This window comes from Synechocystis sp. PCC 7509, assembly GCF_000332075.2.
GTDB lineage: Bacteria > Cyanobacteriota > Cyanobacteriia > Cyanobacteriales > Chroococcidiopsidaceae > Aliterella.
On sequence record NZ_ALVU02000001.1, the window covers coordinates 2175450 to 2233120 of the forward strand.

Consider the following 57671-nt stretch of genomic DNA (forward strand, 5'->3'; position numbering starts at 1 on the left):
TGGCAGTGGCGAGGACAGTCAATCTATTATGTCAAGGCGGGCGAAAAAACCCAACCACCTTTATTATTAGTGCATGGATTTGGGGCTTCTACAGACCACTGGCGCAAAAACATCGCGCAATTGCAAGCAAATTTTGAAGTATGGGCAATCGATTTACTGGGCTTTGGACGTTCAGCAAAACCCGAAATGGCTTACGGCGCTGACTTGTGGCGAGATCAATTGAATGATTTTATTACTGAAGTCATCGGTCAACCTACAGTATTAGCGGGAAATTCTCTCGGTGGCTATGCTTGCTTGTGTGTCGCTGCCCAACGCCCGGAGGCTGCGGCTGGGGTAGTATTACTTAATAGTGCTGGCCCTTTTTCAGATACAAGTTCATCTTCCGAACCCGATCCTTTGCAAGCAGAAGTACAGCCACCAAAAGCGCCGGAAGTATGGCAAAAGTTTTTAGGTGAAGCAGCTAAATGGATGTTTGCACAACCCTTGGCGCGGTTTATTTTATTTCAATACGTGCGCCAACCTTGGGTAATTCGCCAAACTTTAGAAAGAGTTTATTTAGACAAAAGCGCTGTCACTGACCAATTGGTGGAAGAAATTTATCGCCCTTCCTGCGATGCTGGTGCAGCCCAAGTATTTGCAGCAATTTTTAGCAATCCCCAAGGGGAAAAAGTCGATATCTTGCTGCAACAGTTGAAGTGTCCCTTACTAATGCTGTGGGGAGAAGGAGATCCTTGGATGAATGCGAAAGAGCGATCGCCTAAATTTCGCCAATACTGCCCCAATTTAACAGAATACTTTCTCCGGGCTGGTCATTGTCCCCATGACGAAGTCCCAGAACAAGTAAATTCTCTATTAAAATCCTGGATTTTGTCAATAGACGTAGCCTAAACAAATTTAAGGGGTCTTATCCGCTTATGACAAGACCCCTCAAATTTCGGGATTCAAATTATTCAAGGAAGTTAAAAAATAAAGTGGAGAAATAACTAAAGTTTACATTTCTCGTAAATCCAGCACAGTTGCGTCTTTCTAAACCTGAGTTTGGCTACTACTTTGTTCAAGTGTTTTGCCACTAACTCTATGCTTGGATAAATTACAAGGTTTGGCTCTCTAACAGGGGACACAAGGTTGAGCGCCTTCTTGGTTAGTTGTTTGTGTCCTAATACTTAAGTTATCACTGCTTTTTGTTTTAGCAATTCTACGTTTACTAAAATTCAATATTCTTGAAACTTCTCAACGTTTTTTAAGCGGCAAAGTTCCACATTACCGGATTATCGTCTAAGTGGTCAGTAACGGTACGCCCGATCGCATCAATTTCTTGAAGTTCTTCACTAGAAAGCTTGATATTTGCAGCTTGAGCATTAGCGACAACTTGTGCTGTGTCTCTTGCGCCGACAATGGCATTAGTTTGAGGTTGAGCAATTAGCCAAGCCAAAGCCAAATTACCTAAAGTAGTTTGATGGCGATCGGCAATGGGACGCAGTTTCATTAAAGCCGCTTGCGCCCTTTGATAATTTTCTCCTTGAAACAGCTTATTTTTAGCGCGGTTATCTTCAGCTTCAAACTTATGATCGGTAGCAAACTTGCCCGTCAACAATCCTTGCGCCAAAGACGAGTAAGCAAGAATAGAAATTTCGTTGTCAAGGCAATAAGCTACAGTTTCCTGTTCTACCTGTCTCCAAAACAGCGAGTAAGGCGGCTGAATGCTGTCAATGCGCCCGTAACGCGATGCTTCTTCTAGCTCTTGGCGGGAAAAATTAGAAACCCCAATAGCGCGAATTTTGCCTTGCTCAAGCAGCTTAACTAAGGCGCTCATGGTTTCTTCAATGGGGACAATGGCACTATTAAAATTGCCACTGGGCCAATGAATTTGATAAAGATCGATATAGTCAGTTTGCAGATTTTTTAAAGAGCGATCGCAAGCTTCGATCACTTGATCGTATTTCAAATGATTGGCAAAAACTTTAGTAGCATAAACGGCTTTGTCTCTTACCTCCGACAAAGCTTGAGCGACAATACGCTCGGAATGTCCCTCACCATAAACTTCCGCAGTATCAATAGTCGTAATTCCGGCATCAATTGCGGCTCTAATTGCTTTAGTTGTCTCCTCGTCGGAAATTCCTACCCACGCTTTTTTCCCAGCTTGCCAAGTTCCCATGACAAGAGGGCTAATTAATTGATTCGACCTACCTAAGCGGCGCATTTCCATAGCTAAAGCTAAAAATTGGCTAGTGTTACTTTTCTTTAATATATCGAGCAAAAATTAAATTAATCCATCTAAAGTCAGCAGTTGGTTCGCCAATCGCCCCAGGGTTTGGCTGTTTCGAGAATTAGTCAAAGAGCTAGTCACGGGGTAACAATTATTATAGTAACTAGCTTCCACTTGTCTTTTAGGACTAACTACTAAAATGGTTCGGCTTTCTGTTAAAGCCATCAAAAAAGGTTCTAAAGTGAAAGATGGAAATACAATCGCCAAGTGTGACATTATCCAAGTTTCTATGGATAAAGTTTAAACAGCGATCGCAATAGATAAAATTAGCGAGAGTACCCCCCTCTATGCACCTGAGTGACATCACCCATCCAAACCAGTTGCACGGTTTATCCATCCGTCAATTGCAGCAAATTGCTAGTGAAATTAGAGAAAAGCATTTGCAAACTGTAGCAACAAGCGGTGGACATCTTGGGCCAGGTTTGGGTGTGGTAGAACTGACACTAGCACTTTACCAAACTTTAGATTTAGATGGCGATAAAGTCATTTGGGATGTAGGTCATCAAGCCTATCCACATAAATTAATTACCGGGCGCTACGATCGCTTTGACACTCTTCGCCAAAAAGACGGAGTTGCAGGCTACCTCAAGCGCGGTGAAAGCAAGTTTGACCATTTTGGAGCCGGACACGCCTCTACAAGTATCTCTGCGGCTCTAGGAATGGCATTAGCTAGAGACGCGAAGGGTGAAAAGTTTAAGACTGTTGCTGTAATTGGCGATGGCGCTCTAACAGGCGGTATGGCGTTGGAAGCAATTAACCACGCGGGACACTTGCCCAAAACTAACTTGCTTGTAGTGTTAAATGACAATGAAATGTCAATTTCCCCCAACGTCGGGGCAATTTCTCGTCACCTAAATAAAATGCGCCTCAGTCCCCCAGTGCAGTTTATTTCTGACAATATCAAAGAACAAGTCAAGCAACTACCTTTTGTCGGCGATTCTCTCTCGCCGGAACTGGGCAGACTTAGAGAAGGGATGAAGCGTTTAGCCGTGCCAAAAGTAGGCGCAGTATTTGAAGAACTTGGCTTTACTTACATGGGTCCAGTGGATGGTCACAATTTAGAGGAATTAATCGCGATATTCCAGCAAGCGCACCAGCATACAGGGCCAGTTATAGTTCATGTATCTACAGTTAAAGGTAAAGGGTATGCGATCGCCGAGCAAGATCAAGTAGGCTACCACGCGCAATCGCCGTTTAATCTTACTAGCGGCAAAGCTAACCCCTCTGGAAAACCCAAACCTCCCGGCTATTCAAAAGTATTTGCTCACGCCTTAGTCAAACTAGCAGAAAATAACCCAAAAATTATTGGTATTACTGCGGCTATGGCTACAGGTACGGGTTTGGACAAGTTGCAAGCAAAGTTACCCAATCAGTACATTGATGTAGGAATTGCTGAACAACACGCCGTTACCTTAGCGGCGGGTATGGCTTGCGAAGGAATGCGCCCAGTAGTAGCGATATATTCGACTTTTTTACAACGCGGCTACGATCAAATTGTTCACGATGTTTGCATTCAAAACTTACCAGTATTTTTCTGCTTAGATAGAGCCGGAATTGTGGGCGCGGATGGCCCAACCCATCAAGGAATGTACGATATTGCTTACTTGCGTTGCTTGCCTAATATGGTGTTGATGGCTCCTAAAGACGAAGCAGAACTTCAGCAAATGATTGTTACAGGCGTAGAGCATACCTCTGGGCCGATTGCGATGCGTTATCCCAGAGGTAACGGCTACGGCGTACCGTTGATGGAAGAAGGCTGGGAAGCTTTACCAATAGGAAAAGGCGAACTTTTGCGGCAGGGCGATGATGTTTTGTTGGTGGGTTTTGGCTCTATGGTTTATCCAGCTATGCAGGTTGCAGAAATCTTGAGCGAACATGGTATTGAGGCAACGGTAGTAAATGCTAGGTTTGCTAAACCTTTGGACACTGACCTAATATTGCCCCTAGCTAAACAAATTGGGCGCGTTGTGACGTTAGAAGAAGGCTGTCTAATTGGCGGCTTTGGTACGGCGGTGGCGGAAGCATTGCTAGATGCGGATATAGTTGTCCCTGTGAAGCGGTTGGGCGTACCTGATATATTAGTCGAACACGCCGAGCCAAATGAATCTAAAGCAGCTTTGGGTTTAACAACGCCGCAAATGGCAGAACAAATACTAAATGCTTTTTTCAGCAAGCAGCCATCGGTTGTTAGTTGACAGTAAAAAGGGTGGGCAATGCTCACCCTTTGCTTTTTCTTAGTTTTATACTTATTTCCTCTCGCCTTGAAGCCCAAAACCTGCCCCGTTGTAATTCTTACCAGTGGGAGAATGTGGATTAGTAATTTTTTATTTTGGCAAAGAGCTTACTCATATTCCGAACCTGCCTATTTATTGTGTTTCACCACAGCAGAGACGATGAAGTTCTCTTTACTAAGGGCCTGCAAACACAGCCTGTTCTATATCTTGCCGACTTAGAGAATACTTAAAGGCACGTTGGATATCATGCTTTTGTTCCCCAGATTGAAAGTAGCGTACTGTAACTTCCTCAACCTCAAGACAAAGTTCGGCTTTCCAGTCAGCTTTTTGAATATGCCAACAATGAGGCGCTGAACTATCTTGCTGGCAGCCTTGACTAATTAGCCATTGTTCAATGTTTGGCAAGGCATGACTGTATAAGGGAGTATTGGCGTTGGGAAGCGACATAAGAAACTAAAGCTTAATTGTGGTTTGAGACAATATAAATATTTTTATGCAAAATTGCTTAGTGATTGTAAAGCAATGTTTACAGTTATTGTAAACTGCTGCATGACAATCTGTGAGTCAATTGTTGATATTGGTTGCCAAGGGTCGCCACTAATTAAGCCAAAAAGCGATCGCTTAAAATGAAGTAAAGATTTCTCCGGCGGACAAAGAGCGACTGCCTAAATCAGAGTAAGCAAAGGATTGGCAAGACTTTGGGGATAGAGAAGTTTTAAAAGCGATCGCTAATTTCATTAGAAATAGCCGCAATTGCTGTAGTTTAGCTTTAAAATTTTTTCAAGTAACTCTGAGAAATATGTTTAGTCACAAGCAAAACCGTAATAGTAAGTTTAATTGGTTGCCGTTGGTAGCCTCTCCTCTAGTAGTGCTGGGATTGGCGCTAAATTTTCCCGTCTTGGCGGCATCAGTTCCAGCTTCCTACCGCAATGATTATCGCTTTTGCGCTGCCCGGTTACTAGCTCTCAATATTTCTGCTGATGCGATATCAACTTCTTGTGCCACTGCTTTGCAGCCAAAAACCCTATCTAATTGTGTTTATGACATTCAAAGGCAAACAAATATATTGGCAACGGATGCCCTTAATACTTGCAGGCAAGTTAGGCAACCCCAAGACTTAGCTACTTGTGTAGTAGGAATTAGTATCAATAGCCAAGAAGACACAATTGCGGAAGTTCTCGATTATTGCCGTCTTAGCTTATTACCAGTGCGCTTTGCTGAATGTGTAGTAGGTTTACGCCAAGAAATTGATGTCACGCCAATACAAGCGATGAACACTTGTATTGATGGCAGCGATCGCGCGATCGTCCCGATAATTTCGAGTCCTTAGCGAATTACTGTTACTAAACACAGCAGCGCCAAAATACTGCTAATTCCATAAAAGGTAGCAACTACTTGAGTTTCTGACCAGCCCGAAAGTTCTAGATGATGGTGTAGGGGAGCCATTTTAAATAACCGTTTACCTACTCCATCATCCCCTTTAGTGGCTTTGTAGTAACCTACCTGCGCCATCACCGAAAGAGTTTCAATAAAAAAGATCCCACTTAGTACAAATAGCGCCCACAAAGTATTTGTTAGTAGTGCTACCGACGCTAACGCACCACCTAGGGCTAAAGAACCCGTATCGCCCATAAAAACCCGCGCTGGGTTGCGATTGTGGACTAGAAACCCCAAGCAGCTACCGCTCATACAAGCACAAAACGTCATCAATCCCGGATAACTCGGAGCAATTAACACTCCTAATCCTAATAGAGCGATCGCCGATGTTCCGGCGGCTAAACCATCCACCCCATCCGTAAGATTAGTGGCATTACTTTCCGCCACCAGTACAAACACAGCTAAAAGCCAAAATAGTAAACCTATTGGCAGTACAACATTAAAAGGCAAAGCAACGTTAGTAATACTACTTGTTTGAGTCCAAGCCAGCCACAAACAAAACAGCACCGCAAAGCCGATTTGCAAAGCTAGTTTCATTTTGGGTGAAATTCCCTTGTTAGACTTGTAGCGCAAAATTTGCCAGTCATCTAGCCAGCCAATCAACGCGTAACCCATTGTCAAAGCACATACCGCTAATACTTCCGCCTTTGCCCCCGATAATAATATTGCCCCAATAATTGCTACAGGTACAAAAAACACCCCGCCCATTGTCGGAGTGCCAGCTTTTTTTAAATGAGCTTGAGGCCCGTCTTCTCTAATAATTTGCCCCGTTTTTAACCTGACTAGCATGGGAATTATCCAAACTCCTAACAATGCTGTAGCGATCGCACAGACGGCAAAAGGTAGAGTTAGGGAATTTAGCTGCCAAGGTAAACGATCGCCTACAAGGTCGCTTATTAATACTCCACTACTGAGAATTACACCCAGCGCTAAAAGTAAGTTAATGCCCGAAAGATTGAATAAACGAGTAAATGATTTAGCTTCCACAATATTTTTTATACTCACACTTAGCAAGTAAGAAGCTCTGAGGATATTCTCAAAGCTTCTTACTAATAACTAATCTTTTGCCTAATAACAACTAGCCAACTTCTTCTTCAGCAGGTTCTTCATTGTCTTCAAAGTCATCTTCGTAGCTAGGATCGTCAGGATCGATAATATCGGCAATGTCAGACATGGGTTCACCTTGAGCTATAGCATCGGCTTCGGTGCGATCGCGGGCTACTAATCTACCGCTAGCTTTTAACCAGTCTAAGATTGATAACTCGTTTTTGGCAGGAATTACCGATGCTACTCGATTGCGGGGCTGTTCTTGTAGAGGCGAGTTAGGCATAGGAATTGTTTAAATAAATGGCTTCAAGTATAGTACAAAGTTTACCATTATAATCAATAAATTCTGCGCAGACTTCGTACTATGCGTATAATGTGCGACTTGTAACCTATTTTTTGCTACCAACAACCTTTTCAATTGTCTAGGGAATAGGCTACATCTCTACCAAACGGATCGGATAAATGCGCCCATTCTGCTTGGGGGATATCTACACCCAATTCAATCACATGGCGATCGGGATCGAGTACATAAAACGAGCGCATAATTGTATGGTCAACCGCACCTAAAATAGTCACTCCAAAAGTTTTAGTGCGATCGTGCAACTCGGCTAAGGCGCTTTCATCGCTAACATTAAAACAAAGATGAAATAATCCTGTCTGCGGCATTTGTGGCACTGTTGTTGGGTTGCCAACTTCTACTAAAGCTAGGTCATGGTGATGGTTTCCGGCGCTGTAAAACCACATTTTGTCCCGCTTACCTACTTGTCGCATTCCTAAGATTTCTCGGTAAAAATAATCGCTTGCTTCTAAGTCTTTGACTTTTAAAACAATGTGATTAATTCCTGTTAATGCCATTGTTCTACACCTGATTCTAGTGCTTATCTAAACTAATTCGACCTGCCCCATATTGAATAATCATCAGCAATCCGCCGAAAATAGCGAGATTTTTCATAAACATAATCTGCTGGATTTGGTTAGCAAAATTGGTATGAAAAATCAATGTAGCTGGGATGAGAAAAATTGCTAAAGCGATCGCACCCCAACGCGCTTTGTAGCCTAGCAGTACCGATAATCCGCCTCCTACCTCAATTACAACGGCGGCGATGTATAGTAGCCCCACTAGCGGCATTCCATTGGCTGTCATGTACTGCTGCGTACCTGCGGGATTCATTATTTTATTTACCGCCGATAGCAGAAAAAGTGCTGATAATAAAATCCGTGCAATTAGAGAAATTACGTTTTTTGAGGTGTATAAACGGCGATCGCTCCCATTAATGGTGCTTTCTGATTCTGAAGTCTTCATTCTCACGTTTTTAGCACTCCTTTACTATTGATAACAAAAACACAGCGTTCGTCTTAGCAATGTACTAACACGTACTAATTAGTAATAACACAATTTGAGAGTAATTTTTGATAGTGGGTCAAATACGGTAGGAAAAAACTTATTGTGATACTTTTGCTATGGAATAGCCTAAAAAATTGCGATCGCAAATGATAGTTAACAAACAACCGTTGAATAGGTTGATGATGGCTACAATAATCACAAACTCAGCCAATTCACAAAACTCATAGCGAAAGAGGCTACTTATGTCAATTCAGCTATTAAAACGACAATTTACTATCCAAAATTACCACCAGATGGTAGTTGCAGGTATTTTAAGCGAAGACGAGCGCGTTGAACTCATCCAAGGAGAAATTGTCAAGATGTCGCCCATTGGTATTCGTCATGCTAGTTGTGTAAATCGATTGCTCAAACTTTTTTCGCAATCGTTAGGCGATCGCGCTACAGTTATCGTGCAAAATCCCGTAGTATTGAACAATTTATCTGAACCTCAGCCTGATGTAGCTTTACTTAAGCCCCGCGCGGACTTCTACGCTACGGGACATCCCCAACCCCAGGATATATTGCTATTAGTAGAAGTTGCTGATACTACCATTGAAAGCGATCGCGCCATCAAAATTCCTTTGTATGCAAGTAGTGGAATTAGCGAAGTTTGGCTAGTAGATGTAAACCAGCAAGTTATCGAAGTATTTAGAGAACCTACGGATAATAGTTATCAGAGTATTCAAAAATTCCAGCTTGGTGAGATATTTGTGCAAGCTTTCCCAGATGTTAGCTTTGCTGTAGAACGGATACTAAGGTAACTGTTGATGAGATATAGATAATTTTCTTATCAATCAATTGAGTCTCTTTAGCTAATAATACGAGGTCTAATACTCAAATATTTTTTTGAGAAATTGTCAAAATGTCACCTATTAAGTATTAAACGTTAAGGTACTTTAATTATCTTTTTTGTGCAGTTACAATTAAGATAAATTCTGTGCGGTAAAGCAATGAATAGTATCGAAGAAGATGGCGTTTGGTTTCTTCCAAACAATCCAGAGAAGCAAGTCGCTGGTAGACTCACGTTTTCCGAAGATAAACCTCCAAAACTCTATTTACTCGATCAATTGCAAGAACTCAAATTTGACAATATAATTCCTTCTCAATTTGAGCTTGATGTTATCAATGAATATTTAGTCAATGGTAAGAAGGTTACACTCTGCCATTGCTATCAATCAATAGGCTTTAAGACAGGTATTCAAACAAGTGAAATTTACGCTAAATATTTACTTGTTGGACATCATTTTAAAACATTAAAGGAAGTCTCATTTAAAGATGTTGCTTTAAGATATAAAAATTTAGAAGATTGGATAAAATTGCCAAATTTTGAGGTTAAATGGTCTACTAATGAAGGTCAAAATCAGGTTAAAGAAATTGATGTAAAGCAGACAACATTAGAAACTATTGAGCTTGGCAAGTTGTTAGGTTTCTCATTAATTCTTTATGATAAATCAATTGAACTAATGAGGTTACAACTAGCTAATCTCTTCGGTAATATAGGGAGAAAAATTACACTTGAAGAAAGAAAATCTGTCATCATCCGAGCAGATGTTGAAAAAAGTTTAGAGGATATTATTGATGTTATCTACTTGTTTCAAGACTTATTAATTTTTGCGTCTGGTCAAATAACGTATCCCTACGAAATTCAATCGAGCATTGTAGTCATAGAAAAAGAATTTATAGTACCCGAACATCTTGCTTTGAACATAATGGCAGGCTTAATTGAACCGACACAGAGTGCCAAAAGTGACTTGGGTTTTGAAATTCATACTTTTGGTGAAGAAATCAAAGCTATCGAAGAAGAAAAAGAAAAAATTATTTCAATCGAGATATATTTTCAGATACCAGAAGTAAATAATTTAGAGGTAAGTTTTGACCCTAGAAGAGTTTTATTTGATTTTAAAAAAGTAAAAGAGCAATTTTCGGAACTTTTAGGTCTTTGGGAACAAAACTCAAAAGAATTAAAGTCAATTATAGATATATATCTTAGATTGACGTATATACCAAAACGACATATAAATGATTTCTTTCTAAGCCTTGCGCAAGCAATAGAGGCATTTCATAGTCTTGCACATAACGGAAGATACATTAATGAGCAGGTTTACAAAAAAGTAGTAAAGGAAATATTAAAAGAAGCTGTAAATTCTATTCCAGATTCTGTTCCCCTAGAAAATGGAGAAGAACCTTTAGATTTAAGAGAATACAAAAAAATTTTAAAAGGAGAAAAATTTTCCCAATTAAATAGCTATTCATTGGGAAAACGGCTGGAAGAAATAATAAGTGAATATGGGAATTGTCTCCCTGATAACTTTTTTGCATCTCTGGGAGAACAGGATATTTTCCTAAAAAACATTAAAAACACAAGAAATTACTTAACTCATTTATCTTCTAAAAAGGATAAATATGTAGTTTCTGGTCAAGATTTACTAATTTTGAGTAGGAAGTTAAAGGTATTACTAGAGGTTTGTTTGCTCAAACAGCTAGGTTTGAAGGATTTAGATATAAAAACTATTACTAGAAATCACTGCAACTGAAATGTAGGAGTTTATATATAAAATGTCATAATGAGCAAATGTTTGTTCAAACTTTCCCCAATGTTAGTTTTGTTGTAGAACAGGTATTTGGGTAAATCTAGGTAAGATGCGATCGCCAAACGTAGGGATATTACCGAGAAACGTAGATAGTTTTCTAGACTAACTACTGTATTACCTCAAATAAGTTACGTGGTAATCCAGATTGGCGGATGATTGACTGCAAAGTTCCAATACGTAGTTCTCGATAATTAGGAACAACTACAGTAATAGTTGTCGATTCTTTTAGCTGCTGCATAATTATATGGCTACCTCGTTGCCTCATCAAAACAAAGCCGTGTTGTTCTAGTATTTGACAAACTTCCCGCGCCGACAAAATCCTTAAGCTACCCAACTGCTACCTCTAGTCTGGTGATAAAAATCTCAGCTTTGGTACGGTTTTTGATTTCTACTGGATTGGCACATTCAAAAAATAATTCTAAAGCTTCAGCTAAGTTACTTTTTGCTTGTTCAACAGTATCGCCTTGACTAGCAATATCTAATTCAGGACATAAGGCAACATATCCATTGCCTTCGCGTTCAATAATCGCTGTAAATTGTTGGATAGTTTTCATACTGATTTTAAAATTATTCTCCATACTTAAAGCGCGATCGCACTTTAAGCCTATCTTTAAATAGGGGGCATAACGCCCCCGTTACTGCTACGATTCGACTTTTACACCTTTCCAGAATGCTACATAACCCTCAATGTTTTTCGCCTTCTCTTTGGCGCTGGGATAGTACCAGGCAGCATCTTTATTTACTTGCCCGTCTACTTCTACACTGTAATAACTAGCTTGCCCTTTCCAAGGACAACTTGTGTGGGTGCTGCTTTCCTTGAAATATTCCTTTTTGATGGAGTCAATCGGAAAGTAATGGTTTCCTTCTACAACTTCTGTGCGATCGCTCTCGGCTAAAACTGTACCATTCCAAACTGCTTTAGGCATGATTTTGAGTTAATTTAAGTAGGTATACATAATTAAACTTAACTTCCCCGCCCCCTTTGCCACAAGTTCGGATTCCCACTTAATCAATGCGAAAATATATATAGTTATTGCAAAGTTCGGCTAATATGCCTCAGTTACAGCCCTTAGAATCTACCCTAAAAAAATATTTTGGCTACACTAGCTTTCGCTTAGGTCAACAGCAGATTATCGAACAAGCGCTTAATAATCAAGATTTGCTGGTAGTAATGCCTACTGGTGGCGGTAAATCTTTGTGCTTTCAGTTGCCTGCGTTGCTGAGAAAAGGCTTAACAGTGGTAGTTTCGCCACTAATTGCCCTGATGCAAGATCAAGTGCAGTCGCTACGAAATAACGGGATTGGGGCAACGTTTCTCAATAGTACGCTGACTACTTATCAAGTGCGATCGCGCGAGGAAGCAATACTTAGTGGTAAAGTAAAACTGCTTTATGTTGCCCCCGAAAGATTATTAAGCGATCGCTTTTTACCATTTATAGATTTAGTACAACATCAAATAGGTATTGCTAGTTTTGCCATTGATGAAGCGCACTGTGTTTCGGAATGGGGACACGATTTTCGCCCAGATTATCGTCAATTACGCGCTTTGCGCCAACGTTACCCAAATGTTCCTACTATAGCCCTTACGGCTACCGCAACCGATCGCGTTCGTAGTGATATCATTCAACAACTCAATTTAACAAAACCGATAATTCATGTTGCTAGTTTCAATCGTCCCAATCTCTACTACGACGTACAGCCAAAGCAGAAGCAAGCTTATAACCAATTAAAACAATTAGTTACTAAACATGAAGGTGCGGGCATAATTTACTGTCTCAGCCGCCGTAAAGTAGACGATATTACAATGAAATTGCAGCAAGATGGCATCTCTGCTTTGCCTTATCATGCTGGCTTAAGCGACGCAGAAAGAGAATCTAATCAAACGCGGTTTATTCGAGATGATGCCCGTTTAATGGTTGCAACTGTTGCCTTTGGGATGGGAATTAATAAGCCGGATGTTAGGTTTGTAATTCATTATGATTTGCCTCGCAATATCGAAAGCTATTACCAAGAATCGGGTAGAGCGGGGAGAGATGGCGGCGCGGCGCGGTGTACAATCTTTTTTGGTTATGGTGATGTCAAAACTGTAGAGTATTTGATTGATCAAAAAACCGATGTTCAAGAACAGCGCATCGCTAAACAACAACTGCGGCAAATTATAGACTATGCCCAAGGTACAGTTTGCCGTCGCACGATTCAACTAGGATATTTTGGCGAAAGTTTTGCGGGTAATTGTGGCAACTGCGATAATTGCTGTAATCCCAAACCCGAACAAGATTGGACAATTGAAGCGATGAAATTTCTTTCTTGTGTGGCGCGTTGTCAAGAAAGATTTGGGATGAGTCACATTATTGATGTGTTACGCGGCTCAAGAAGTCAAAAAGTTTTGCAGTACAATCACGATAAATTGACTACTTATGGCATTGGTAAAGATAGAACTGCCGACGATTGGCGGCTTTTGGGGCGAAGTTTGTTACATCAAGGCTTATTAGGACAAACTACAGATGGTTACTCAGTTTTGCGGCTAAATGCTCTTAGTTGGGAAGTCATGCGGCGAAAAAAGTCAGTTTTACTTGCTATTAGTCCTGCACCAAAACCTGTAGAAGACCGTAAAGAAACGCCAAAGGCTGCGGATATAGAAATGCTATATCAAAAGTTACGTGCCTTACGCAAGCAACTAGCTGATGAACAAGGAATAGCACCTTATATAGTATTTGCTGATTCTAGCTTGAAAATGATGGCTCAAGTTCAGCCGCAAACTCTAGCAGAATTTAGCAAAGTTTCTGGAGTTGGAAGCAGTAAGTTAGCTCAATACGGTGAGCATTTTGTTGCAGAGATTACTACTTATACTCAGCAATCGGTTAAGGTAGAAGTGCCTAGTGCGATAGCGCAAGCGCGCCCGGTTACGGGCTTCGCATCTTTTCCTTCTGATAGTCAATTATTGACTCTCAAACTGCATCGTCAAGGACTAGACACCGCAGACATAGCTACTGAGCGCAGTTTAAGTACAAGTACGATCGCAAGTCATTTAGCTGAACTAATCGAAATGAATCAGCCTGTAGACTTAGACCAATTGGTGATTCCCGTGCGTCAGCAATTTATTATCAAAGCGATAAAAACTATCGGTGCAGATTCCCTCAAGAGTATCTACGAGCATTTGGGGGAAAGCTACACCTATGATGAAATTAAGTTAGTCCGAGCTTTGTGGCGGCGGCAAAAAGTCTAGATACTGGCGCGATTCTTGCGGAAATTAATTAAAGAGATTGCTTTAGGTAGTGCGATGCAGATTACGGCATTTGCCAAGGTGAGAAATAAACAATCAATGAATGCCATAGCTGTAAATTTCCTGGTAAAATTACTGTTTACATAATTTGGTTTTTCTTATACCTTCAGTGTGAAATAAAAAGGCTGTAATTAGCTACTCATAAGCTTTTGAATAAGTTGTATATGCTATAAGTAAAGCTTATGCAAAGTAAAGCTAGATTTTAGGCGATCGCCCTAACTAAAAATAGCAATAATATAACCATCAATGAGCTTGCACTAAAAACAAGCCGAAGATATCAAAAGGTTACTTTATAAGTTGGTGCAGATAAAGCTATGACAGTTAATAACGGACTAATTGTTGCACTTTTTATTTTGTTTACAACTAGCCTAGCTGTTGGCTACGGTTTTGGCGTTAAAACTCAACGTCTTCCCTTTACGGCAAATATTGGATTTAGCGAACAACAATGGCAATTCCTGCGGTGGTGGGTCAAATTAGCCTTGATTGCTGGGGTTTTATTGCCAATTTATTTGTTTGTTCAAGCTAGGGGACAAGCTTACTCATTGATATTTTGGGAAAGCTACTTATTAGTAGTAGCTGTGCAATTAATCTCTGAACTTGTGTTTAGTCGGTGGTTAGTACCAAGTATCGTTGTACCTATTGGCTTTTTCTACACTATTTTTCGGTTGTGGCAATTACTAGATGGATTTACACACTTATCATTGTCCTCTTTGGCATTGGTAAGCTTTGTTGGTGTTGTGCTGTTTTGGACTGCAAATTTGGCGATGTTGATAATGTTGGCGATTCCCACAATCTATCAAAGACAGAGATTTCAAGAGTAGGGCTTAGTTGAAGATGGCGATCGCCTTTGCTTAAAAGATAAAGTGAACTTTATAATGAAACCGAGTAATTATTATAATAAAATTGCCGAATCTTACGATCGCACGCGCTGGTTAACCGCACCTATCGCCGAAGAAGTAGCGAACTTTATCATCGATCTTGTTAGTGCAACGCCAGATACATCTTTTTTAGAACCTGGTGTTGGTACAGGATTAAATGTTATTCCTCTAGTTAAACACGGTTACTCGGTAACGGGGATTGATATTTCCCCAGAAATGCTCGATTGCTTTCGGCAAAAGTTAGGGAAAGTTCCGAGTAATTTACAACTCATTCATGCGGATGCTTCGCGCTTGCTATTTCAAGACCATAGTTTTGATGTGGTCTTAACAGTACATATGCTACACGCGGTTTCTGACTGGAAAGCATTACCGGAAAAATGGGTCTAAAGCCCCGTTGCTTCAGCACGGCTTTATATTTTCTTTGATTTTTATATTCTTCAATGTGCTATAATATACATACCGCCTAACCGACGGGCAACTTGACTCAACCGAACACGTCCTAGTAGCGTGGTGTCCGGGCAAACGTTGTATACGGTGTAGTACCGATGGGCAGTCGGGAATCGAAAGTGTCTGGGCAATCAGATCGCCGGGGATGTGTAGTTTTTGCATATCTAGGTAGTGGGTGAAACACCAGTAATGGAAATAACCAGAAAAATCTAAATCGTGAGGTTTGGAAGCTCCGCACCTTCAGGTCGGAGAGATGTCACTAAATGATATTATGCGGGTACTTAAGACCAAAGGCTATTATCTCAATTGTCAATGGATTACACCGCCAGCACGATTAGAATTTGAAGGTTATTTTCGAGGGATATTGTCTAAATATGCAACTTCTTTGCAGCCAAGTTTTGAACAAATTGATGTAGCTGATTATTTACAAAAAAGATGCGAGTCAAATTACTATGTTGCTAAAGAATGGACAGTTAGCAACACAGTTAGAGAATTACTCAGTTTTTTTAGAGAGCGCGCTTATGGCTTATGTTGGCGGGTATCAGAGGAAATACACAACGAAGTAATGAACGAGTTTGAAGCATTCTGTCAAGCACATTATGGTCTAGATAAAATAATATCTTCTAACGCCAAGTTTGAGGTTGAAGCGTATAGATTTTAGTATCAAAAAAATGAGATAATTATGGCATCTGAGCTAAAAATACGTCCGGCGGCGATCGCAGAAGCAGAAATAATTTATTCATTTATCGAGAAAAAAGCGGAATTTGACCGCAATATCGGCGCTTTTTCGGGAAAAATTGAAACTTCAGCCGAGAAAATTCGCCAAACTGTCTTTAACTCAACACCTTTCGCACAAGTTTTGTTTGCGGAAATAGAACAACCGATTGGCTTTGCTTTGTACTATTTTAGATATTCCTCCTTCAGAGGGTTGCCGAGTATTTGGCTTGACGATTTGTATATAGATGAAGGTTTTAGAAGTAAAGGAGCAGGTGCAGCTTTGATGAGTTATCTAGCTCAAGAAGCCCAAAATAATTGTTGCACTCACCTTGCTTGGACGGCGGATATTCGCAATATTCGCACGGTTAGTTTTTATCATTGTTTGGGGGCAAAAATTGCCCTGCAAAACGGTAATGTTTGTTTTTTTCAATGGATACCGTAATCGGGCGCTAATACAGCATAATTTACCTGCTTGAGGACAGATACAGTTTTGCAACTGGGCGCGCTAAATTAGAGACTGTAGAAAGTTCTCTAGGGCATGAATTTACCTCAACTCGACTCGGAAACTATCGATCGCATTTTAGAAATGGCGTGGGAAGATCGCACCCCTTTTGAAGCGATTTCTTTACAATTTGGTTTACAAGAACCTCAAGTTATTGAGCTAATGCGGCAAAAAATGCAAGCATCTAGTTTCAAAATGTGGCGCAAGCGTGTAAGCGGACGCAAAACCAAACACCTTAAACAGCGAGACTTTATAAGCGGACGCTTTCGTTCGGACAATCAAAAAGGTTCATAGTTGAAATTTATTTTACTCATCTTCAACAGCAAGAGTTTTTTGAATTTGACGATCTAAAGTTTCTTCGAGTGCGATCGCTATTCAAATCTATGCTAATCATACGTCCTGTAGCTTTTGAGAAGTCAATATAAGCCTGAAACGCGCGATCGTCTTCTCTATGAGTCAAGACGTACTGACGTAACTCATCTAAGCTCATACCATCGTAGTTAGTCTCGTTCATGGTTTAGATCCCAATTAGTAAGCTTTTTTATAAAAAGGTTTTTTGACTACCAATGCTGGGTAAGTTTTGCCTCTAATTTCTACTTCTAAAGGTTGCCCAATCTTAGCTAGTTCTGTTGGTACGTAAGCAAGAGCAACAGGATAACCCAAGGTTGGCGATATTGTCCCGCTAGTAACTTCTCCTACTATGCGACCGTTTGCCAAGACCTGGTAGCCGTGACGGGCAATATTACGCCCCTGCATTTGCAAACCTACAAGTTTCCTTGGTATACCCTCTAATTTTTGCTGTTCTAATACTCCACGCCCAATAAAATCGCCCTTCGTATCTAAATGCACTAACCAACCTAAACCAGCCTCTAAAGGTGTAGTAGTATCGTCAATATCCTGCCCGTAGAGTGCCATTGAAGCCTCTAAACGCAACGTATCTCTTGCCCCCAAGCCGCAGGGAATTACGCCTGCTTGAAACAGATTTTGCCATAGCTGTACCCCTACACTTGGTTCTACCATAACTTCAAAGCCATCTTCCCCGGTGTAACCCGTCCGCGCAATAAAGCCCGATCGCTCTAATACAGTGGCGTTTAGATGTCCAAAAGCCGGAATTGGCGTTAAATCTTCTTTTACAAACTGCTGTAGGTAGGTAGCCGCTTGAGGCCCTTGGATGGCAATTAATACTTGGGGTGGTAGTTCCTGAAGCTGGGCTAGATTTGGGTCTAACTGAGACAATAACCAAGCTTTATCTTTGGCATTAGTTGCCGCATTAACTATTATTACTCCGTGCTGCTGCCCTGTGGCATCCTCACCCTGGTAGTAAAAAATAATATCGTCAATAATCCCCCCTTGAGGATTTAATAGTACCGTGTACTGCGACTTCCCGCTTTGCAATCGACTTAAATCGGAGGGAACTAAACGCTGAAATTGATCGATTAATCCCATCCCTTGACAGGTAAATTTGCCCATATGGGAAATATCAAACATTCCCGCCGCAGTTCTAACCGCTTGGTGTTCCTGCCCAATTCCCACAAATTGTACAGGCATTTCCCAGCCGCCAAAGCTAGTTAGTCTAGCTTTGAGTTCTACAGCTAATTGGAATAATGGTGTTTGAGCTAAAGGTAGGATAAATTCTTCGTTTGCCACAGATATTTTTTTGGGTAGGTGAATATTATCTACTTATATCTGGTGCGATCGCATCAGTCAAAACTAGAGATAGACCAAGCGAGTATTCCTGTGTAAAATTCTTGGATATGAATAACGATAAATTTGCATTAACTATTGGCTGGCTTTATCCTACGTTGATGAGTACCTACGGCGATCGCGGTAATGTTATTTGTCTGCAAAGGCGCTGTCAATGGCGGGGATACGACGTAAATATATTACCTTTAGAACGCGATGCTACGGCGGAGGATATTCACAAAGTAGATATATTAGTAGGTGGTGGCGCTCAAGATCGGCAACAAGAAATTGTCATGCGCGATTTGCAAGGTAGCAAAGCTGAAGCAATTAAAAGCATAATTAATGCTGGTATTCCTGGAGTTTTTACTTGCGGCGCACCTCAGTTATTAGGGCATTACTACGAACCAGCGTTAGGTAAAAGGATTCAAGGATTAGGTTTATTTGATTTTGTTTCTGTCCATCCAGGGGAAAATGCCCGCCGTTGTATTGGCAACTTGGTTGTAGAAGTTACTGCTAGTCGTTTAGCTCAAGAATTAACAGCGATGAGCGGTACGCCTTATTTGATTGGGTTTGAAAATCATGGAGGACGGACAAAATTAGGTAATGTCGAAGCTTTGGGGCGTGTAGTTTCAGGATTAGGCAATAATGGCGAAGATGGGACAGAAGGGGCTTTTTATCGTAATGCGATCGCTACCTATTCTCACGGGCCGCTTTTACCTAAAAATCCCGCCCTTGCCGATTGGCTAATTCAAACCGCCTTAAAACTAAAATACCAACAAGAAATTGCGACTTCTCCTGGCGCTAATTCCTGGGCAATCCCACCCATTGACGATACTTTAGCAACTAGAGCAAGAGTTGCTATGTTTAAAAAGCTGCGTTTAAGCATTCCAGTCACTGCTTGAATTTAACGCACCGTTTTGGTTGTCCATCGGTAAGATTGTTGGCGGCGAGAGCTTGTTTTTGCTCTGGTATTAACGCGCTTGAAAACTCTTGTCGTTCGCACTTTCACTTGGGAGTTAGTAGCGACTTTTCTACTAATCCGCAAAGTTTTTTTACTAATAGAGAGGCGTAGAGGTGAGCGTTTACTACTAATGCTGATTGGTAGTCGTTTACTTGGTACTATCCGTCTCGTCTGCGAGGTTGGGCGCATCTTCGCCGTTCTGGCAACTACTCGTTTATTTGAAACTTGTCTTAGGTATACTTTAGGCTTTTTATAGTTTGAAGGCGATCGCACTACTGTTTTTTTAGCGGGAGAATAACTTCTAATTCTAGGCGATCGCACTACTATTTTTTTAGCGGGGGAATAACTCCTAATTCTAGTTGTGGGCTTATAGTTTGAAGGCGATCGCACTACTGTTTTTTTATTTATTACCGTAGTAGGTTTTGCCTGAGTCGGGGTAGGATTTACTGTAGCGGCTGAGTAATAAGTATTTTTTGCTGTCTTGGCGGCTTGCCACTGTTTAATTGATGCTTGCGCTTTTTGATATACAGAACTATTAGCAGGAATATTTTGAGCTAAAACAATCGCTTCCTTGAGTTTTCCAGCTTGATATCTATCTGTAGCTAGATCCAAAATACTGTTAGACCACTGACTTACTAGCGGTTTTGCTTGGTTGTAAGCATTCGTATCTTTAGGTAACGAACTAACCAAGGCGATCGCTTCCTTAAAATTATTATTTGCCGCTAACCTTTTTGCCTCTATCAGTTTGCATTCATGTAAAACATTTTGAGCGTTGATATATAAGCTGGAATTTTTGGGAATAGCGTTAGCGCCAACAATACATTCTGAATATTTGCCTGTAACTTTAAGATTTTCTAACTGTTCCAAAGTTTGCTCAATCTGTGTACGCGGTTGCCAATAAGTAGCATAGCCTGCGCCTACAACGGCTACTAAAGCCGCTCCAAGGGCTGCGCCTAGGGTACGGTAATAGGGGCGACGACTGGCGGTGGTTGGTCGTGACTTGGGCGGCGAAACAATTGTTGTCCTTGGTACTTGTAATTTATTAGTAGCTTGGGCAGGAGAATTAAAGCTTGGCTTGGCACTGACGGGAAATGTAGGGGTAGTAATTTGTGTAGAGTTAAGATTTTGCTCAGGAAGTAATTGAGTAGGTGCTAGGTTTAAATTGATTTCCGTAGGTAAATAAAGCGGGGCTAGTTGCTCTATTTCTGTTAAGGCATCGGTGGCGCTTTCGTAACGGTCTTTGAAGTGGTAGCGCACCATTTTTGTAATAATTACCGCTAAAGCATCGCTAACTTGCGCTTGTTGCCGCCACAATAGTTCTCCAGTTTCAAAATCTTCTTCTATTTGCATAGGATACAAGCCTGTTAGCGCTTGAACGGCGATCGCTCCTAAAGCATAAATATCGCTGTTGGGGCGGGGTCTACCTCGCGCTTGTTCCATAGGCATATAACCGGGCGTACCAATACCTACGGTGGCGGGCATTTCTATATTGGAAGTTTGGCTAAGTAATTGCGCCCAGTTTTGTTTGACTGCACCAAAATCAACTAATACTAATTTGTTGTCTTGGTGGCGTTGAATTATATTATTTGGTTTAATATCACGATGAATAAATCCTTGATCGTGAATAAATACTAATATTTCTAAAATCTCTCTAATAAATTCCCATACCTGGTTTTCTGTCCAGCGTTGATTTGGTTGTAATTTATCTACTAATAGTTGCCCTTGGATAAATTCTTGGACTAGGTAAAACTCTTGATTTTCTTCAAAGTAGGCGAGTAACCTAGGAATGCGATCGTGATGTCCTAGTTTTTCTAAAGTTTCTGCTTCGCAATTAAATAATCGTCTCGCACTTTCCAAAAAGCTTTTGTTGGTATTGGCAGGTTGAAGATGTTTGACTACGCATTGGGGATTCCCTGGTCTATGAGTATCTTGGGCGACATAGGTTTTACTAAAACCGCCACTTCCCAAAGTTTTAACGACGCAGTAACGTCCACCTAGCAATGTATTAATTATCCCCTGATTTTCCAGCATCTTCAATTTTTTTAACTATAAAAGTAAATTAAGTTTTCTGAGTTTTATTGACAAGATAGACTTTTGTTTAAAATTTTAATTGAGGTTTATTAGTAATAATAAGGTATGAATTTGCTAGGGTAGGGCTAGGATTTTAGGCAAAAAGAGGGTGACTTCTTTTTAGCTCATCATAACAAATCTTTTTCTAGCTAATGTAAAACTATCCTTCACAATAGCAATGGCACATATTGGAATTGTTGGCACGTTCTTACTGCAAGTTCTAATCTCTCCGATGATCTTTTGTCTTGTACCTAGAGAGGTAATCAGGCAAGTTTTTAACCAGCCACCGTTGCAGCAGGTTTTACTAGCGACGAAGTGGCAAGAAAAAAAGTTAAAGGTTGATACTATCAGTAGCGGTCATACAAGAGTAGTGTATGCAGTGGCGTTTAGCCCCAATAGTCAAATTTTAGTAAGTGGAAGTGGTGACAAAACTATCAAAGTTTGGAGTTTGAATCAAAAAAAACTCGCCTATACTTTGACGGGACACTCGCAATGGATAAGTTCTGTAGCTTTTAGCCCCGATGGTAAAACTTTAGCAAGTGGGAGTGGCGATCGCACGATCAAGCTCTGGAATTTACAAAATGGGCAGTTAATCAAGACTATTTTGGGCCATTCTGACTGGGTAAGTTCTGTTGCTTTTAGCCGGGATGGGCAAACTTTAATTAGTGGTAGTGGCGATAAGACGATTAAGGTGTGGAATCCAAATAATGGCAAACTTATTCGCACCCTTGTAGAGCAAGGAGGGGTAACTTCAATAGCAATTAGTCCTAATAGTAAAAGTCTAGCAAGTGGTAGCTATAACAACACTGTTAAGCTTTGGGATCTAGCCAGTGGTAGATTATTGCAAACTCTTTCTGGACACTTGCGACCGATTTATGCCGTAGCTTTTAACCCAGATGGTAAGACTATTGCAAGTGGGAGCAATTCTGGAGAGATTAGACTTTGGCAACTCCAAAATGGCAAGCTACGAAAAAGGATGTTAGGGCATACCAAAGCCGTAAATGCGATCGCTTTTAGTGCCGATGGTCAAACTCTAGCAAGTGGTAGTGACGATCGCACAATCAAGCTCTGGAATCCAAATAATGGCGAACTGCTCCGCACTCTCACAGATAACTTAGATGGAATTACTTCTGTAGTTTTTAGTTCTAGTGATGCGTTGGGGAGTGGTAGCCGAGATAAAACTATTAAAATTTGGAAACAATAGGGTTATCCATCGTTTGATAGAGATTTTAGAAGCTAGAACTTGAAACAATAGGACTAACCCCGTGCAAGTTCTCTAATTGTCTATGAATTTTAACTTTTTTGATATATTTTGGGTATTTCTTGCCCTATCTTCCTTACAACCTGTATGGCAGCGCCGTCAAGTTGAATATCGCCGGGTGCAAACTTTACGAGCTTTCGAGCAGCAACGCAATAGTCGCGTAATTTTGTTAATTCATCGGCAAGAATCCTTAAGTTTACTAGGAATTCCGATATCTCGTTATATCACTATTGAAGACTCCGAGCAGGTATTAAGAGCAATTCGGTTTACACCGCCGGATGTTCCTATCGATCTGATATTGCACACTCCTGGGGGGTTGGTACTTGCCACAGAACAAATTGCTAGAGCGCTAATTCGCCATCCGGCAAAAGTTTCGGTATTTGTGCCACATTACGCGATGAGCGGGGGGACAATGTTGGCATTGGCATCGGATGAAATAGTTATGGATGCTAACGCAGTTTTAGGACCCGTCGATCCGCAGTTGGGTAATTTTCCCGCCGCTAGTATTCTTAAAGTTGTGGAAGATAAGCCGATTGGGGAAGTGGACGATCAAACACTGATTATGGCAGATATATCACGCAAAGCGATCGCCCAAGTCCAGCGTTTTGTAAGAACTTTGCTTAAAGACAATATTCCCCAACAAAAAATCGCCCCGGAAAATGTCGAGTCAATTATTGAAGCATTGACCACCGGACGAGTTACCCACGATTACCCAATTACGGTAGAAGAAGCAACCGAATTAGGCTTGCCAGTTACTGTCGGGCTACCCCTCGCTATTTATAGCTTAATGGAATTGTACCCGCAGTCTCAAGGCGGAAAACCAAGCGTACAATATATTCCGATGCCCTATGGCGATCGCAGTCCCATGTTACCAGCACCCAAAGGTAGACCGCTTGAAGAACCACATTAGGGAATTGGTGAAGGGGGCAATTGGTCATCAAGATAAAGTGTTATCTGTAGCTACTAGCCCTGATGGACAATACATTGTTAGTGGTAGCGATGATAAAACCATTAGACTTTAGGATAAACAAGGGTTAGAGATTGCTCGTTTGACCGGACACCAAGGGGTGGTTTACGAGGTTGCTTTTAGCCCCGATGGACAAACAATTGTCAGTGGTAGCGATGATAAAACTATCAAGTTATAGGATTTGCAAGGCAATGTTATTGAGCGACCATTTAAGGGACATACAGACGAAATCAACTCCGTTGCTTTTAGCAATGGAAAATACATTGCTAGTGGTAGCCGCGATCGCACAGTGCGGTTATGGGATATCCAACGGTTAGCGGTCGGTCAACCTTTTTTAGGACATGGTAGTACAGTTACTGCTGTTACTTTTAGCCCTGATGGACAATATATTGTCAGTGGTAGCCGCGATCGCACGGTGCGGTTATAGGATCTATCCGGTAATCCCATCGGTCAACCCTTTGTAGGACATGGTAGTGCGGTTACAGCCATTAGTTTTAGCCCCGATGGACAATATATTGTCAGTGGCAGTGGGGACAACAAGCTTAAGCTATGGCAGGGGGGCAATTTTTCCAGTTGGTTAAAAGTAACCTGCAATAAATTGGGTGATCGCTTACTATTGGTAGCACAAAATGAACTAGCAAATAAAACCTGTCAAAAGTATGAAGGGTGAATATCTGCGTAGATTAGCGATCGTACAGCTTGCAACCATCAAAGGCAATCTAAAGGCAACGAGATTGTAGCACTTGCGATTGCCTTTAATAGCAGCAGTCATTAAAATGTTGAATTTTCTGAGATTACAAGCAGAGCGATCGCCCTTCAGGATATCTAGCTATAGGCTTTAGCAAAATTAGCCTCTATCTTGATTTTTGCATCGGGAATCTGATCGACAATACTTTGATTCCATTGACCCCCCTGAAATATTACTTTCGTTCCTGATGCGTCCTTATAGCCTAAATAAGCCATTACTGGCTTTCCTGAATCTAGTACAGAGGTTAGATGTAGGTGTGGTGTCCCCTCTTTTAGAGGATAGAAAAAACCTGGTGGAAACATGGGATCTAATTCCCATCCTCGGCTAGCAAAGTCGTTTGGGTTAATCTCTTTCATTTTGTTTTCCTTAATTAAAATGTTGTCCGGGCGATCGCACAACTTGCAACTATCAAATCGCTTTTAAAAGCAATGAGCTTGTTGTATATGCGATCGCCGAAGTATTTAAAATGTTGAGTTTTCTGATGCTACTAACAGCCTACAAAGTGAAAGTAGCATTGTTGCCATTTTTTGCAGTACAGGTGTAGCCCCTAAAAGGACCGCCGTTGGATCCAACTTGATAATCAGAATGAAGGTTAATAGCATTAGGTTGGCTTAAACCATTAACAACGAAAGGAGAATTAAGATTAGCGGCGGTACCTGTAGATATAACTGCTGTTCCTGCCTCATTTTTAATATCTACGTTTATTAATGATAGAGACAGAGCATGGTCAAGACCCATTAACTGAGTTAAACCAGGTTGTCTCAGGGCGGCATTAGTAATAGACCAACTGCCATCTACGTCGTAAGAAACATTAAAAGTTGTTAATCCTTGAGTCGTGTCGCAGGTGGCAGAACCTACTGAAGAAGTTGTGAAGTTAATTACTGTACCAGATTGGTATCCTCCAGTCTGGACATAAAAGATTAGTACAGGTTGACAATCAATATTTTTATTTGGTTCAGCATTGATAAAATTAGACAGAACTATCGAGCCAGTCTGAAGATTTTTAACGGCTAATCCAGCATTAAATTTATTTGTCACAGGATTAAATTGAGGGGTGACAATCCGATAAGCGCCCGGTTGTACCCCTTGGGTATAGGACGGTGGTGTTAATCCTAGGGGTATAGTCATTGCCGTACTGTTATTGTTTGGAGTATTACCTGTGGTTAAGTCTACTGGTTGACTCGCCGTTGTGTATCCAGAAGCTTGCCCTACTATGGGTGGGTTAACCTGGCTTTGAACACCAGCATAGTACTGTTGCAGAAAGTTAAAAGTTAAAACCGCTCCCGATAGAGCGTAAGGCTGCAAGGTCTGAGAATAGATACTGTTAGAATAAACTACTTGACCTCCACTATAGACCGCAGGTTTTTGAAAGAAAAAGAAATCCTGACTAGAGGGGCTGTTATTGGTCACATTAATTGTGTATAGAGTAGGCATGATGTGTTTTTTTTAGTAAATTAATAAACTTGGCTGGCGAGCGCTTTTTTGATTATTCAATAAGCTCTAACCTGCTTAATGTCTTAATCATGGGGAGTTTTCACCTGTAATACCAGCAAAGTTTGCAACCTTAAGAAAAAAGTTAAGTATTTAGTCCCAATAACTTATCAAAGCTAGTTTCCATAACTTTTCTAGCTATGAAAAACTTTAGAATTTCATCACTCTTGATCGAGAGATTTGGTTAACTTTATCCAAAGCCTAAAATTAAGCACTATTTTGCTGACTATCTTTAGGTCAAAGGGTTGACAGCACACAAATCGACATAGATGGCTACTAAAAGTAGAGCCTACAATCACAGGCATAAAATAATTGTTTTCATCAGATATGCCATCACAACTAAACAGCCCTGTCCGGCGGCGGGGAGTAACTCTAACGGCTCAAGGCTCAATAAAACTTAGTCGGGCAATCGCCACCGCAGAAATTGAACTCAACTTTAAACGTTACACTCTTGAAGCTCTTAGCGAAGAAATCGGCTTAACTCCTACGACCCTCAGTAAAGTCTTTACTGGCTCCTCCGGCGTAGATAAGCGCACCTTAGAGTGCTGCTTCCGGTACTTTAGTCTAACCTTATCGACAGAAGATTATCTCTATTTAAAATCAGAATTAGACAATTTTGCTGAGATGAAATCAACAATTCCAGAGCAAATTTACTCTTTGATCGAACTAGTTGGCGATCGCCCAAATACCTCTCAAACCCCTAAAATGGATCGAATACACAATGATGTTCAACCTCGTTTCCCTACTACCATCCCAGGGGGACAGATGCCCTTAAATTCAGTTCAATACATTGACCGTCCCATCCTCGAATCCCTCTGTTACGAGGCTATTGGGCAACCTGGGACGATGCTAAATATCCGCGCTCCGAAACAAATGGGCAAAACTTCCCTAATGACTCGGATCCTAGCTTACGCCAAAACTCAAGGGGCTTACACCGTTTCCATATCGTTGCAACTAGCTGATACTGAGATTTTACAGAACCTAGAAAGCTTCCTTAAATGGTTTTGTGCCAGAGTTAGCAAGCAGTTAGGGTTGTTACAGGCAATCGTCAATGGGGATAACTTAGGCATTAAATCAAAGGTCACTGACTACTTCGAGGATGTTTTGTTAGCAAAAGTCGATCGCTCTTTGGTCATAGCGATCGATGAACTTCACCAGCTTTTTGCCTACCCGGATATTGCTTGTGAATTTCTCCTTTTGCTTCGCACTTGGACGGAGCAAGCCAAAGCCAGATTACCAAACGGTAATCCCTGGTGCAAACTGCGACTTGTGACAGTTCATTCTACAGAAATTTTACTACCTGCGGTCATCGATCTTGCTTTGTTAAATACTGGACTGGTCATAGAGTTACCGGAGTTGACCTTGGCTCAAACACAAGATTTAGCCCATCGGTGCGGACAGGAGATAACCGAGCCACAAAATAAGCAACTAATTACCCTTGTGGGGGGACATCCCTATCGCTTGCAGTTGGCGTTTTATTACCTACAGCAGCAGACAATAACTCTAGAACAATTGTTAGAAAATTCTGAACTTACTTTGGCTATCTATTCCGAACACTTACAACAGCAATGGTGGAATTTGCAACGCTATCCTAACTTATGCATAGTATTTAAGCAGATTGTCCGGCAGTCAAGTTCGGTAGATTGCGACGCAGAAATTGGCTACCAGTTGCAACAGCTAGGGTTGGTTCATCTGCAAGGATTACAAGCGAGACTCGCCTGTGAGTTATTTCGTCCGTTTTTTGACCAACGTCTGCAACAATTGAGCAGTTGACAGCACTGCAAAACTCTAGGAGTTCTTCATAGTCTTCTTCTACCCAAAAGGAATATAGTTTTGCTCCAAAAGTCGATCCACACTGAATTCGATGCTAAATAGTTTTTTAGGAATTCTTGATAGGCATTCAGCGACTATTTGAAGTTAGTTCAAAATTAGCCTAGCTAAGAGATTGAGGAGTCGCAACTTGTTTTTGCAATTGAGCGATCGCATTTATTACCCTAAAATCAAAAACAAACTCTAATGAAATATTACATTGTCGATGTGTTTGCCCAGGAAAAATATAATGGCAATCAATTAGCCGTATTTGTCGATGCTGGAAGTCTAACAAGTCACAAAATGCAGCGTATAACCAAAGAAATCAACTATTCTGAGACAGCTTTTATTACTAATAATGAAAGCCGTGAGGGTGGCTACGACGTGCGGATTTTTACCCCAGCGCAAGAACTGCCTTTTGCGGGTCATCCGACTTTAGGGACTGCATATATTATTCAACAGGAGATTGTTAAGCAACCTGTGGAAAAAGTTACCTTAAACTTAAAAGTTGGGCAAATACCTGTAACTCTGCACTATGTGGATAATTCTTTAGAGTTGCTGTGGATGCAGCAAAAGCCGCCGATTTTTGAACAGATATTTGCAACGAAGGCGATCGCACAAGTATTAAATTTACCTATAGACGATATAGATAGTAACTTTCCGATTCAAGAAGTTTCTACAGGTTTACCATTTATAATCGTGCCTTTAAAAACCCTAGCCGCCATTAAAAAAGCTAAAGTCAATCTAGAAAAGTGTTTTGAACTAATTAGTAACACCGAAGCTAAGTCAATTTTAATATTTTGCCCAGAAACCTATCATCCAGAAAATAACTTGAATGTGCGCGTGTTTTGCGATTACTTTGGTGTTCCCGAAGATCCGGCGACGGGGAGTGCTAATGGTTGTTTGGCTGGGTATTTAGCGAATTATGCTTATTTTGGGGCTGATTCAGTCGATATTCGCGTTTAACAAGGTTATGAAATTGGCAGAGATGCACTTTTATTATTGAAAGCTCAGAAAACAGACGCAGACATTGATGTTTTTGTTGGCGGTAAAGTAATTATGGTAGCTAGAGGTGAATTTGTCTAAGAGAATGTCTTTTGGTCGGTAGGTGATGGGAAAGATCCCCCCTTAGAAAGAGGGGAAAATATCTAAGTTCGGCAAGTTGCAAACTATATCTTTTAAAAACGTGGATCTTAAACAACGTTTATACGATCATTGGTCATTGGAAACTATCACCCATTACTACATTTTCCTGATTTACTTGCACAAGGGGCAACTTAATTGAAAATGTTGCTCCTTTCCCTTCTCCGTTGCTATCGGCGGCAACATTGCCGCCGTGTTGTTCTACCAAGTGACGAACGATCGCAAGTCCCAAACCCAAACCGCCATAAGCCCTACTAATCGTGCTATCTGCTTGGCGAAAGCGCTCAAAAATATAAGGTAAAAAATCTGGCGCAATGCCAATTCCTGTATCCCTAATTTGGATCTCTGCGTAATCATCTATTTTCAGCAGCTTCACTTCAATTAAGCCACCAGAATCTGTAAATTTGATCGCATTAGTTAGTAGATTCCAAATTACTTGCTGCAAGCGATCGCAATCTCCAGAAACGACCAAAGGTAAATTTGCGCTATTAATAACTACCGTTTCCATCACAATATTTTTAGCTTCCGCCGATAAGCGGACGGTATCTATAGCTGACGCGATCGCCTGATCTAACTTAATGGGCTGAAATATTAAGCGCAACTTGCCGCGAATTATCCGCGAAACATCTAAAATATCTTCAATTAGTTGCGCCTGCATTTTGGCATTACGCTCAATAGTTTCTAAGGCTCGTTTTGTTGTAACTTCATCAAAATTACGTGTAGATAGCAGTCTTGCCCAACCCAGAATCGAGTTAAGTGGTGTGCGTAATTCGTGAGATAAAGTGGCTAGAAACTCGTCCTTCATTTGATTTGCTGCTTCAGCCTCTTGTCTTGCAGCTTGGGCGCGTACTAGCTCTGTACGTTCGGCTTCTACAAGCTTTTGATCGCTAATATCTTCAATTGTGCCGACATAGCCGATTATTTTACCTTCCTCAAACATGGGCGACGATCGCAAATGCACCCAACGAGTGGCAGCTTCCAATTCCAATTGAGGCAAGTATAAACGAAATTCTTGAGAGATTTCATTTTCTAGCCAACTAAACCAATCGGCGGTTAAGGTTTCTCGATCTGCTAAATGAACTAATTGTAATAAATTAGCTCTAAAATTACCCTCAATCTTAGAGCCGCAAATAGCTTGACAGCGTGGATTTGTGTAGGTGCAATTGCCAGCAATATCTACTAAAAAAATCCCTACTGGAGAAGAAGCACTCAAACACCGAAACCTCTGTTCGCTTTCTCTTAGTTCAATGTTAGCAACTTCTAATTTTGCCGCTTGGCGCTTAATTTCGGCAGTTTTTCTAAATAATTCCACAAATACTGTTACTTTGGAAACTAATATTTCTGGTTGTATAGGCTTCAACAAGTAATCTACCGCGCCCGTAGCGTACCCTTGAGAGACAAAAGCATCGCTTTTACTAAAAGCAGTTAGAAAAATAATTGGTGTGTGTCGAGTTTTTTCCCGTTGGCGAATTAGTGTTGCTGTTTCAAAGCCATCTATTCCAGGCATCTGCACGTCTAACAAAATTACGGCAAAGTCTTGATTTAGCAGACACCTTAAAGCTTGTTCGCCAGAATTTGCTCTAACTAAATTTTCCCCAAGTTTATCTAAGATTGCCTCCAAAGCTAACAAATTCTCTGGATGGTCATCAACTAATAAAATGTTAACTTGCTCTTGAGATGTCATGAAGTTAGCTAGGTCTTGAGCTATCTACAGCTTTCTTGCCAAAAAAATAGGATTGATGAAGTCTAATAAGATAGTGGTTTTTCTAGTTTAAAGGAGAATGTTACTGCTTGGGCGATTATAGGATTGCAACGGCAGTTAAATGGGTTGAATATTTGCAACTATAAAGCGCGATCGCATTTATTCCATATCAAAGCTAGTTAAGAAACTTGAAAGCTCGACTTTTAGCTATGACTAAGTTCTAAATCTATTTGAGCTACCATTTGCTTACCTTCATTTAAAAGATATTCCAAAAAAGTGCTGGCAACTACAGATAGTTGTTTGCTGGCTGGATATACGATATACCAATGGCGTTGGATGGGCAAACCCTCTACATCCAAAATAGTCAACGGCCCTTTTGTACCTTCCAAAGCTAAAACATGGCGTGACAATACTGATACTCCTAAGCCACCAACGATCGCGTGTTTGATTGCTTCATTACTGCCAATCTCCATTTCTACATTGATCTCACAGCGATTTTCGCCAAAAAACTGCTCTACAGCCATGCGTGTTCCCGATCCCGCCTCCCGCATGATAAAAGGTTCTTGGGCAAAGCGTTGTAGGGTAATATTTTTTTCCTTCGCTAAAGGATGATCCGACGGTGCGATCGCGACTAAAGCATTTTCTAAAATTGGACGCAGATTAATGTCTAGTCCTTCGGGTGGTTGACCAAGAATATAAAGATCGTCTACATTTTCACTCAATCGTTCTAGTACCTGCTTGCGGTTTGTAACTTGGAGCGCAATTTTGATCCCTGGATAACGGTGGCGAAACTGTCCTAGCAACCGAGGTACAAAATATTTAGCCGTTGTAATTACTGCTAAACGTAGATTTCCCTGTTTTAATCCTTTCAAGTCTGCCAGAGTCATTTCTAACTGGGACATTTTCTCCGAAATATCTTTACACGCACTCAAAACTTCTTTTCCAGCATCGGTAAGATAGATTCGCTTGCCTATTTGTTCAAACAACGGTATTCCCACCGCTTTTGTTAGTTGCTTGATCTGTTGAGAGACAGTGGGTTGACTCAAAAACATTTCCTCTGCTGCTTTGGTAAAACTACCGGATCTGGCGACTTGTTCAAATACTTTTAGCTGATGCAGAGTTGCGTGCTTCAACATCAATTTTCCTACCAATATTAACTATTGGCATATTCTATCATTATTTTTATATATAAGTTTTTACCTATTAATATTCAAGCAATTTATTACTTTTAGCACATCTTTTGTTTATGCTTTACATATCCAAAGCCTTTATTTGTAGGCTTTTAAGCCGCAATTAGCCTGCAACTTGTTTGTTGTGGCTTAATAGGTTTTGTCTATAGCAATTATAAAAATTAATAGCTTGTCTCTATGTTTGTTTTGGGATATTGTCAATTCAATCGCCAAAGCGACCGCCTAAAAGTTGTTCTTAACCGGAGTTAGAACTTGTGGCGAGAGTACAAAAAAGTTGCGATCGCTGTTTAGCAATCTAAATTTATTACCAGGATATTTTATGAGTCAATTAATAAATCAATTTTCCCGGCGCAAATTTCTGTTAACGGCGGGAGCATCGGCGGTAGGCGCGGTGTTGCTCAACGGTTGCTTGGGAAATCCCCCCGATTACGCTAGCAATCAAGTTCAACAGGTGGCGGCAGTTGACCTTAGCCCTGAACAAACACCGGAAGTTACAAAGGTAAAGCTTGGCTATATACCGATTGTAGAAGCTGCACCCTTCATTATTGCTAAAGAAAAAGGCTTTTTTGCTAAGTATGGGATGACTGGGGTTGAACTTGCTAAACAAGCCTCGTGGGGGGCGATGCGGGACAATACCGAGATTGGGTCGAGTGGTGGCGGCGTTGATGGCGGTCAATATCAAATGCCTATGCCTCACTTAATAACCGAAGGGGTAATTACTAAAGGCAATCAAAAAATTCCCATGTACGTCCTGGCGCAGCTAATTACGCAAGGAAATGGAATTGCTGTAGCCAATAAGCACAAAGGAAAAGATATAGGTTTAAACCTAGCTAAGGGCGGTAAGGCAGTTTTTGACCAACTCAAATCTACAAAAAATCCTTTTTCTGCCGCTTATACTTTTGCTCAAGTTAATCAAGATTTTTGGCTGCGCTATTGGTTAGCCGCCGGGGGCATTAATCCCGATACCGATGTTAAGTTAATTCCCGTCCCCGCCGCCCAAACTGTCGCCAACATGAAAACCGGGACAATGGATGCTTTTAGCACCGGAGATCCTTGGCCCTACCGAATTGTTAAAGATGATATTGGCTTTATGGCAGTATTGACCGCCGAAATGTGGAAAAATCACCCCGAAGAATACTTTGCAATGCGTGGAGATTGGGCAGACAAAAATCCCAAAGCTACTAAAGCAATCTTAAAAGGGATCATGGAAGCGCAGCAATGGTTAGATAACTTTGACAATCGTAAAGAAGCTGCTGCCATATTAAGTTCCCGCAATTATTTCAACCTACCATCGGAAATTTTAGAAAATCCCTTTCAAGGCAAGTATGACATGGGCGACGGTCGGGTAATTGATGATAAGTCAATGGCGGCGTACTACTGGAAAGACGAAAGAGGTAGCGTTTCTTATCCTTACAAGAGTCACGATCTTTGGTTTTTGACAGAAAGTGTGCGTTGGGGATTTTTGCCCAAAGATACCTTGACGAATGCTAAGGCATTGATTGATAAAGTGAACCGCGAAGATATTTGGAAACAAGCCGCAACGGAAGCCGGAATTGCAGCTAGTGATATTCCAACAAGTACATCTCGCGGAATTGAAACCTTTTTTGATGGTGTCACCTTCGATCCAGATAATCCCAGCGCCTATTTGCAGAGTTTGAAGATCAAAAAAGTGTAGAGACGTTGCACCGCAACGTCTAAATCATCCCGCGCGATCGCCCATTTAACTATAAAACGAGGAGAACATAGCCAATGACTACAATTGCCCGCAAACCCGCCAAAAATTCCAAAGGTTGGGCTGCTTATGTAAATAAGCAATTGCCCGAACTTGTACCGCCAATGATTGCGCTGCTTATTTTTCTCGCGGTATGGCAATTATTTTCTTGGACACCAGGGGCAACTTTACCAGGGCCAATACAGGTTGTTCAAGACACTTGGGTACTAATTTTCTGGCCCTTTTACGATCGCGGTGGCACAGATAAAGGTTTATTTTGGCAGATTCTCGCCAGTCTGCAAAGAGTAGCTATCAGTTACACCTTAGCGGCAATTGTCGGCATTGGTTTAGGGATACTAATCGGCACAAATAAAATGATGTCCAAGGCATTAGATCCCATCTTCCAATTATTGCGGACTGTACCGCCTTTAGCCTGGGTTCCCATTGCTTTAGCCGCCTTACGCCAAAACGAACCCGCCGCTTTGTTTGTAATTTTTATCACGGCAATTTGGCCCATCTTAATTAATACAGCCGTAGGGGTAAAGCAAATTCCCCAAGACTACAACAACGTTGCCAAAGTATTACAACTAACGCGCAAAGAGTATTTCTTTAATATCTTAATTCCGGCAGCCCTACCTTACATATTTACAGGTTTGAGAATTGCGATCGGACTAGCTTGGTTGGCAATTATCGCCGCAGAAATTGTTATGTCGGGAATTGTTGGGATTGGCTTTTTCATCTGGGAAGCTTACCAAAACAACAATGTTAGCGAAGTAATTTTAGCTCTAATCTACATCGGCGTTGTTGGTCTGTTGCTAGACAAAGCTATGGGTTGGCTTGAAAACAAGATTTTACCCGCCGAAACTAAATAGAAACAAATTTTCCCTCATCCCCCAAATAACTTATGTCTGTATTCGTTGCTGTTGACCAAATTGATAAAGTTTTTCCCTTGCATGGCGGTGGTAGCTACATCGCGCTTAAAGGTATCAATCTACAAATTAAAAAAGGCGAATTTGTCTCCCTTATCGGTCACTCTGGTTGTGGTAAATCTACGTTGTTAAACATGATTGCAGGTTTAGATTTACCAACCGAAGGCGTAGTCACTCTAGAAGGACAAAGAATTACTAAGCCTGGGCCCGATCGCATGGTAGTATTTCAAAATTATTCCCTGTTACCTTGGCGCACAGTCCGCGAAAATATTGCTCTAGCGGTGAACTCGGTAATGAGCGATTTACCAGAGCGCGATCGCAATAGTATTATCGAGCAACATATAGATATGGTAGGTTTGCGCCTTGCTGCTGATAAGCAACCAGGACAATTATCAGGAGGAATGAAACAAAGAGTTGCGATCGCTCGTGCTTTAGCAATTCGTCCCAAACTCTTGCTACTTGATGAACCTTTTGGGGCTTTGGATGCCTTAACGCGGGGCAATTTGCAAGAGCAATTAATGAAAATCTGCGAAGAAAACGAAGTCACCGCCGTCATGGTTACGCACGATGTAGATGAAGCGGTGCTATTATCTGACCGAATTGTGATGTTAACTAACGGGCCAGAATCAAAAATTGGACAGATTTTAGAAGTAGATATTCCCCGTCCTCGCAAACGGATGGAAGTAGTAGAACATCCCAGCTACTACAGTTTGCGAAGTGAGATGATTTACTTTCTCAATCAGCAGAAACGGATTAAAAAAATTCGCGCCAGAAAGGTTACTGCGACTTCCCGTCATGGTTTAGAAAAAGTTAACTTAGAGCTAGGCTTTTTACCTCTAACCGCCTGTGCGCCTTTAGCTGTAGCCAAAGAAAAAGGTTTCTTTACCAAGCATGGCTTAGATGAAGTTACTTTAGTTCGGGAATCGAACTGGCGAGGAATCACCGATGGCATAGTTGGCGGTTATTTAGATGCGGCGCAAATGCCGTCAGGGATGCCGATGTGGTTGACTTTGGGCGGTCATGAAAATAAACCCGTCCCCGTCGTTACCTCCTTAACCATGACCCGTAACGGCAACGCTATCACCCTGGCAAAGCGCTTTTACGACCAGGGAGTTTACACGCTTTCCGACTTCAAGGAAATGCTACAAAAAACTCCCCAAGGTCAACATCGTATGGGTATGGTGCATCCTTCCTCTATGCACAACTTACTATTGCGTTACTGGTTAGCCGCCGGAGGTATCGATCCAGACCGAGATGTGAAGCTATCAATCATTCCCCCCGCACAGATGGTTGCAGACTTGCAAAATGGCAGTATTGACGGTTATTGCGTGGGAGAACCTTGGAACTACCGCGCCGCCGACATTGGGACTGGCTTTACTATTGCTACAGACTTAGAAATTTGGCTAGGACATCCCGGTAAAGTTTTAGGAGTGCGGGAAGATTGGGCGATCGCCTATCCTAATACTCACATTGCTTTAGTCAAGGCTCTATTAGAAGCTTGCCATTATTGTAGCGATCCAAATCATAGCGAAGAAATCCGCGAGATTTTATCCCGGCGCGAGTATGTAAGCACGGATATAGACTACATCCAAATAGGCGATCCAACTACCTCTACTTGTAGCCTAGAGCATCCGATGCGCGAGTATGCACACCATCAGTTTTATGGAGATTCTGGCGTTAATCGTCCCAGTCGCACCGAACAACTATGGATTATGACCCAACTCGCTCGTTGGGGGGATACTCCTTTCCCTAGAAACTGGGTAGAAATTCTAGAACGTATCTGTAAAGTTGGGGTATTTAGTACCGCCGCGCGAGAACTTGGTCTTGGCGATATTACTTACACTCGCAAAGCAATCCAACTCTTTGACGGTACGGTGTTTAACGCTGACGATCCGATCGCCTATCTCAACAGTTTACCAATTAAACAAGACTTTTCCATTGCCGAAGTTATCCTCGATTCTCGTCCAACAGTAGCCGCTTAACCCGTCTCAAAACCAATCCAAAAGACGTTTTACGTTGCCAAACCAATACAAAAGACGTTCCACCGGAACGTCTCTACCATTAAAATTTTTACTACCACTAAACCAATGCACGATCGCACTCTTGCTTATATCTCTCCAACTGCAACCACCCCAGCAAAAAAGACTCAAACCAGTCCTTTTTTATTAATTGAGGATGTTTCTAAGGTCTATCCCACCGCTAACAAAGGCACTTACACGGTACTTGAGGGAGTCAATCTCACCGTAAATGAAGGGGAATTTATCTGCGTCATCGGTCACTCTGGCTGTGGTAAATCTACATTACTAAATATGGTGTCGGGTTTTACTACCCCAAGTAGCGGTAGAGTCGAACTTAATTCTGTGCCAATTACTCAGCCTGGACCCGATCGCATGGTAGTGTTTCAAAACTACGCTTTGCTACCTTGGAAAACTGCTTTTGAGAACGTCTACATCGCTGTGAATGCCGTATATCCCAATAAACCAGAAGCAGAAAAACGGGCGATCGTCCGGGAACATTTGGCAATGGTAGGACTAACAGAAGCCGCCGATAAAAAGCCGCCGCAACTATCTGGAGGGATGAAACAGCGCGTTTCTATTGCTAGAGCTTTAGCAATTCGTCCTCAAGTTTTGATTTTAGACGAGCCATTTGGGGCATTAGATGCGATTACCAAAGAAGAATTGCAAGAAGAATTACTCAAAATTTGGAACGATCATCGCTGTACAGTATTGATGATTACTCACGATATTGATGAAGCTTTGTTTCTTGCCGATCGCCTAGTAATGATGACCAATGGCCCCGCCGCTAGTATTGGGGAAGTAATGGAAATTCCTTTTTCTCGTCCGCGCGATCGCACTCGCATCATGGAAGATCCCGAATACTACAAGTTGCGTAACTACGCTCTAGACTTCCTCTATCATCGTTTTGCTCACGACGACACCGCTTAAAAAAGTGCGATCGCCTTTGTAACTTTAGTAAAAAGGTTTATTTATGTTTGCACAAATACCAGAGCGTAAAATGCACTGGGTTCGCTGGGTTTTGACTATTGGTTGGCTGATTGCGATCGCTTCATTGTTTTACGATCCTTGGACATCGGCATTAACCGAACCAAATCATCCCTGGAGTCCGTTAAGACTACCCAACACTTGCGTTCTGGTACAAGGGCAATGTTTGTCTGAACAACCCTACCCCTTGGGAACTACCCTGTTTTGGGGTGCTATTGTCCCCGCCGCCATTTTTATTTTATTGGTGTTTGGTCACGAGCTATGGCGGCGGATTTGTCCCTTATCTTTTTTATCTCAGATTCCTCGTGCTTTGGGATGGCAACGACAATTTAAACGGGAGAATAAAAAAACTGGCAAGATTCGCTACGAACTAGCAAAGGTTAATGCTGATTCGTGGTTGGGGAAAAACTATCCTTACCTGCAATTTGGCTGGCTATTTGCGGGATTATGCGGAAGAATTTTATTTTTTAACGCCGATCGCCTAATACTAGCAAGTTGGTTACTATTTACCATTGCGGCGGCAATTTCTGTCGGCTACTTGTATGGCGGTAAGTCTTGGTGTCAATACTTTTGCCCTATGGCTCCGGTGCAGAGCATCTATAGCGAACCAGGGGGATTGTTAAGCAGTAAAGCCCATACAAGCGATCGCCTCATCACTCAATCTATGTGTCGCACTGTTCTACCCGATGGTAAAGAGCAAAGCGCTTGTGTAGCCTGCCAAAATCCCTGTATTGATATTGACGCTGAACGTAACTATTGGGATAGCTTAAACAAACCTGAAACTTCATTTTTGCGCTACGGCTATGTTGGTTTAGTAGTGGGCTATTTTGGTTATTACTATTTATATGCAGGCAATTGGAACTATTATTTTTCTGGAGCGTGGCTGCGACAAACCGATCAATTAGCCTCTTTGTTTAGTCCCGGACTTTATTTATTTGGGCAATCTATCAACATTCCTAAATTAGTTGCTGTTCCCCTCGTCTTGGGGGTATGTACGGCGATCTCCTATAAGATGGGACAATGGATTGAAAAACGCGCTAAATCCTACAGTCGTAAGCAACAGCCACAACTAGAACTTGCAACCATTCGCCATCGTATTTTTACCCTTTGCACCTTTGGCATTTTCAATTTCTTCTTTATTTTTGGTGGTCGTCCCCTAGTTCAACTTATGCCCTGGTCGGTACAATATCTTTACGATCTAGGTCTTGTTTCCTTAAGTACCCTCTGGCTTTACAAAACTTGGCGGCGACATAGCGATCTCTATGCTCGTGAAAACCTTGCTAGTCGCTTCCGCAAACAATTAGAGAAATTACAGCTTAATGTTTCACAGTTTTTAGATGGGCGGGTAATAAACGACCTCAATATTCACGAAGTATATGTTTTAGCTAAAGTTCTGCCCGGATTTACTCGTGAAAAACGACACCAGGCGTATAAAGGTGTGGTTCGTGACGCACTAGAAGAAGGTTATGTTAACTACTCCAGCAGTCTAGAAGTTTTACAGCAAATGCGCCAAGAGCTAGGGATTACCGATGACGAACACCGCATTGTATTAGAAGAATTGGGCATTGAAGATCCAGAATTACTCAGTCCCAACCGTCAACGCAGTTTAGAAAATCAGATCCGACTAAGCGGCTATCGCAAATCTCTAGAACGATTGATGTTACTACAAAGCAAACAGCCCGATCGCGCAACTTTAGTACAATTGTCGCCCGAAGATACAGCCGAAGTTCGCTCTCTGCGCCGTGAATATTCAATTACCGCCCAAGATGAAGAATGGATTTTAAGTGGATTTTCTGTAAACGAAAATAGCGCCAAAAAAGCAGAGTTTTTACTTACTCAGTTACCAGACTTGATTGCTTGTTATCGCGCCTTAAATCAACCTATGCTGCAAAAACATCAAGCGGTGTTGACTCTGTTGCGAGAAAATATTAGTCACAAAAAAGAACTAATTGTTCGCTCGGTTTTAGAAACTTTGGTAATACTCCAAAACGAGCCGCCAGCCCCAATATTGGCACAATCTTTGCAGCAAGCGTCACCATCAATTTTAATAGAAATTCTCCAAGAGGAGGGCGTAGGCGATCGCTTAAGCGCAGAGATTCGGCAAGTTTTGACCCAACCGGGAGAAATACCCGTCTTTTGTTCGCTAGAATTTTCATCGTCAGAGATTTTAGACCGTTTAGCAACGCTGCTCCAAGAACAAAATCCGATGATTCAAGCAGCATCACTATATATAATTGCTCAATTAGATCCAGAACGCGGCGCGGCGAGTTCTCACTATCAGCATTCCAACTCTAGTTCTCCTTTAGTTCAAGAAACTGCTAAAAAGCTACTATCTTCCCCAAACTCATCTCTGAGCGAATTTCCCCTGCTAGAAAAGTTGGTTTATTTATATAACAGCAATTTTTTCCACCGGATGCAGAGTCAAACCCTAATTGCTCTAGCTGAACGCGCAACGGTAAAAAACTATGCTCAGGGCGAGACAATTACAGAAGCGGGGGACACCTGTAGAGAGTTGTTGCTATTAATTGAAGGCGATGCCAAAATTCATTATCAAACGGGTGGTTTAGCTCAAACCGAGCAGGTGCGTCCGGGGCAAACTCTAGACGAGCTAGAGGTTTTAGCACACAGCAACTCAGAAAACACAATTGTTGCAGATAGCAAAACCACGCGAATTTTAGCTATTTCCATCGATACCTTTGACGACTTACTCGACCAAGATCCAGATTTTGCCCGCCGAGTTTTGGAATTAGAAAGTAAGCATTTACAAAGATTTGTGCGATCGGTACAGTCTTTATAAGCCGTTTTCGGGCGATCGCCTTTGTAACTTTAGATAACAGAAAAGCGCTAGATAATACCAAAAGTTATACAGAAAAATTCCGTACAATACCCCATAAAGGTTGGATATACGGAAATTTTTTTATAATTTGCAACTGTGGATGTTGGGAATAAACTTTCTGTATATTATGCTTAAAAAATAGCTACAATGTATACATATTTTTAAATAAAATTAAATGTCACAATTAGAAAAGCAGCATTACGTTCCCCAGCAATATTTAAGGCTTTTTAGTCATAATAGAAAAAAAATATTTGCATTCTCCAAGCCTGAGCAAAAATTTTTTTCTCCCAATGTGAATAATGTTGCAAGTGAAAAATGTTTCTATGATTTCCCTCAAAATGCAACTCAGCCTGAGAATATCAAGTTTATTGAAGAACTATTTGGAGACTTAGAGGGGAGACAAGATAGATTTTTGAGGCATCTTCAAAAGAAGATAGATGGAATTTTTCGTTTAAGTCTCAATCCCAACAAAGAGGCTAGAAAGATCCATTTAATAAATGCTCTCACCACAGATCAACGAAAGGATTTAGCCTGTATTGCTGCAATTCAGTTTCTTAGGACAAAAGAGTTTCGGAAATTTATAGTTGAGATGCGTAAATCAACCGAGTCTCTAAGAACCAATATTCTAGAAGAAGAAATCATAAAAGAATTTGATAAACTATTGTCCATAAGCTTTGACGAAAAACTAATTTCTGATATTAAATCTCTTATTGTTGATAAAAGTAGTTCTATTGAATCTTCAATGTATAAAGAAGGTTTGGCTGTAATACACGCCAAATTCATTCTCGACCATTATAAACAAGTAGCACAAATCTTTAACAGTCACATCTGGTTAATTGGAATCAATGATACAGACCGACCTTTATTCACCTCAGATCATCCTGTAGCTCGACATCCTTATCTGTCTCTAGGAGGTATTGCTTCTGAGGGAATCGAAATTGCATTTCCTCTTAATATCAGAGCAATTTTGATTATGCGAGATAAACAATATTTTCAAGAGCAGGTTAATCAAGACAATAAACTTTTCTTCCTTACTCTTGAGGATGTTGAGCATTACAATAAATTGCAAATATATAACAGCAATCGATATGTTTTTTGTTCTGATGACTGCTTTGACTTAGTTAAGATAGTCTGCAAACAGCAACCTGAGATATGCTCAGAAGATAGAAATAGAGTTCAACTTAAAAATGGTGAACCACAATAATGCGCCATAACGAATCATTAGAGCGGATGATACGGCATTAGAAAAGGTATTCACGCTGTTAGCTATGACTTAAATATACGATCATTTTGTTGGTGGGTAACGACCAAGTAGTTCTTCTTCTGCCCGAATTGATAGAATAATTGCACGATTCAGTTTCAAAGCATTGACAGTCGCACGTCCCACTAATGTCAAACCAATAACCTGAAAATCTCTCCAGTAAAAATGCTCCTTCCAAGCTTGTTGACGAGGATTAAAAATTTTCACAAATTCACTCGTTTCGGGATCTTCTACGTCTTGCCTTGCCCCTTTGTAGAGTGAGCAAGATACACACGCAAGAGCTAAGTTATCTGCCGTTGTTGAGCCACCCGCTACTACAGGAATCACATGATCGACATGAAATGTAGCTGCTTGCCCCAATTGTGATAAACCGCAATACTCACAATAGTTTTCTGCCCTTTGAATAACCAATCGACGCAAAGATACAGGGATTGATGCCATCTATTTTTACTTTGCTACTCTTTGCGATCGCAAATGTAGCAGAGACAGAAACTCAGCTAATTCAACTAAACCCTCTGCCTCGTCTCTTTCTAATGGAGTTAACATTTCACCAGTATCTTGATGATCTAGCAAGAGTTGAAGACGATTGTGAACCGCTTTAGGGAGTTGAAAGTGAGTCAATTCAATAGGTATCTCAATGACTTCAGGCATAGAGGTAAGGGATGTAGAATACTAACGAGTATTTAATGCTATTGTAACTCAATGATCTTTTTTGCCGTTTTGCGCTAAGGTAGCACTGCCACCTAACACATCGCTGCACCAAAACGGAATCATAAGCTATTGATTGAGTTGCAGAGTGTGTTGCCGTCTGGTGAGCTTTGCTATTGGGCTGCTGAACTGATTTTTAGGGAAGGTATGTTGAAGTTATCTGTTAGCTTTAACACTGTTTTGCTATCTTCTGTGATGCCGAAGTTTGAAGATCGACTAGAAACTATTTATGCCAAAAGTCGCTAGGCGTGGCGAGAATGGTTAGAAAGGAACTATGTTTCAGTTTGGTGTTTTAAGGCGGCAGGAAAAGCGATCGCCTTCCATCCTATTTTCACCCATTACCAAGCATTTTAATATTTGCTTTGACGTATAAGTTTTTATAGCAACGAGCCTTAAGAATATCTGAGCGGGAGCGCACTTTTACTTGCTCCCACAGTATTTTAAAGCGACTTCTGGCAACGACTGACAATGTACATCAGACTTTTTGCGAAAGTAAAATTTAAAATTGATTTGCATTTATGTAAAGCTCATAATTGTAAATAGAAGCTATTAAATTAAACCTTAATTCAAAGGTTTTCTTCGGTTTCGATATCGCCCTTGTAAAATTCTAAATCTTTTCAAATGTGCAAAGATATTTTCAATAACTATTCTCTCTTTTGCTAGCTCTCTATTCTCTTTTTTATCTGCTATAGAAAACTTACCTTTTTTTGGCTTCTTTTTAGGTGTTTTACTGAAATGATGATACTTTTTAATTCCTTCTCTTGAAAAGCTTGGGGGAAGGAAACCGCTCCCCCCAACTTTTCGCTGATATCCTTTGTCTGCTAAACATCTAACCTCTTTTTTAATCCTGATCTTACTCCTTTTATACAACTTAAAATCATGCTCAGTCCCTTTTCTATATGCTGTACATAGTATTTCTCCATTCCTTTTATCGATAATTACTTGGGCTTTCAATGTATAGATTTTTTCTTGCCGCTATAATAGCTCTTTTGTTTTTTTAGGTCTTTCTATGGGGGTTTCGCTTACATCTATCACTACTGTTTCTAGCTGACAATCATCTTGGATTAGTCTTTTTTTTCCTGGTAATCTTAATTCGGGTGCTTGAATTAATATATTTTCTATTTTCCTAGTGCTTCGATAGGCTGTGGACTCGTTTACTCCCCAAGTTGCTCCTAAATGAAAATATGTTCTGTACTCTCGTAAAGCTCTGTGGGGGAAGCTTCCACTCGCGTGACTTTACGTAAGTATTCTATGGTCATTAAAACTTGGTCTTCTACCCCTAATTTCGATGGTTTCCCTGTTATCTTACGTGAACAATATACTTTTTTGACTATTTCTACCCTTTGCTTAAATGTCTCATACTGCACTCCACATAGACGCTTAAAGTCTTCAGCCTTTAGCTTTTTTACTTGTTTATAAGTCATTTTTGTATTTATCTAATCTCTTTCTCCCCATTGTAATTCGTACTTTTGCAAGAGGTCTAGTATTAACGATCTTTGGCTCTGCTTTGAATTGTCGTCCTAAATCCTACTTTGAAATTATTTTCTAGCTCAAAACTTACTGTCAAAATAGTTGCATAAATAAACTATTAGGTGATTTGGTAAAGTAAATATTAAACGATCGCCTCACCTTGATTGCCACCAATACTTAGCGGCTAAAACCAGGACAAAGATAGCTTTTCTACAGCAATGCTATCTTTTATCCCATCTCAAGCAGGCGATCGCTAATTGGCACAGAAACTAATGGCGATCGCACTTTACCTACCAATTTTCGCTAAATTAAAAAAATATCCTAGAGGAAACCGATTAATGTCGTCAGCACAACTATTATTGGTAGATGATGAGCCGGGATTGCGCGAAGCTGTCAAAGACTATTTATCTGAAAGCGGTTTTAGCGTTCAAGTAGCTAGTTCTGCTCGTGAAGGCTGGGAACTAATCCAACAAAATACCCCAGACCTGGTAATTTCTGATATTATGATGCCCCAAGTAGACGGCTACCAGTTTCTTAAGCAATTACGCGACGATCCTCGGTTTAAAGCCCTGCCCGTGATATTTTTAACTGCTAAAGGGATGACAGGCGATCGCATTCAAGGCTATCAAGCAAGGTGCGATGCCTATTTATCCAAGCCTTTCGACCCCGATGAATTAGTCGCTATTGTCGAAAACTTACTAGAACGCCGCGTAGTAGCAACGGCTACTACCGAACATGGCGATATCCCAGATATTGCCGATTTAGCTCATCAAATTGCGCAAATTAAGGCGATTCTTACTCAAAAAAACGGCATCGTCCAAACACCCATGCCGTTTAAAATCGACCTCACACCTAGAGAGCAGAGCGTATTAGATTTAGTTACAACAGGATTGATGAATAAAGAAATTGCCCGTCAACTGCAAACTAGCGTCCGTAATGTCGAAAAGTATGTTAGCCGTCTATTTAGCAAAACTGGGACAAATAGCCGTACCGAATTAGTCCGTTTTGCTTTAGAACATGGGTTAGCTAAATAACTCTAGGCAGCGATCGCGGCAACTAAAAATAAGCTATCTACTAAAATCGTACTCAATACCGCGCCCCCAAATGCCCACCAATGCAATTGTTTAGATAGTAAAGGTAACGTTCCGCAAACTAGCAATACGATAGCAAGAACTATTGCTAGACCCTGCCCCAGGGGTGTTTGAACCTGTCCTAAAGCACTGTGCAAAATTGTGGGCGTTGACTCTGGCTCTATCATAATTTGCCGCCAGTAGGGAATTAAATCTACTAACCAAAAATATATATCTGTTAACACAGTTCCCAGTAATGAACCCAGATAAAAATAGTTGCCTACTTTGCCCCAACCGCGTCTCAAACAAACGATCGCAAAGGGCAGCGCGATCGCTTCTACGGGCAAGTGTAACAACGGTTCCCAGCGCAGCCAGCCCCAGTAAACTGAACCCGCTAACCAACTCCAACTAAAACCTAGTAATAAGTCTCCCCAAATATAAGTTTTGGGTTGTGACATCAACTTATAACCTAGCCATAACCAAGCCGCCGTTAGTACCAAACTCAGCCAAGGAAGCACTCTTACAAGTGGCGCTTCTATAAATACTGGCACGGTTACTAAAAAAACTGCTGCTCCAAAAGTTAACCAGGCTTGTTTAAAGCCAACTTGCCAAGAAATATTACTAACTCTTTGCGTCTCGGCGGTTGCCAGCGAGGAAGTTACGACGCTATAAGGGGGCAATGTTTGGTTAACCAAGGTACTATATTAATATTATTTACTTAACTTAATCTTACTTAACGATACCATAAAATCGATGCCCTGGGGGGGCATATTAATAATACCTTAATTATTAAGCTCTACCGGGGTGTAAGCAGCTAAAGATTTGACGGCGGTTAGCAAAAGTGTCAATTTAAGGAGAAACTGCGATCTCACTCCAAAAAAAACAAATTATGGCTTCAGCAAAATATCAAATCTTAGCTTTGGGTAGCCTCTTTGCAGTTATTGCACTACCAGTCCAAAGTCAAACATTGCCAGCAGTAACTACAACACAGCCAAATATTTTTCAAGCAATTATTCTGGGGATGGTGCAGGGACTAACAGAATTTTTACCTATTAGTAGTACCGCTCACCTGAAAGTAATCCCTGTATTATTAGGCTGGGGAGATCCGGGAGTCGGTCTAACTGCTGTAATTCAGTTGGGAAGTATCGCCGCCGTACTATGGTATTTTTGGAGTGATCTAACTCAAATAACCCTCGGCGCATTCACCGCAATTAGGCAAAAAAATTACAAATCCTATGACTTGCGCCTAGCCATCGGCATTATGCTAGGAACTTTACCAATAGTATTTTTTGGACTATTAATTAAAGTATTTATCCCCGACTACGATAATTCCCCCGTGCGGAGCTTAGAAGCGATCGCAATTTCTTCAATAGTAATGTCGCTTCTACTTGGACTTGCCGAACAAATTGGCAAACGCAAACGCAACTTTGAACACCTAACCGTTACCGATGGCGTAGTGATGGGATTAGCGCAAGCTCTGGCTTTAATTCCTGGTGTATCGCGCTCTGGATCGACATTAACGGCGGGGTTATTTATGGGTTTAGAAAGAGGTGCGGCGGCTCGATTTTCTTTCTTACTGGGAATTCCAGCAATTACTTTAGCCGGACTTGTGGAATTAAAAGACTTAGTAGACATAGGAATAACCAACGACAGCATAGTTACAATGATTGTGGGCGTAATTTCTGCCGCTATATTTTCCTATTTAGCGATCGCTTGGTTACTGCGCTTTTTGCAAACTCAAAACACTTGGGTATTTGTTTGGTACAGACTAGCCTTTGGGATAGCGATATTAATTGCGATCGCCACTAACTTATTGCCAAATAGCTAAAAGCTGCGCCGCCGGAAAGATTTATGAATGCCACCAACCCCGCCATAATTACAAAAATAATCCCTGAGTCCATCGCCGCCGAAATGGGCTTTGAAGTTGGAGATAAAATTTTATCTATCAACGGTACGCGCCCCCGCGACTTAATAGACTATCAATTTTTGTGCGCTGACGAACTATTAGAACTAGAAGTAATCGACACTACTGGAAAAACTCATCTCTTAGAAATTGAGAAAGAATACGATGAAGGCTTAGGATTAGAATTTGACAGCGCCTTATTTGACAATTTAATTCAGTGTAATAATCGTTGCCCTTTTTGCTTTATAGATCAACAGCCCCCCGGTAAACGCGAAAGCTTATATTTTAAAGATGACGATTATCGCCTCAGCTTTCTTTATGGTTCTTACCTTACTTTGACTAACTTAAGTCAAAAAGAATGGGCAAGAATTGAGCAAATGCGCCTATCGCCTTTGTATGTATCCGTCCACGCCACCGAGCCAGAAATTAGAACTAGACTATTAAAAAATCCTCGCGCTGGGGAAATATTAAAACAATTAAAGTGGTTTCAACAAAAGCGGCTACAAATTCACGCTCAAGTAGTCGTATGTCCTGGAATAAATGACGGTCAGCATTTAGAAAAAACTCTACTTGATTTGGCATCTTTTCACAAAGGCAAAATCCCCGCCGTCGCCTCGGTGGCTATTGTACCTGTAGGCTTAACTAAGTTTCGCCCCAACGAAGACGAATTAATCCCCATTACTCCCCAAAAAGCCGCCGAAGTTATCCAACAAGTACAAAATCTACAAACTAAATTTCGGAATTCTCTAAAATCTACCTTTGCTTGGTTAGCTGACGAGTGGTTTTTGATTGCTGGGCAATTCTTGCCCCCCGAATCTGATTATGAAAACTACCCGCAGATAGATAATGGTGTCGGTTCAATTCGTTCATTTTTGAAAGAATTTCAACTAGCAGCCGAAAACCTGCCAAAACAAATTGTTAAACCAAAAAAGTTTACTTGGATAGTAGGTAACGCTGTAGAAAAAGCATTTCAACCAATTGTAGAGCGGCTAAATAAAGTAGAAAATTTGGAAATAACTATGGTGGCTTTATGTAGCAATTATTGGGGACAAAGCATTACAGTTACAGGTTTACTTACAGGAGAAGATTTGTTATTAGGGTTACAACAGAAATCTTTGGGCGATGGGGTGCTATTACCTGCTATGATGCTTAAGCATGGTGATACTTGTTTTTTAGACGACATGACCGTTACAGAACTTGCCTCCAGACTCAGTACGCCAATTTTACCCGTCCGGGGGATTGCCGAGCTAATCGAGACTTGTATTAAATAATGCCAATAAAATTAACTTTACCCGTGCTGCTACCAGCAGTGATGGCTACTTCTAGCCGAGAAAAAGTAGGGAAAAATTTATATGCTTGGTTAGGAGCAATTTTTTGGGGAGCAAGTTTGCTACCAATATTTACTTTGCCTGCCAAAGCTGTAGAAACAGAAATATTGGGAGTAGTCAAGAGCGAAGAAAACACTCAACACTGGCAAACTATAACCACGCGCTTGCAGGCATCGAGAATAAATTATTGTGTGATTGACTTAGCAAGTGTAAGAAGCGTAACAGATTTAAGCGATCGCCCAGTGGTATTTTTGCCGAATATTGAGACAATTTCCCCGGCTCAGGCGATCGCTCTAGAATCATGGATGAGCAAAGGCGGACGGATAATTACAAGCGGCGCTATCGGTAACAGAAGTCAGCCTGGGGTTCGGCAACTAATGCGGAGCCTGTTGGGGGGCTACTGGGGCTTTGGATTTAAAGCGCCATCAAAGTTGCAACCATTAAAAACTAACTCCCAACAGTGGGTAAAAAATTCTTTAGGAGGTACAGCTTGGGGAGGAACGGTAATTCCAACTAGCGTTACTAGCCAAACCGCCGCCGTTTGGCAAATGTCTAACGCTCCCTCCGCCGTCGTCACCACCGAGCGCACAACACTTTTAGGCTGGAATTGGGGAACAAATGCCGCCACTACTGCCGAATTTGATACAGCGTGGTTAAAAGCTGCTCTTAGTCGTCATGTCAAATTAGTCGCTACGAATAATACCGCTAAACCAAAAAACTGTAATGGGACAGTAGCTTCAAATACAAATAGAATTTCCGTCAAACCAAAAACGCCAGAAATTACGCCTTTAAGGACAATTCAACCTGAAATAACTAGACAAACAGTTACTCTGCCAACAAATCAACTGCCAAGGGTTGCAAAGCCCCCAATAGCTATAAGCCCTAATAGTAGAGTAGAAACAGGCTTTATTACTCCTGCTGCTGACGAGCCTTTAGATAGGCTGGCACCAAGAGGATTAATTGCTCCCAACGCCAAAACTCCAATTACAGGATTAGAGGCGATCGCACTGCGCCAAGAATTAGATAATTTAATTGGGAGATTTGAAAGCGCCCAACTAGCGGCATCTTCGCGCAATCATCGCCCTACCGAATCAACACAAATAGCTAGTTCTGACATTACGACCATACCCCAAAGCGCTACTCAAGCCTTGGATAAAGCTAGAGAAATTGCCAAAACTTTACCGCAATTAGTTAGCACTAGAAACTACACCAAAGCAAGAAGCGAATGGCTCAAAGCTTCTCAATTATTGTGGGACAATTACCCTACTAGCCGCCCGACTTCGCAACCAGAAATTCGTGCCATGTGGTTAGATCGTGGCACAATCGTCCGTGCAGGCTCGGAGCAAGGATTAGCAAAAATTTTTGATAAATTGGCAGCGTCGGGAATTAATACTGTTTTTCTAGAAACCGTCAATGCTGGCTATCCTATCTATCCAAGTAAAGTTGCACCCCAAGCAAATCCTTTAGTCAAAGGTTGGGATCCTTTAGAATCGGGAGTTAAGTTAGCTCACGAACGTGGGATAGAGTTGCACGCTTGGGTATGGGCTTTTGCTGTAGGCAATCAACGTCATAATACTTTAGTTAATCTTCCGACGAACTATCCAGGGCCAGTTATTGCGGCTCATCCCGATTGGGCAAGCTATGATAACCGAGGTAACTTGTTTCCCCTTGGTCAAAATAAACCGTTTTTAGATCCGGCAAATCCCGAAGCACGACAGTATTTACTTGCTCTATGCGATGAAATTGCCCAGCGCTACAAAATCGATGGCTTGCAACTAGACTATATTCGCTATCCGTTTCAAGATCCCGCCGCCGATCGCACTTACGGTTATGGTAGAGCCTCAAGGCAGCAATTTAAGCAGTTAACGGGAGTAGATCCGACGAAAATTAGTCCGCGCGATCGCCTTTTGTGGCAAAAATGGACTAATTTTCGCACCGCACAAATCGATTCTTTTGTGGCTCAAGTAGCGCAGAAATTGCGTAAAACCCGCCCAAATGTAATTATGTCGGTTGCAGTGTTTCCGCTTTCGGAACACGATCGCCTCAATAAGTTACAGCAGCATTGGGAAGTATGGGCGCAACGGGGGGATGTAGATTTAATTATTCCCATGACTTATGCGCTGGATACTTACCGTTTCCAGCGTCTAGCGCAACCTTGGATTAGTTCGATAAATCTAGGTTCAGCGCTGATTGTACCGGGAATTCGTTTATTTAATTTAACTTCTCCTGTGACCGTAGACCAAATTCAGTTGGCGCGAGACTTGCCAATTAGCGGTTATGCGTTATTTGCTGTAGAAAATCTCAATAGCGACTTACAAAACATTTTTCAACGCACCCAAGGCAAAGTTAATGAGCCAATTCCTTATCGTCAGCCTTTCGGTGCGGCGGCGGCTAGGTTTACATCGTTGCAACAGCAATGGGATTATTTATTAGCTAATAACCAATTGGTTCTAGTGAAAAGTGGTCAATCAACTTTTAACGCCAAAGCCAAAGTCTTAGAAACCGCTTTAGCAGAACTTGCTGCTAATCCTACATCAGGGCGATTGAGTACCGCAAAGACGGCGTTAGCTGCTTTTGAGTTGCAGTTTATTGACGGAATGCGCTTTTACAGGTTAGAAAATCCTTATCAATTTAAAGTTTGGTTAAATCGGATTGATACTATAGAGCGATTATTAGTTTATGGCGATCGCATGGTGATCAAAAAGCACCGCTAAATTTCGCGTTTGGGAATAACTATATAACCCGTTGCGCGATCGCCCAATACTATATTTTTTTCCTCTCCCCAGTACCACCAATAAGCGCCCACATAAGCGCAAACTATACTATCTAACTTGTCTTCCAATGCTTTTAAAGCTTTTCCAGTAGTGGGGATTTCAGCAAACAGCACTGGATGAGAATTGAGATTGAGGGCGGGTGTAAAGGTGGGTAAAACTTCTACGATATATTTATACAGTTTAATTAGTTCTAAGCGACGCTCTAACAAGCGTCCTTTTTTGTACTTAAGGATCAAAGGTAAATTAAATAATTCTACGATCGCCGGATGGGGGAATACTTCAATTTGATATTTACCCAGTTTTTGGGGTGTAATTTCTGGCGCGTGGACAAAACCTCGATGTTCTAACTCTACGCCGAAGTTTACAGTGCGATCGGCAAAAGCAAGACCAAGATTAGCAGGATAACAACCCGCATGGTAACGTCCAAAATATTTGTGGGTAAGTTTATCAGGTAAGCGTGATCCTGTAAGGTTGGGAATAATTGTCGGCGCATCTACCGCCGCGATCGCATTATCTTGTGGTTGAACCCAATTATCTAACCAAGAAAGTACATCGGCGATTTCTTCAATCCGATCTAAATTTAATAGATGCAACTGTTCGTTTACTAATTCCAAACAACATAGTCCGCTTGGTTGCGATTTCCAACCTAGATCAATACCAATAAATTTCAATCGCTTTAAAAATCCCGCAAAAACTTGACCAAAATTTGCCCTAGGCTTGCTAACACATTTTTAGACTATGATAGTTTACCTAGTGCGATCGCCTTTAATATTTATCTATGTTTCCCATAGCCGAATGCAATCAAAAGAACTTTTTTCATGAGCTAGTAATCAGTAAAATAAAAGCCGATATATGAAATGTAGATGCACGTCTGGGGTCTAAAACTATTTGACTCAATACGCCAACGGTCTATTTATTTAATCAAAAGTGACCTGAACAGTCCCAGCAGCCGTACCATTACTTTTCCACAGGTTTGTAGAGGAAGAGAAGCTTCTCCTAGCAGTAAAGTACAATATGCCATTAACATTTGCTAAGTCCTCCGGATTAGAACCGTAATTTCCAGGGAAAATGTCTTTAACTAGAACAGTCCCGGCAACCGTACCATTACTTTTCCACAGTTCTTTACCATGAAGGACGCTCTCAGCACTAAAGTACAGTATGTTATTGACACTGACCAAGTTACTTGGTCTAGAACCATCAACCCCAAGATTAATATCTTTAAGTTGAATAGTGCCAAGTCTTGTACCGTCACTCTTCCAAAGCTCATTGCCGTAAGCAGCACTATAAGCCGTGAAATACAGTATGTTATTGATGACGACTATATTGGATATAGAAGAATTGACAGATCCTCTATTAATGTCTCTGACCATCACTGTACTAGCCGCCGTCCCATTACTCTTCCACAACTCATAGCCTCCGATAGGATTGTAGGCAATAAAATATAACGTGCCATTGACAACCATTAGGTTAGATATGTCAGAACTACTACTTCCAGGATTGATATCTTTGACCAAGACTGTGCCATTAGTTGTGCCATTACTTTTCCACAATTCATGCCCTGTAGCCGAGGTATAGGCAACAAAGTATGCAGTGCGATTGAAGTTTATGATGTTGGATATGTTGGACTGGGCATTGGTGGGTTCTTGCATGAATATTCCAGAGGTTAATCCAAAAAGGGCAAGTCCCGAACACAGCTTTGTAAGCAGCTTAATTCCTGGCAATTTCATAAGTCTCCTATGATTACGGGCAAATTTACAGTAGCAATGTCACAATATATACCACTGATTAAATTAATATCAAAATTTTCAGAAATTGTACAGAAAGCTTTTCTTAAGTTTTTAAATACCAATATCTGTGAGCATTGCCTGTGGAAAGTTTCAAAAAGCTATAATGACGAAATCTTGACAAGAATCCGCACCAAGCTTTAGATTTCTAATGGATTTGTGGCTTGAACAAATTTTGACAAATAGCCGATCGCTATTGTTCGATGCAGCATGGGCGAAAGCTTTTGGCATTACACCAGAAACTGGAGAATATGCGCCTATTTTCCGCTTTATTTACCCTGTTTGCAGCCAATTTAATCAACAAACTCTAAAGCTTCCAGAAGATAAGTTTGCAACCAATCTATGGACTTGGTGGCTACCTTTGGCAATGCTCATAGCTGAGTATCGAACTAGGCAATCAAAGCCATTAATTCAAGGCATTTTAGCCGCTCAAGGAACGGGCAAATCTACCTTAGCTGCAATTTTAAAATTGATTCTGGGCGAGATGGGTTATCGGACGATTTGCTTATCTTTGGATGACTTGTATAAAACCTATCGCGATCGCCTAATTTTACAACAGCAAGACCCGCGTTTAGTTTGGCGTGGCCCTCCCGGTACTCACGATTTAGATTTGGGCTTAAAGGTCTTGGAGGCACTGCATCAAGTCAATTCTGACGCAATTATTCAACTTCCCCGTTTCGATAAATCTGCCTTTAACGGTGCAGGAGATCGAGGGAATTCTGAAGCAATTACTAGAGCAGATATTATCTTGTTTGAGGGTTGGTTTGTAGGGGTTCGACTTATCGATCCAGTAGTTTTTGACACCGCACCACCGCCAATTGTTACCGATAGCGATCGCCAATTTGCCCGTGATATGAATGCCAAATTGCAGGATTATTTACCTTTATGGGAACAAATAGACAGGTTAATTTTGCTATATCCGCTCGATTACCGTTGGAGTTTAGGCTGGCGACAACAAGCCGAACATCAAGCTATTGCTCTTGGTAAGAAAGGGATGAGTGACGAAGAACTTGAGCAATTTGTCAATTACTTTTGGCGCAGTCTGCACCCAGAGTTATTTATTAAACCTTCTATTTGGGTAGACGTGGTAATTGAAATCAATAGCGATCGCTCTTGGGGGAGAATTTATTAGCCAAATCCTTTGGCGCACTTAGATACAATAGTCAAATTTACATCACTTCTAGACAAAATCTTTTGCAGCCGTTTCTGGCAATAAAAAGGTAGCTTGGCAATGTACCAGTCTGTTAGATGCTTAGAGCCTTTGCTTTTATTACATCTTGCACAGGCTGGTACTAAATTTTGCCGCGACTTTATCCCGCCTTTTGACTCCGCTAATACATGATCTAAAGTAAGTTTTTGAGACTTAACACCACAATAGGCACAGCAAAGCGCAAACTCTAATTTTATTTGAGCTTTGAGATTTTTAGACTTGGCGGAAGTAGACTGCATAGGAGATTAAAGGGATGCAAACTGGGCTGCAAAACCTTCTAAACTTTGACATTCATCAGTAAAAACCTCCGCATCAGCAACATCTTCAATTTTGTATTCCATCGTGCGATCGCCCTGGGGTGTTTTTTTGGAAGAAAGGCAAGTACCTTGATACTTATCTACCAGAGTGAGAAAGGCTGCACTCCATTGTTTCCAGGCATCCGTTGAACAGTTTATAGTTACCAGCCACATATATTAGTCGGCGATAAACTTAAGTGAAACACCATTCATGCAATAGCGATCGCCTGTAGGTTGTGGCCCATCATTAAATACATGACCCAAATGCCCACCACAGCGAGAGCAATGAACTTCTGTCCGGGTCATAAATAAAGCTTTATCTACCGTTGTACCTACCGCACCTTCAATCGGGGCAAAAAAGCTCGGCCAGCCAGTACGGCTATTAAACTTAGTTTCGGAGGTAAATAATGGCTGTCCACAGCCAGCACAAGCATAAGTTCCCTCACCATATTGCTTATCAAGTTCGCTAGTATGAGCGCGTTCTGTGCCATGTTTGCGCAACACTTTAAATTGTTCTGGGGTTAAATCTTTTTGCCATTCTGTTTCTGGCTTAGTAATCTCAAACTCGTTGTTTGCAACGGACATAGTGTCTAACTTCCAATGATTAACTGTAACGCCCTTTTATTTTACCGTTTCCCGATCGTGCTTTTATCTGCAACTAAAGCATCTAATTCCCCTTGCATCTGCGTACAAACTTTTTCATAACAAGTATCCACATAATCGCGGTCAAGAGCCGCCGCCCGACCATAACGCTCAAACTCAATAGGCGCACAAATCCTTGTATGGATTGGAACAGGGAGGGGAATGTTGGGTAATGGGCCAATTGCCAAACCCCAAGGCAATCCTAAATAAATTGGAAATACCATCGGGTCGAAGCCAAAGGGCCAAGGCATACCCCAATCGTGGAGTTGGCGCAGTTCTTTGTAAAAGTCCGCTAAAACAATTAGAGTATCGTGAGCGCCATGAGAAATTGCCGGGATAATCGGCACTTTTTCTCGCAAGGCTAATTTAATAAATCCTTTACGTCCAGCAAAGTGAATGCGATCGCGTTCTTTATGCAATCGCCATAAATCTTGCGCTCCTCCAGGATAAACCAAAACCGCCGCCCCTTGTCTTAGCGCCGCTCTAGCCATTTTTGGGTGCGCCATCACTGCCCCAAATTTAACCGTTAACTGAGAATATATAGGTAGCATCCACACATTCGGGTGCATTAACCCGTAGACGGGGCGATGTGCGCCAAAATGACGAAACCAGTCCACCATAAACATCAGCGTATCTGGAGCTAGTAAACCGCCGTTATGAGAGCCAACAATTAGCATACTGCCATCGGTGGGCAAGTGCTGCCAGCCATCGGTTGTGACTCTAAAATAGTGACGGTGCAGCCATTCCCCCACTGGTAAGAGCGATTCAATGACCGCCGGATCTCGTTCATCCAAAGACCAACCATCGAAACGATTAGAGTTGAATAGTGCGATCGCATCCAAATAAGTAAACAATTAGTCCAAACTCCTCTAAAATTTTGTCTGACGATAAAAACATTTTTACTCAAGTCTGACATCATCCACTAAAAACAAATACTTCGCAGTTTCTAAACTTACTAATTTTGGAGATTGATTAATGTCATCATCGATTTATTTAGCGGCTCCCCTGTTTACCCAAGCTGAGATCGCCTTTAACCAAAGCTTGGCTGACCAATTAAAAGCGGCGGGTTATAAGGTTTATTTGCCACAACAGGAATGTGCGGGAACGACCGATCCCGTTGAGTTATTTAATATTTGTATTCAAGGTTTAGATAACGCCAGTATGGTGCTAGTAATTTTAGATGGCACTGACGCAGATTCTGGTAGTTGTTTTGAAGTTGGCTATGCTTTTGCTAAAAATATCCCCATTGTGGGTTTGCGGACGGATTTTAGGGGTAGTGGCGAACATATGGGAGTAAACTTAATGCTTTCCAATAGTTGCCAGCACTTGCTTTTGACGACCTCTAATATAGATTCTTCCCCGGCTAAAGTTACTTACCTGAAAATGGGCGAAAACTTTTTCCCAACGCTTCAAGAAGTTTTATCTAAAATACCTGTGGCGCAGACTGCCCTTATTGACCAAGATTTTGAAATATAATTAGCGACGCTATATAGTTTTATCCCCCGATTAATGAAAGTTCGTGCCAAGATGAAGGTAACCTCTATTAGGGAATCGTTATGTCTAAAGAGCAGAAAGGCAATAAAGAAACCAAAAAGCCAAAAGCACAGTCTGAAGATTCTAAAAAGCAAAAGAAAGACCCTAAAAGACATGATGGCTTAGGAGGCAAGTAGCCATTAGGGTTTTTACAGATATTGGGTTTGATTTAGCTAAATAAATAGTTTGATTAGCCCGCCTGGGGCTTTAATCCTAGGCGGTTTGTACTACTTACTCTCCTTTTTGCAATCCCTTAACTAATTCATTAAAAGGTTGCCAGTTATCTTCTGTTGCTATAGACTCCCATACTGATTCTATAATGGGTCTTAATGGCACGATTTTAGGATTATTTTGCTGTAATTGTTGGGCTACTTTTTCCATCTCATCAATAGGTAAATTTGATAAGCCTTGCTGATATAAGTTTTGCCATTTTGATAAAAGTTCTGCTGGAAGTTCTCCAAAGTTAAATATTAAATCTGCTTTGTCTCTCCATTTAGGTGTAAACCTTTCTCTCAATTGGGTAAAAAAGTCGTGATAACCAATTTGAGTATCTTTTAACAGTTGAATTGTTACTTCTAATAGATCCTCTGATTGAGGAAAATCTGGATTTGTAAAACCCAACTTTTTCAACATCAAATGTTTATATTCAAGCTGATAATATTCATAGAATTTTGCTAGTCCTTCCGCCATAGCTTCGACATCAATAACGGCGGCTAAAGGCTGCTGCAATGCTTTCAAATTTGTGCAACATACATCTGGCTGATTGCCGTAACTATAACGCCTGTAATGGTCAAAATAAGCGGCGGTAAATTCTAAATCGTAGCTAGGAATAAAAGCATAAGGGCCATAGTCAAAACTTTCACCCGTAATTGACATATTATCGGTGTTTAGTACCCCATGACAAAATCCTGCTGCCATCCATTGCGCGGCTAATTTGGCTACTCTAGCGACTAATTGGGCGTAAAAAAGTATGTATTGGTCGGGTTTGTTGTGAATATCTGGATAATAATATTCAATTACATGATCTAATAGCTTTTGCGTCAAATCTGGGCGATTGAGATGATGAAGTCGCTCAAAAGTACCGAAACGAATATGCGACCTGCTAAATCTTACCATTACTGACGATCGCGTTGGTGAAGGTTCATCTCCTCGCCATAGTTGTTCGCCCGTCTCCACTAAACTAAAAGTGCGAGAAGTATACACCCCTGTTTGATGTAATGCTTCGGTTGCTAAGACTTCGCGTACACCGCCTTTGAGCGTAAGTCTACCATCACCGCCGCGAGAATAAGGAGTTTTACCCGATCCTTTAGTCCCAAAATCGTACAATTCCCCGTCAGTACCGCGTACTTGTCCAAAAAGAAAGCCTCTACCATCGCCCAAATCGGGGTTGTAGTAGCCAAATT

59 protein-coding genes and 1 pseudogene (2 of these 60 cut by a window edge) are annotated in these 57671 nt (G+C 41.3%); 32 read left to right on the plus strand and 28 right to left on the minus strand.

Translation table 11 applies throughout. The features are described from left to right. Nucleotides 1-888 carry the 3' portion of an alpha/beta fold hydrolase gene (locus SYN7509_RS0210970; protein WP_009630650.1) on the plus strand. It extends 48 nt beyond the left edge of the window, so the window shows 888 of its 936 coding nt (coding positions 49-936); its start codon lies off the left edge, out of view; the stop codon is at nucleotides 886-888. Nucleotides 889-1240: 352 nt separating this feature from the next. Here the strand turns inward: SYN7509_RS0210970 and SYN7509_RS0210975 are convergent, their stop codons facing one another. After that, nucleotides 1241-2257, minus strand: a complete 1017-nt coding sequence (locus SYN7509_RS0210975) for an aldo/keto reductase (RefSeq protein ID WP_227501492.1) — start codon at nucleotides 2255-2257, stop codon at nucleotides 1241-1243. 3 nt (nucleotides 2258-2260) lie between these two features. Continuing rightward, nucleotides 2261-2482, minus strand: coding sequence for a hypothetical protein (locus SYN7509_RS0210980; RefSeq protein ID WP_009630652.1), 222 nt, complete (start codon nucleotides 2480-2482; stop codon nucleotides 2261-2263). Between the two features lie 71 nt (nucleotides 2483-2553). Here SYN7509_RS0210980 and dxs point away from each other — a divergent pair, with 71 nt between their 5' ends. Further along, nucleotides 2554-4461, plus strand: coding sequence for a 1-deoxy-D-xylulose-5-phosphate synthase (gene dxs / locus SYN7509_RS0210985; RefSeq protein ID WP_009630653.1), 1908 nt, complete (start codon nucleotides 2554-2556; stop codon nucleotides 4459-4461). 213 nt (nucleotides 4462-4674) lie between these two features. Here the strand turns inward: dxs and SYN7509_RS0210990 are convergent, their stop codons facing one another. Next, nucleotides 4675-4947, minus strand: coding sequence for a DUF3143 domain-containing protein (locus tag SYN7509_RS0210990; RefSeq protein WP_009630654.1), 273 nt, complete (start codon nucleotides 4945-4947; stop codon nucleotides 4675-4677). Nucleotides 4948-5299: 352 nt separating this feature from the next. Between SYN7509_RS0210990 and SYN7509_RS25700 the strand changes: the two genes are divergently transcribed. Beyond that, nucleotides 5300-5830, plus strand: a complete 531-nt coding sequence (locus tag SYN7509_RS25700; protein ID WP_009630655.1) for a hypothetical protein — start codon at nucleotides 5300-5302, stop codon at nucleotides 5828-5830. Here the strand turns inward: SYN7509_RS25700 and mraY are convergent. The 4 genes from mraY to SYN7509_RS0211020 form a co-directional block, all read right to left on the minus strand. After that, on the minus strand, nucleotides 5827-6942 hold the full coding sequence (gene mraY / locus SYN7509_RS0211005) for a phospho-N-acetylmuramoyl-pentapeptide-transferase (protein ID WP_009630656.1): 1116 nt from the start codon (nucleotides 6940-6942) through the stop codon (nucleotides 5827-5829). The two genes, SYN7509_RS25700 and mraY, sit on opposite strands and share 4 nt — an antisense overlap. 73 nt (nucleotides 6943-7015) lie before the next feature. Then, nucleotides 7016-7267, minus strand: a complete 252-nt coding sequence (locus SYN7509_RS0211010) for a DUF3134 family protein (RefSeq protein WP_009630657.1) — start codon at nucleotides 7265-7267, stop codon at nucleotides 7016-7018. Between the two features lie 131 nt (nucleotides 7268-7398). Further along, nucleotides 7399-7839 (minus strand): VOC family protein, encoded by a 441-nt coding sequence (locus tag SYN7509_RS0211015; RefSeq protein WP_009630658.1) that lies wholly within the window; start codon nucleotides 7837-7839, stop codon nucleotides 7399-7401. A 16-nt stretch (nucleotides 7840-7855) separates the two neighbouring features. Continuing rightward, entirely contained in the window at nucleotides 7856-8287 is a 432-nt protein-coding gene (locus tag SYN7509_RS0211020; protein ID WP_084610665.1) for a DoxX family protein, read from the minus strand. Nucleotides 8288-8571: 284 nt separating this feature from the next. Between SYN7509_RS0211020 and SYN7509_RS0211025 the strand changes: the two genes are divergently transcribed. Both SYN7509_RS0211025 and SYN7509_RS0211030 read left to right on the plus strand, forming a co-directional pair. Beyond that, nucleotides 8572-9129 carry a Uma2 family endonuclease gene (locus tag SYN7509_RS0211025; RefSeq protein ID WP_009630660.1) on the plus strand — a complete coding sequence of 186 codons (558 nt, stop codon included), beginning with the start codon at nucleotides 8572-8574 and terminating at the stop codon, nucleotides 9127-9129. Nucleotides 9130-9318: 189 nt separating this feature from the next. Continuing rightward, a complete protein-coding gene (locus tag SYN7509_RS0211030) occupies nucleotides 9319-10902 on the plus strand; it encodes an ApeA N-terminal domain 1-containing protein (protein WP_009630661.1) in 1584 nt (527 codons plus the stop codon). A gap of 163 nt (nucleotides 10903-11065) precedes the next feature. Here the strand turns inward: SYN7509_RS0211030 and SYN7509_RS0211035 are convergent, their stop codons facing one another. The 3 genes from SYN7509_RS0211035 to SYN7509_RS0211045 form a co-directional block, all read right to left on the minus strand. Further along, complete coding sequence (locus SYN7509_RS0211035) at nucleotides 11066-11293, minus strand: type II toxin-antitoxin system HicA family toxin (protein ID WP_009630662.1); 228 nt, start codon at nucleotides 11291-11293, stop codon at nucleotides 11066-11068. Next, entirely contained in the window at nucleotides 11286-11513 is a 228-nt protein-coding gene (locus SYN7509_RS0211040) for a type II toxin-antitoxin system HicB family antitoxin (RefSeq protein WP_028954245.1), read from the minus strand. The genes SYN7509_RS0211035 and SYN7509_RS0211040 overlap by 8 nt, the downstream gene beginning before the upstream one ends. Before the next feature lie 87 nt (nucleotides 11514-11600). Continuing rightward, on the minus strand, nucleotides 11601-11885 hold the full coding sequence (locus SYN7509_RS0211045) for a DUF427 domain-containing protein (RefSeq protein ID WP_009630664.1): 285 nt from the start codon (nucleotides 11883-11885) through the stop codon (nucleotides 11601-11603). Nucleotides 11886-12010: 125 nt separating this feature from the next. Here SYN7509_RS0211045 and recQ point away from each other — a divergent pair, with 125 nt between their 5' ends. The 6 genes from recQ to SYN7509_RS0211075 all read left to right on the plus strand — a co-directional run bounded on the left by recQ (nucleotide 12011) and on the right by SYN7509_RS0211075 (nucleotide 17080). Further along, the gene (gene recQ / locus SYN7509_RS0211050; RefSeq protein ID WP_009630665.1) at nucleotides 12011-14185 is read left to right on the plus strand and encodes a DNA helicase RecQ; all 2175 of its coding nucleotides are present in this window, start codon (nucleotides 12011-12013) and stop codon (nucleotides 14183-14185) included. Nucleotides 14186-14556: 371 nt separating this feature from the next. Beyond that, a complete protein-coding gene (locus SYN7509_RS0211055) occupies nucleotides 14557-15063 on the plus strand; it encodes a hypothetical protein (RefSeq protein ID WP_009630666.1) in 507 nt (168 codons plus the stop codon). Nucleotides 15064-15117: 54 nt separating this feature from the next. Next, the gene (locus SYN7509_RS25705) at nucleotides 15118-15507 is read left to right on the plus strand and encodes a class I SAM-dependent methyltransferase (protein WP_009630667.1); all 390 of its coding nucleotides are present in this window, start codon (nucleotides 15118-15120) and stop codon (nucleotides 15505-15507) included. 313 nt (nucleotides 15508-15820) lie between these two features. Next, a complete protein-coding gene (locus SYN7509_RS25710) occupies nucleotides 15821-16228 on the plus strand; it encodes a hypothetical protein (RefSeq protein WP_009631046.1) in 408 nt (135 codons plus the stop codon). 21 nt (nucleotides 16229-16249) lie between these two features. Continuing rightward, entirely contained in the window at nucleotides 16250-16726 is a 477-nt protein-coding gene (locus SYN7509_RS0211070) for a GNAT family N-acetyltransferase (protein ID WP_009631047.1), read from the plus strand. Between the two features lie 96 nt (nucleotides 16727-16822). Beyond that, on the plus strand, nucleotides 16823-17080 hold the full coding sequence (locus tag SYN7509_RS0211075; protein ID WP_009631048.1) for a TIGR03643 family protein: 258 nt from the start codon (nucleotides 16823-16825) through the stop codon (nucleotides 17078-17080). Nucleotides 17081-17102: 22 nt separating this feature from the next. Here the strand turns inward: SYN7509_RS0211075 and SYN7509_RS28475 are convergent, their stop codons facing one another. Together SYN7509_RS28475 and gcvT are read right to left on the minus strand one after the other, a co-directional pair. Next, nucleotides 17103-17300 carry a DUF6887 family protein gene (locus SYN7509_RS28475; protein WP_009631049.1) on the minus strand — a complete coding sequence of 66 codons (198 nt, stop codon included), beginning with the start codon at nucleotides 17298-17300 and terminating at the stop codon, nucleotides 17103-17105. A 14-nt stretch (nucleotides 17301-17314) separates the two neighbouring features. Continuing rightward, on the minus strand, nucleotides 17315-18433 hold the full coding sequence (gene gcvT, locus SYN7509_RS0211080; protein ID WP_009631050.1) for a glycine cleavage system aminomethyltransferase GcvT: 1119 nt from the start codon (nucleotides 18431-18433) through the stop codon (nucleotides 17315-17317). On the opposite strand from gcvT, the gene SYN7509_RS0211085 reads away from it, so the two are divergent. After that, a complete protein-coding gene (locus SYN7509_RS0211085; protein WP_227501493.1) occupies nucleotides 18427-19371 on the plus strand; it encodes a type 1 glutamine amidotransferase in 945 nt (314 codons plus the stop codon). The two genes, gcvT and SYN7509_RS0211085, sit on opposite strands and share 7 nt — an antisense overlap. A gap of 2 nt (nucleotides 19372-19373) precedes the next feature. Here SYN7509_RS0211085 and SYN7509_RS25715 read toward each other — a convergent pair whose 3' ends face one another. Beyond that, the gene (locus tag SYN7509_RS25715) at nucleotides 19374-21461 is read right to left on the minus strand and encodes a serine/threonine-protein kinase (RefSeq protein ID WP_009631052.1); all 2088 of its coding nucleotides are present in this window, start codon (nucleotides 21459-21461) and stop codon (nucleotides 19374-19376) included. A 217-nt stretch (nucleotides 21462-21678) separates the two neighbouring features. Between SYN7509_RS25715 and SYN7509_RS0211095 the strand changes: the two genes are divergently transcribed. The 6 genes from SYN7509_RS0211095 to SYN7509_RS31735 all read left to right on the plus strand — a co-directional run bounded on the left by SYN7509_RS0211095 (nucleotide 21679) and on the right by SYN7509_RS31735 (nucleotide 24398). Then, nucleotides 21679-22704: a WD40 repeat domain-containing protein gene (locus tag SYN7509_RS0211095; protein WP_009631053.1), complete on the plus strand. Its 1026-nt coding sequence runs from the start codon at nucleotides 21679-21681 to the stop codon at nucleotides 22702-22704. 82 nt (nucleotides 22705-22786) lie between these two features. Next, the gene (locus SYN7509_RS0211100) at nucleotides 22787-23671 is read left to right on the plus strand and encodes an SDH family Clp fold serine proteinase (RefSeq protein ID WP_009631054.1); all 885 of its coding nucleotides are present in this window, start codon (nucleotides 22787-22789) and stop codon (nucleotides 23669-23671) included. Further along, nucleotides 23655-23783, plus strand: a complete 129-nt coding sequence (locus SYN7509_RS29190; RefSeq protein WP_158506148.1) for a WD40 repeat domain-containing protein — start codon at nucleotides 23655-23657, stop codon at nucleotides 23781-23783. The genes SYN7509_RS0211100 and SYN7509_RS29190 overlap by 17 nt, the downstream gene beginning before the upstream one ends. A gap of 27 nt (nucleotides 23784-23810) precedes the next feature. Next, nucleotides 23811-23906, plus strand: coding sequence for a WD40 repeat domain-containing protein (locus SYN7509_RS28485; protein WP_158506149.1), 96 nt, complete (start codon nucleotides 23811-23813; stop codon nucleotides 23904-23906). 3 nt (nucleotides 23907-23909) lie between these two features. Next, entirely contained in the window at nucleotides 23910-24155 is a 246-nt protein-coding gene (locus SYN7509_RS0211110; protein ID WP_009631057.1) for a WD40 repeat domain-containing protein, read from the plus strand. Nucleotides 24156-24173: 18 nt separating this feature from the next. Then, a complete protein-coding gene (locus SYN7509_RS31735) occupies nucleotides 24174-24398 on the plus strand; it encodes a WD40 repeat domain-containing protein (protein WP_084610730.1) in 225 nt (74 codons plus the stop codon). 155 nt (nucleotides 24399-24553) lie between these two features. Here SYN7509_RS31735 and SYN7509_RS0211115 read toward each other — a convergent pair whose 3' ends face one another. Next, on the minus strand, nucleotides 24554-24832 hold the full coding sequence (locus tag SYN7509_RS0211115) for a hypothetical protein (RefSeq protein WP_009631058.1): 279 nt from the start codon (nucleotides 24830-24832) through the stop codon (nucleotides 24554-24556). A gap of 139 nt (nucleotides 24833-24971) precedes the next feature. Continuing rightward, nucleotides 24972-25910, minus strand: coding sequence for a hypothetical protein (locus SYN7509_RS0211120; RefSeq protein ID WP_009631059.1), 939 nt, complete (start codon nucleotides 25908-25910; stop codon nucleotides 24972-24974). Nucleotides 25911-26279: 369 nt separating this feature from the next. On the opposite strand from SYN7509_RS0211120, the gene SYN7509_RS0211125 reads away from it, so the two are divergent. Then, nucleotides 26280-27740: an AAA-like domain-containing protein gene (locus tag SYN7509_RS0211125; protein WP_202807228.1), complete on the plus strand. Its 1461-nt coding sequence runs from the start codon at nucleotides 26280-26282 to the stop codon at nucleotides 27738-27740. A gap of 243 nt (nucleotides 27741-27983) precedes the next feature. Next, nucleotides 27984-28742 (plus strand): PhzF family phenazine biosynthesis protein, encoded by a 759-nt coding sequence (locus SYN7509_RS25720; protein ID WP_009631061.1) that lies wholly within the window; start codon nucleotides 27984-27986, stop codon nucleotides 28740-28742. 253 nt (nucleotides 28743-28995) lie between these two features. Here the strand turns inward: SYN7509_RS25720 and SYN7509_RS0211135 are convergent, their stop codons facing one another. Both SYN7509_RS0211135 and SYN7509_RS0211140 read right to left on the minus strand, forming a co-directional pair. Continuing rightward, on the minus strand, nucleotides 28996-30603 hold the full coding sequence (locus SYN7509_RS0211135) for an ATP-binding protein (RefSeq protein WP_009631062.1): 1608 nt from the start codon (nucleotides 30601-30603) through the stop codon (nucleotides 28996-28998). 221 nt (nucleotides 30604-30824) lie between these two features. After that, nucleotides 30825-31757, minus strand: a complete 933-nt coding sequence (locus tag SYN7509_RS0211140; protein WP_009631063.1) for a LysR family transcriptional regulator — start codon at nucleotides 31755-31757, stop codon at nucleotides 30825-30827. 385 nt (nucleotides 31758-32142) lie between these two features. Between SYN7509_RS0211140 and SYN7509_RS0211145 the strand changes: the two genes are divergently transcribed. The 6 genes from SYN7509_RS0211145 (at nucleotide 32143) to SYN7509_RS0211170 (ending at nucleotide 41493) form a co-directional block, all read left to right on the plus strand. Then, a complete protein-coding gene (locus SYN7509_RS0211145) occupies nucleotides 32143-33486 on the plus strand; it encodes a CmpA/NrtA family ABC transporter substrate-binding protein (protein WP_202807312.1) in 1344 nt (447 codons plus the stop codon). A gap of 74 nt (nucleotides 33487-33560) precedes the next feature. Continuing rightward, the gene (gene ntrB / locus SYN7509_RS0211150) at nucleotides 33561-34394 is read left to right on the plus strand and encodes a nitrate ABC transporter permease (RefSeq protein WP_009631065.1); all 834 of its coding nucleotides are present in this window, start codon (nucleotides 33561-33563) and stop codon (nucleotides 34392-34394) included. 32 nt (nucleotides 34395-34426) lie between these two features. After that, on the plus strand, nucleotides 34427-36433 hold the full coding sequence (locus SYN7509_RS0211155) for an ABC transporter ATP-binding/substrate-binding protein (protein WP_009631066.1): 2007 nt from the start codon (nucleotides 34427-34429) through the stop codon (nucleotides 36431-36433). Between the two features lie 105 nt (nucleotides 36434-36538). Next, entirely contained in the window at nucleotides 36539-37396 is an 858-nt protein-coding gene (locus SYN7509_RS0211160) for a nitrate ABC transporter ATP-binding protein (protein WP_009631067.1), read from the plus strand. Between the two features lie 43 nt (nucleotides 37397-37439). Further along, entirely contained in the window at nucleotides 37440-40250 is a 2811-nt protein-coding gene (locus SYN7509_RS0211165; protein ID WP_009631068.1) for a cyclic nucleotide-binding domain-containing protein, read from the plus strand. Nucleotides 40251-40464: 214 nt separating this feature from the next. Next, entirely contained in the window at nucleotides 40465-41493 is a 1029-nt protein-coding gene (locus SYN7509_RS0211170) for a DUF4238 domain-containing protein (RefSeq protein WP_009631069.1), read from the plus strand. An 81-nt stretch (nucleotides 41494-41574) separates the two neighbouring features. Here the strand turns inward: SYN7509_RS0211170 and SYN7509_RS0211175 are convergent, their stop codons facing one another. From SYN7509_RS0211175 to SYN7509_RS28495, 3 genes and pseudogenes are all read right to left on the minus strand, one after another. Beyond that, a complete protein-coding gene (locus SYN7509_RS0211175) occupies nucleotides 41575-41991 on the minus strand; it encodes an HNH endonuclease (protein WP_009631070.1) in 417 nt (138 codons plus the stop codon). 6 nt (nucleotides 41992-41997) lie between these two features. Continuing rightward, on the minus strand, nucleotides 41998-42201 hold the full coding sequence (locus SYN7509_RS0211180; RefSeq protein WP_009631071.1) for a hypothetical protein: 204 nt from the start codon (nucleotides 42199-42201) through the stop codon (nucleotides 41998-42000). A 556-nt stretch (nucleotides 42202-42757) separates the two neighbouring features. After that, a pseudogene (locus tag SYN7509_RS28495) lies at nucleotides 42758-43682 on the minus strand (IS5 family transposase). Between the two features lie 384 nt (nucleotides 43683-44066). On the opposite strand from SYN7509_RS28495, the gene SYN7509_RS0211195 reads away from it, so the two are divergent. Then, a complete protein-coding gene (locus tag SYN7509_RS0211195) occupies nucleotides 44067-44762 on the plus strand; it encodes a response regulator transcription factor (RefSeq protein ID WP_009630719.1) in 696 nt (231 codons plus the stop codon). Nucleotides 44763-44764: 2 nt separating this feature from the next. Here the strand turns inward: SYN7509_RS0211195 and SYN7509_RS0211200 are convergent, their stop codons facing one another. After that, entirely contained in the window at nucleotides 44765-45493 is a 729-nt protein-coding gene (locus tag SYN7509_RS0211200; RefSeq protein ID WP_009630718.1) for a DUF3120 domain-containing protein, read from the minus strand. Between the two features lie 194 nt (nucleotides 45494-45687). Here SYN7509_RS0211200 and SYN7509_RS0211205 point away from each other — a divergent pair, with 194 nt between their 5' ends. From SYN7509_RS0211205 to SYN7509_RS0211215, 3 genes are read left to right on the plus strand one after another with little or no spacing between them, the layout of a single operon-like run. Then, nucleotides 45688-46626 (plus strand): undecaprenyl-diphosphate phosphatase, encoded by a 939-nt coding sequence (locus tag SYN7509_RS0211205; protein ID WP_009630717.1) that lies wholly within the window; start codon nucleotides 45688-45690, stop codon nucleotides 46624-46626. A gap of 23 nt (nucleotides 46627-46649) precedes the next feature. Then, the gene (locus tag SYN7509_RS0211210; protein ID WP_009630716.1) at nucleotides 46650-47972 is read left to right on the plus strand and encodes a TIGR03279 family radical SAM protein; all 1323 of its coding nucleotides are present in this window, start codon (nucleotides 46650-46652) and stop codon (nucleotides 47970-47972) included. Then, nucleotides 47972-50743, plus strand: coding sequence for a family 10 glycosylhydrolase (locus SYN7509_RS0211215; protein ID WP_009630715.1), 2772 nt, complete (start codon nucleotides 47972-47974; stop codon nucleotides 50741-50743). Before SYN7509_RS0211210 ends, SYN7509_RS0211215 begins: the two co-directional genes overlap by 1 nt. Here SYN7509_RS0211215 and SYN7509_RS0211220 read toward each other — a convergent pair. Beyond that, the gene (locus tag SYN7509_RS0211220; protein ID WP_009630714.1) at nucleotides 50740-51474 is read right to left on the minus strand and encodes a DUF429 domain-containing protein; all 735 of its coding nucleotides are present in this window, start codon (nucleotides 51472-51474) and stop codon (nucleotides 50740-50742) included. The genes SYN7509_RS0211215 and SYN7509_RS0211220 overlap by 4 nt on opposite strands. A gap of 246 nt (nucleotides 51475-51720) precedes the next feature. Further along, a complete protein-coding gene (locus tag SYN7509_RS25735) occupies nucleotides 51721-52530 on the minus strand; it encodes an ELWxxDGT repeat protein (protein WP_009630713.1) in 810 nt (269 codons plus the stop codon). A gap of 208 nt (nucleotides 52531-52738) precedes the next feature. Between SYN7509_RS25735 and SYN7509_RS0211230 the strand changes: the two genes are divergently transcribed. Then, nucleotides 52739-53719 carry a kinase gene (locus tag SYN7509_RS0211230; protein WP_009630712.1) on the plus strand — a complete coding sequence of 327 codons (981 nt, stop codon included), beginning with the start codon at nucleotides 52739-52741 and terminating at the stop codon, nucleotides 53717-53719. Here SYN7509_RS0211230 and SYN7509_RS0211235 read toward each other — a convergent pair. From SYN7509_RS0211235 to SYN7509_RS0211250, 4 genes are read right to left on the minus strand one after another with little or no spacing between them, the layout of a single operon-like run. Next, on the minus strand, nucleotides 53716-54036 hold the full coding sequence (locus SYN7509_RS0211235; RefSeq protein WP_009630711.1) for an HNH endonuclease: 321 nt from the start codon (nucleotides 54034-54036) through the stop codon (nucleotides 53716-53718). The two genes, SYN7509_RS0211230 and SYN7509_RS0211235, sit on opposite strands and share 4 nt — an antisense overlap. 6 nt (nucleotides 54037-54042) lie before the next feature. Beyond that, nucleotides 54043-54267 carry a hypothetical protein gene (locus SYN7509_RS0211240; protein WP_009630710.1) on the minus strand — a complete coding sequence of 75 codons (225 nt, stop codon included), beginning with the start codon at nucleotides 54265-54267 and terminating at the stop codon, nucleotides 54043-54045. Nucleotides 54268-54270: 3 nt separating this feature from the next. Then, the gene (gene msrB / locus SYN7509_RS0211245) at nucleotides 54271-54678 is read right to left on the minus strand and encodes a peptide-methionine (R)-S-oxide reductase MsrB (protein WP_009630709.1); all 408 of its coding nucleotides are present in this window, start codon (nucleotides 54676-54678) and stop codon (nucleotides 54271-54273) included. A gap of 41 nt (nucleotides 54679-54719) precedes the next feature. Then, entirely contained in the window at nucleotides 54720-55589 is an 870-nt protein-coding gene (locus tag SYN7509_RS0211250; RefSeq protein WP_009630708.1) for a lysophospholipid acyltransferase family protein, read from the minus strand. A gap of 121 nt (nucleotides 55590-55710) precedes the next feature. Here SYN7509_RS0211250 and SYN7509_RS25740 point away from each other — a divergent pair, with 121 nt between their 5' ends. Further along, nucleotides 55711-56211 carry a nucleoside 2-deoxyribosyltransferase gene (locus SYN7509_RS25740; RefSeq protein WP_009630707.1) on the plus strand — a complete coding sequence of 167 codons (501 nt, stop codon included), beginning with the start codon at nucleotides 55711-55713 and terminating at the stop codon, nucleotides 56209-56211. Nucleotides 56212-56499: 288 nt separating this feature from the next. On the opposite strand, the gene SYN7509_RS0211265 is transcribed toward SYN7509_RS25740, so the two are convergent. Continuing rightward, nucleotides 56500-57671 carry the 3' portion of a protein adenylyltransferase SelO gene (locus tag SYN7509_RS0211265; RefSeq protein WP_009630705.1) on the minus strand. Its footprint extends 235 nt past the window's final position, so the window shows 1172 of its 1407 coding nt (coding positions 236-1407); the start codon falls outside the window, past its right edge — the gene reads right to left on this strand; the stop codon is at nucleotides 56500-56502.

Coding starts and splice junctions, on each gene's coding strand:
- SYN7509_RS0211095 (WP_009631053.1), top strand. CDS start 21,679: ATGGCACATATTGGAATTGTTGGCACGTTCTTACTGCAAGTTCTAATC.
- SYN7509_RS0211075 (WP_009631048.1), top strand. CDS start 16,823: ATGAATTTACCTCAACTCGACTCGGAAACTATCGATCGCATTTTAGAA.
- SYN7509_RS28475 (WP_009631049.1), bottom strand. CDS start 17,300: ATGAACGAGACTAACTACGATGGTATGAGCTTAGATGAGTTACGTCAG.
- SYN7509_RS0211165 (WP_009631068.1), top strand. CDS start 37,440: ATGTTTGCACAAATACCAGAGCGTAAAATGCACTGGGTTCGCTGGGTT.
- SYN7509_RS0211240 (WP_009630710.1), bottom strand. CDS start 54,267: ATGTGGCTGGTAACTATAAACTGTTCAACGGATGCCTGGAAACAATGG.
- SYN7509_RS0211235 (WP_009630711.1), bottom strand. CDS start 54,036: ATGCAGTCTACTTCCGCCAAGTCTAAAAATCTCAAAGCTCAAATAAAA.
- SYN7509_RS0211015 (WP_009630658.1), bottom strand. CDS start 7,839: ATGGCATTAACAGGAATTAATCACATTGTTTTAAAAGTCAAAGACTTA.
- SYN7509_RS0211115 (WP_009631058.1), bottom strand. CDS start 24,832: ATGAAAGAGATTAACCCAAACGACTTTGCTAGCCGAGGATGGGAATTA.
- dxs (WP_009630653.1), top strand. CDS start 2,554: ATGCACCTGAGTGACATCACCCATCCAAACCAGTTGCACGGTTTATCC.
- SYN7509_RS25735 (WP_009630713.1), bottom strand. CDS start 52,530: ATGAAATTGCCAGGAATTAAGCTGCTTACAAAGCTGTGTTCGGGACTT.
- SYN7509_RS25720 (WP_009631061.1), top strand. CDS start 27,984: ATGAAATATTACATTGTCGATGTGTTTGCCCAGGAAAAATATAATGGC.
- SYN7509_RS0211120 (WP_009631059.1), bottom strand. CDS start 25,910: ATGCCTACTCTATACACAATTAATGTGACCAATAACAGCCCCTCTAGT.
- SYN7509_RS25715 (WP_009631052.1), bottom strand. CDS start 21,461: ATGCTGGAAAATCAGGGGATAATTAATACATTGCTAGGTGGACGTTAC.
- SYN7509_RS0211160 (WP_009631067.1), top strand. CDS start 36,539: ATGCACGATCGCACTCTTGCTTATATCTCTCCAACTGCAACCACCCCA.
- SYN7509_RS25705 (WP_009630667.1), top strand. CDS start 15,118: ATGAAACCGAGTAATTATTATAATAAAATTGCCGAATCTTACGATCGC.
- SYN7509_RS0211135 (WP_009631062.1), bottom strand. CDS start 30,603: ATGACATCTCAAGAGCAAGTTAACATTTTATTAGTTGATGACCATCCA.
- SYN7509_RS0211010 (WP_009630657.1), bottom strand. CDS start 7,267: ATGCCTAACTCGCCTCTACAAGAACAGCCCCGCAATCGAGTAGCATCG.
- SYN7509_RS0211195 (WP_009630719.1), top strand. CDS start 44,067: ATGTCGTCAGCACAACTATTATTGGTAGATGATGAGCCGGGATTGCGC.
- SYN7509_RS0211055 (WP_009630666.1), top strand. CDS start 14,557: ATGACAGTTAATAACGGACTAATTGTTGCACTTTTTATTTTGTTTACA.
- SYN7509_RS0211170 (WP_009631069.1), top strand. CDS start 40,465: ATGTCACAATTAGAAAAGCAGCATTACGTTCCCCAGCAATATTTAAGG.
- SYN7509_RS0210980 (WP_009630652.1), bottom strand. CDS start 2,482: ATGTCACACTTGGCGATTGTATTTCCATCTTTCACTTTAGAACCTTTT.
- SYN7509_RS0211020 (WP_084610665.1), bottom strand. CDS start 8,287: ATGAAGACTTCAGAATCAGAAAGCACCATTAATGGGAGCGATCGCCGT.
- SYN7509_RS0211155 (WP_009631066.1), top strand. CDS start 34,427: ATGTCTGTATTCGTTGCTGTTGACCAAATTGATAAAGTTTTTCCCTTG.
- SYN7509_RS0211215 (WP_009630715.1), top strand. CDS start 47,972: ATGCCAATAAAATTAACTTTACCCGTGCTGCTACCAGCAGTGATGGCT.
- SYN7509_RS0210990 (WP_009630654.1), bottom strand. CDS start 4,947: ATGTCGCTTCCCAACGCCAATACTCCCTTATACAGTCATGCCTTGCCA.
- SYN7509_RS25700 (WP_009630655.1), top strand. CDS start 5,300: ATGTTTAGTCACAAGCAAAACCGTAATAGTAAGTTTAATTGGTTGCCG.
- SYN7509_RS25740 (WP_009630707.1), top strand. CDS start 55,711: ATGTCATCATCGATTTATTTAGCGGCTCCCCTGTTTACCCAAGCTGAG.
- SYN7509_RS0211100 (WP_009631054.1), top strand. CDS start 22,787: ATGAATTTTAACTTTTTTGATATATTTTGGGTATTTCTTGCCCTATCT.
- SYN7509_RS0211140 (WP_009631063.1), bottom strand. CDS start 31,757: ATGTTGAAGCACGCAACTCTGCATCAGCTAAAAGTATTTGAACAAGTC.
- SYN7509_RS0211205 (WP_009630717.1), top strand. CDS start 45,688: ATGGCTTCAGCAAAATATCAAATCTTAGCTTTGGGTAGCCTCTTTGCA.
- SYN7509_RS0211070 (WP_009631047.1), top strand. CDS start 16,250: ATGGCATCTGAGCTAAAAATACGTCCGGCGGCGATCGCAGAAGCAGAA.
- SYN7509_RS0211030 (WP_009630661.1), top strand. CDS start 9,319: ATGAATAGTATCGAAGAAGATGGCGTTTGGTTTCTTCCAAACAATCCA.
- SYN7509_RS0211040 (WP_028954245.1), bottom strand. CDS start 11,513: ATGAAAACTATCCAACAATTTACAGCGATTATTGAACGCGAAGGCAAT.
- SYN7509_RS0211045 (WP_009630664.1), bottom strand. CDS start 11,885: ATGCCTAAAGCAGTTTGGAATGGTACAGTTTTAGCCGAGAGCGATCGC.
- SYN7509_RS0211175 (WP_009631070.1), bottom strand. CDS start 41,991: ATGGCATCAATCCCTGTATCTTTGCGTCGATTGGTTATTCAAAGGGCA.
- SYN7509_RS0211210 (WP_009630716.1), top strand. CDS start 46,650: ATGAATGCCACCAACCCCGCCATAATTACAAAAATAATCCCTGAGTCC.
- ntrB (WP_009631065.1), top strand. CDS start 33,561: ATGACTACAATTGCCCGCAAACCCGCCAAAAATTCCAAAGGTTGGGCT.
- SYN7509_RS0211180 (WP_009631071.1), bottom strand. CDS start 42,201: ATGCCTGAAGTCATTGAGATACCTATTGAATTGACTCACTTTCAACTC.
- SYN7509_RS0211230 (WP_009630712.1), top strand. CDS start 52,739: ATGGATTTGTGGCTTGAACAAATTTTGACAAATAGCCGATCGCTATTG.
- msrB (WP_009630709.1), bottom strand. CDS start 54,678: ATGTCCGTTGCAAACAACGAGTTTGAGATTACTAAGCCAGAAACAGAA.
- SYN7509_RS0211025 (WP_009630660.1), top strand. CDS start 8,572: ATGTCAATTCAGCTATTAAAACGACAATTTACTATCCAAAATTACCAC.
- recQ (WP_009630665.1), top strand. CDS start 12,011: ATGCCTCAGTTACAGCCCTTAGAATCTACCCTAAAAAAATATTTTGGC.
- SYN7509_RS25710 (WP_009631046.1), top strand. CDS start 15,821: ATGTCACTAAATGATATTATGCGGGTACTTAAGACCAAAGGCTATTAT.